Annotated in this window: 54 protein-coding genes, 1 tRNA gene, 3 pseudogenes and 1 other annotated feature (1 of these 59 only partly in view); of the genes and pseudogenes, 35 read left to right on the forward strand and 23 right to left on the reverse strand. The window is 64.8% G+C overall.

Features of this window, described 5'->3' with window-relative positions; genetic code table 11:
- The 3 genes from AC1DZY_RS11420 to glnT all read left to right on the forward strand — a co-directional run.
- A protein-coding gene (locus tag AC1DZY_RS11420) for a protein glxC (RefSeq protein WP_476820234.1) crosses the window boundary here: on the forward strand, positions 1-388 show its 3' portion. 332 nt of this gene lie to the left of the window's left edge; the window shows 388 of its 720 coding nt (coding positions 333-720); the start codon falls outside the window, past its left edge; its stop codon occupies positions 386-388.
- Between the two features lie 206 nt (positions 389-594).
- Complete coding sequence (locus tag AC1DZY_RS11425; RefSeq protein WP_476820235.1) at positions 595-1,932, forward strand: FMN-binding glutamate synthase family protein; 1,338 nt, start codon at positions 595-597, stop codon at positions 1,930-1,932.
- A gap of 46 nt (positions 1,933-1,978) precedes the next feature.
- On the forward strand, positions 1,979-3,274 hold the full coding sequence (glnT, locus tag AC1DZY_RS11430) for a type III glutamate--ammonia ligase (protein WP_476820236.1): 1,296 nt from the start codon (positions 1,979-1,981) through the stop codon (positions 3,272-3,274).
- Between the two features lie 474 nt (positions 3,275-3,748).
- Here the strand turns inward: glnT and AC1DZY_RS11435 are convergent, their stop codons facing one another.
- Together AC1DZY_RS11435 and AC1DZY_RS11440 are read right to left on the reverse strand one after the other, a co-directional pair.
- A complete protein-coding gene (locus AC1DZY_RS11435) occupies positions 3,749-5,083 on the reverse strand; it encodes a histidine kinase dimerization/phospho-acceptor domain-containing protein (protein ID WP_476820237.1) in 1,335 nt (444 codons plus the stop codon).
- Complete coding sequence (locus tag AC1DZY_RS11440) at positions 5,080-5,742, reverse strand: response regulator (protein WP_476820238.1); 663 nt, start codon at positions 5,740-5,742, stop codon at positions 5,080-5,082. The genes AC1DZY_RS11435 and AC1DZY_RS11440 overlap by 4 nt, the downstream gene beginning before the upstream one ends.
- A gap of 119 nt (positions 5,743-5,861) precedes the next feature.
- On the opposite strand from AC1DZY_RS11440, the gene AC1DZY_RS11445 reads away from it, so the two are divergent.
- The 6 genes and pseudogenes from AC1DZY_RS11445 (at position 5,862) to AC1DZY_RS11470 (ending at position 9,992) form a co-directional block, all read left to right on the forward strand.
- Positions 5,862-6,482: a DsbA family protein gene (locus AC1DZY_RS11445; RefSeq protein ID WP_476820239.1), complete on the forward strand. Its 621-nt coding sequence runs from the start codon at positions 5,862-5,864 to the stop codon at positions 6,480-6,482.
- Positions 6,483-6,499: 17 nt separating this feature from the next.
- Positions 6,500-7,162, forward strand: a pseudogene (locus tag AC1DZY_RS11450) (L,D-transpeptidase); the annotation flags it as partial.
- A 346-nt stretch (positions 7,163-7,508) separates the two neighbouring features.
- A complete protein-coding gene (blh, locus tag AC1DZY_RS11455) occupies positions 7,509-8,816 on the forward strand; it encodes a bifunctional sulfur transferase/dioxygenase Blh (protein ID WP_476820240.1) in 1,308 nt (435 codons plus the stop codon).
- Between the two features lie 20 nt (positions 8,817-8,836).
- Complete coding sequence (gene bigR, locus AC1DZY_RS11460; protein WP_476820241.1) at positions 8,837-9,145, forward strand: sulfite-sensing transcriptional repressor BigR; 309 nt, start codon at positions 8,837-8,839, stop codon at positions 9,143-9,145.
- Positions 9,142-9,552: a YeeE/YedE family protein gene (locus AC1DZY_RS11465; RefSeq protein ID WP_476820242.1), complete on the forward strand. Its 411-nt coding sequence runs from the start codon at positions 9,142-9,144 to the stop codon at positions 9,550-9,552. Before bigR ends, AC1DZY_RS11465 begins: the two co-directional genes overlap by 4 nt.
- A complete protein-coding gene (locus AC1DZY_RS11470; protein ID WP_476820243.1) occupies positions 9,549-9,992 on the forward strand; it encodes a DUF6691 family protein in 444 nt (147 codons plus the stop codon). The genes AC1DZY_RS11465 and AC1DZY_RS11470 overlap by 4 nt, the downstream gene beginning before the upstream one ends.
- Here the strand turns inward: AC1DZY_RS11470 and AC1DZY_RS11475 are convergent.
- A complete protein-coding gene (locus tag AC1DZY_RS11475) occupies positions 9,979-11,148 on the reverse strand; it encodes a YeeE/YedE family protein (protein ID WP_476820244.1) in 1,170 nt (389 codons plus the stop codon). The two genes, AC1DZY_RS11470 and AC1DZY_RS11475, sit on opposite strands and share 14 nt — an antisense overlap.
- A gap of 164 nt (positions 11,149-11,312) precedes the next feature.
- Between AC1DZY_RS11475 and AC1DZY_RS11480 the strand changes: the two genes are divergently transcribed.
- The 3 genes from AC1DZY_RS11480 (at position 11,313) to AC1DZY_RS11490 (ending at position 13,809) form a co-directional block, all read left to right on the forward strand.
- Positions 11,313-11,801 carry a DUF302 domain-containing protein gene (locus AC1DZY_RS11480; protein ID WP_476820245.1) on the forward strand — a complete coding sequence of 163 codons (489 nt, stop codon included), beginning with the start codon at positions 11,313-11,315 and terminating at the stop codon, positions 11,799-11,801.
- A 134-nt stretch (positions 11,802-11,935) separates the two neighbouring features.
- On the forward strand, positions 11,936-12,379 hold the full coding sequence (gene copM, locus AC1DZY_RS11485; RefSeq protein WP_476820246.1) for a CopM family metallochaperone: 444 nt from the start codon (positions 11,936-11,938) through the stop codon (positions 12,377-12,379).
- Positions 12,376-13,809, forward strand: a complete 1,434-nt coding sequence (locus AC1DZY_RS11490) for a YncE family protein (protein ID WP_476820247.1) — start codon at positions 12,376-12,378, stop codon at positions 13,807-13,809. Before copM (AC1DZY_RS11485) ends, AC1DZY_RS11490 begins: the two co-directional genes overlap by 4 nt.
- Positions 13,810-13,863: 54 nt before the next feature.
- On the opposite strand, the gene sorB is transcribed toward AC1DZY_RS11490, so the two are convergent.
- The 4 genes from sorB to AC1DZY_RS11510 form a co-directional block, all read right to left on the reverse strand.
- The gene (gene sorB / locus AC1DZY_RS11495; protein WP_476820248.1) at positions 13,864-14,172 is read right to left on the reverse strand and encodes a SorB family sulfite dehydrogenase c-type cytochrome subunit; all 309 of its coding nucleotides are present in this window, start codon (positions 14,170-14,172) and stop codon (positions 13,864-13,866) included.
- Between the two features lie 11 nt (positions 14,173-14,183).
- Positions 14,184-15,401, reverse strand: coding sequence for a SorA family sulfite dehydrogenase catalytic subunit (gene sorA / locus AC1DZY_RS11500; protein WP_476820249.1), 1,218 nt, complete (start codon positions 15,399-15,401; stop codon positions 14,184-14,186).
- 120 nt (positions 15,402-15,521) lie between these two features.
- On the reverse strand, positions 15,522-16,313 hold the full coding sequence (locus AC1DZY_RS11505; RefSeq protein WP_476820250.1) for an anti-sigma factor: 792 nt from the start codon (positions 16,311-16,313) through the stop codon (positions 15,522-15,524).
- Complete coding sequence (locus AC1DZY_RS11510) at positions 16,303-16,905, reverse strand: RNA polymerase sigma factor (RefSeq protein ID WP_476820251.1); 603 nt, start codon at positions 16,903-16,905, stop codon at positions 16,303-16,305. The genes AC1DZY_RS11505 and AC1DZY_RS11510 overlap by 11 nt, the downstream gene beginning before the upstream one ends.
- Positions 16,906-17,073: 168 nt before the next feature.
- Between AC1DZY_RS11510 and AC1DZY_RS11515 the strand changes: the two genes are divergently transcribed.
- Entirely contained in the window at positions 17,074-18,168 is a 1,095-nt protein-coding gene (locus AC1DZY_RS11515; protein WP_476820299.1) for a YeiH family protein, read from the forward strand.
- 15 nt (positions 18,169-18,183) lie between these two features.
- Here AC1DZY_RS11515 and AC1DZY_RS11520 read toward each other — a convergent pair whose 3' ends face one another.
- Together AC1DZY_RS11520 and AC1DZY_RS11525 are read right to left on the reverse strand one after the other, a co-directional pair.
- Positions 18,184-19,113, reverse strand: a complete 930-nt coding sequence (locus tag AC1DZY_RS11520) for a LysR substrate-binding domain-containing protein (RefSeq protein ID WP_476820252.1) — start codon at positions 19,111-19,113, stop codon at positions 18,184-18,186.
- 11 nt (positions 19,114-19,124) lie between these two features.
- Complete coding sequence (locus AC1DZY_RS11525; RefSeq protein ID WP_476820253.1) at positions 19,125-19,691, reverse strand: Chromate resistance protein ChrB; 567 nt, start codon at positions 19,689-19,691, stop codon at positions 19,125-19,127.
- 346 nt (positions 19,692-20,037) lie between these two features.
- Between AC1DZY_RS11525 and AC1DZY_RS11530 the strand changes: the two are divergent.
- From AC1DZY_RS11530 to AC1DZY_RS11555, 6 genes and pseudogenes are all read left to right on the forward strand, one after another.
- Positions 20,038-20,910 (forward strand): annotated as a pseudogene (locus tag AC1DZY_RS11530) (efflux RND transporter permease subunit); the annotation flags it as partial.
- A gap of 17 nt (positions 20,911-20,927) precedes the next feature.
- Positions 20,928-21,302, forward strand: a complete 375-nt coding sequence (locus tag AC1DZY_RS11535) for a hypothetical protein (RefSeq protein WP_476820254.1) — start codon at positions 20,928-20,930, stop codon at positions 21,300-21,302.
- A 22-nt stretch (positions 21,303-21,324) separates the two neighbouring features.
- Complete coding sequence (gene copM, locus AC1DZY_RS11540; protein WP_476820255.1) at positions 21,325-21,759, forward strand: CopM family metallochaperone; 435 nt, start codon at positions 21,325-21,327, stop codon at positions 21,757-21,759.
- A gap of 124 nt (positions 21,760-21,883) precedes the next feature.
- Positions 21,884-24,241, forward strand: a complete 2,358-nt coding sequence (locus AC1DZY_RS11545) for a heavy metal translocating P-type ATPase (RefSeq protein ID WP_476820256.1) — start codon at positions 21,884-21,886, stop codon at positions 24,239-24,241.
- 57 nt (positions 24,242-24,298) lie between these two features.
- A pseudogene (locus AC1DZY_RS11550) lies at positions 24,299-24,409 on the forward strand (cation transporter); the annotation flags it as partial.
- 176 nt (positions 24,410-24,585) lie between these two features.
- Entirely contained in the window at positions 24,586-25,344 is a 759-nt protein-coding gene (locus AC1DZY_RS11555) for a hypothetical protein (protein WP_476820257.1), read from the forward strand.
- A gap of 8 nt (positions 25,345-25,352) precedes the next feature.
- Here the strand turns inward: AC1DZY_RS11555 and AC1DZY_RS11560 are convergent, their stop codons facing one another.
- Positions 25,353-25,733, reverse strand: coding sequence for a hypothetical protein (locus tag AC1DZY_RS11560; protein WP_476820258.1), 381 nt, complete (start codon positions 25,731-25,733; stop codon positions 25,353-25,355).
- Positions 25,734-25,790: 57 nt separating this feature from the next.
- Positions 25,791-26,237 carry a hypothetical protein gene (locus tag AC1DZY_RS11565; RefSeq protein ID WP_476820259.1) on the reverse strand — a complete coding sequence of 149 codons (447 nt, stop codon included), beginning with the start codon at positions 26,235-26,237 and terminating at the stop codon, positions 25,791-25,793.
- A 207-nt stretch (positions 26,238-26,444) separates the two neighbouring features.
- Between AC1DZY_RS11565 and AC1DZY_RS11570 the strand changes: the two genes are divergently transcribed.
- From AC1DZY_RS11570 to AC1DZY_RS11595, 6 genes are all read left to right on the forward strand, one after another.
- Positions 26,445-28,973 (forward strand): MobA/MobL family protein, encoded by a 2,529-nt coding sequence (locus AC1DZY_RS11570; protein WP_476820260.1) that lies wholly within the window; start codon positions 26,445-26,447, stop codon positions 28,971-28,973.
- Between the two features lie 97 nt (positions 28,974-29,070).
- Positions 29,071-29,511 carry a hypothetical protein gene (locus AC1DZY_RS11575; protein WP_476820261.1) on the forward strand — a complete coding sequence of 147 codons (441 nt, stop codon included), beginning with the start codon at positions 29,071-29,073 and terminating at the stop codon, positions 29,509-29,511.
- A gap of 10 nt (positions 29,512-29,521) precedes the next feature.
- Positions 29,522-30,937, forward strand: coding sequence for an exonuclease domain-containing protein (locus AC1DZY_RS11580; RefSeq protein WP_476820262.1), 1,416 nt, complete (start codon positions 29,522-29,524; stop codon positions 30,935-30,937).
- Positions 30,938-31,055: 118 nt separating this feature from the next.
- Positions 31,056-32,120, forward strand: a complete 1,065-nt coding sequence (locus AC1DZY_RS11585; RefSeq protein ID WP_476820263.1) for a hypothetical protein — start codon at positions 31,056-31,058, stop codon at positions 32,118-32,120.
- A 131-nt stretch (positions 32,121-32,251) separates the two neighbouring features.
- Entirely contained in the window at positions 32,252-33,412 is a 1,161-nt protein-coding gene (locus AC1DZY_RS11590; protein ID WP_476820264.1) for an AAA family ATPase, read from the forward strand.
- A gap of 123 nt (positions 33,413-33,535) precedes the next feature.
- Positions 33,536-34,315, forward strand: coding sequence for a hypothetical protein (locus tag AC1DZY_RS11595; protein ID WP_476820265.1), 780 nt, complete (start codon positions 33,536-33,538; stop codon positions 34,313-34,315).
- A 37-nt stretch (positions 34,316-34,352) separates the two neighbouring features.
- On the opposite strand, the gene AC1DZY_RS11600 is transcribed toward AC1DZY_RS11595, so the two are convergent.
- The 6 genes from AC1DZY_RS11600 to AC1DZY_RS11625 all read right to left on the reverse strand — a co-directional run bounded on the left by AC1DZY_RS11600 (position 34,353) and on the right by AC1DZY_RS11625 (position 41,652).
- Positions 34,353-36,542 (reverse strand): KAP family P-loop NTPase fold protein, encoded by a 2,190-nt coding sequence (locus AC1DZY_RS11600; protein WP_476820266.1) that lies wholly within the window; start codon positions 36,540-36,542, stop codon positions 34,353-34,355.
- 150 nt (positions 36,543-36,692) lie between these two features.
- On the reverse strand, positions 36,693-38,459 hold the full coding sequence (locus AC1DZY_RS11605; protein ID WP_476820267.1) for an ABC-three component system protein: 1,767 nt from the start codon (positions 38,457-38,459) through the stop codon (positions 36,693-36,695).
- On the reverse strand, positions 38,456-38,701 hold the full coding sequence (locus AC1DZY_RS11610; protein WP_069053949.1) for an ABC-three component system middle component 6: 246 nt from the start codon (positions 38,699-38,701) through the stop codon (positions 38,456-38,458). The genes AC1DZY_RS11605 and AC1DZY_RS11610 overlap by 4 nt, the downstream gene beginning before the upstream one ends.
- On the reverse strand, positions 38,698-39,606 hold the full coding sequence (locus tag AC1DZY_RS11615; RefSeq protein ID WP_476820268.1) for an ABC-three component system protein: 909 nt from the start codon (positions 39,604-39,606) through the stop codon (positions 38,698-38,700). Before AC1DZY_RS11615 ends, AC1DZY_RS11610 begins: the two co-directional genes overlap by 4 nt.
- A gap of 150 nt (positions 39,607-39,756) precedes the next feature.
- Positions 39,757-41,484, reverse strand: a complete 1,728-nt coding sequence (locus AC1DZY_RS11620) for a DUF6538 domain-containing protein (RefSeq protein WP_476820269.1) — start codon at positions 41,482-41,484, stop codon at positions 39,757-39,759.
- Positions 41,485-41,565: 81 nt separating this feature from the next.
- Positions 41,566-41,652 (reverse strand) — tRNA-Leu (locus AC1DZY_RS11625).
- A gap of 173 nt (positions 41,653-41,825) precedes the next feature.
- Here AC1DZY_RS11625 and AC1DZY_RS11630 point away from each other — a divergent pair.
- Together AC1DZY_RS11630 and AC1DZY_RS11635 are read left to right on the forward strand one after the other, a co-directional pair.
- Complete coding sequence (locus tag AC1DZY_RS11630) at positions 41,826-42,830, forward strand: complex I NDUFA9 subunit family protein (protein WP_476820270.1); 1,005 nt, start codon at positions 41,826-41,828, stop codon at positions 42,828-42,830.
- Positions 42,831-42,852: 22 nt separating this feature from the next.
- Positions 42,853-43,527, forward strand: coding sequence for an HAD family hydrolase (locus AC1DZY_RS11635; protein WP_476820271.1), 675 nt, complete (start codon positions 42,853-42,855; stop codon positions 43,525-43,527).
- Positions 43,528-43,560: 33 nt separating this feature from the next.
- Here AC1DZY_RS11635 and AC1DZY_RS11640 read toward each other — a convergent pair whose 3' ends face one another.
- Positions 43,561-44,556, reverse strand: a complete 996-nt coding sequence (locus AC1DZY_RS11640) for a 2-hydroxyacid dehydrogenase (protein WP_476820272.1) — start codon at positions 44,554-44,556, stop codon at positions 43,561-43,563.
- Positions 44,557-44,787: 231 nt separating this feature from the next.
- Between AC1DZY_RS11640 and AC1DZY_RS11645 the strand changes: the two genes are divergently transcribed.
- Positions 44,788-45,309, forward strand: a complete 522-nt coding sequence (locus AC1DZY_RS11645) for an SH3 domain-containing protein (RefSeq protein WP_476820273.1) — start codon at positions 44,788-44,790, stop codon at positions 45,307-45,309.
- Positions 45,310-45,334: 25 nt separating this feature from the next.
- On the opposite strand, the gene irrA is transcribed toward AC1DZY_RS11645, so the two are convergent.
- Positions 45,335-45,799 (reverse strand): iron response transcriptional regulator IrrA, encoded by a 465-nt coding sequence (gene irrA, locus AC1DZY_RS11650; RefSeq protein WP_476820274.1) that lies wholly within the window; start codon positions 45,797-45,799, stop codon positions 45,335-45,337.
- 226 nt (positions 45,800-46,025) lie between these two features.
- On the opposite strand from irrA, the gene fabA reads away from it, so the two are divergent.
- The 5 genes from fabA to AC1DZY_RS11675 all read left to right on the forward strand — a co-directional run bounded on the left by fabA (position 46,026) and on the right by AC1DZY_RS11675 (position 49,367).
- The gene (gene fabA, locus AC1DZY_RS11655; RefSeq protein WP_476820275.1) at positions 46,026-46,538 is read left to right on the forward strand and encodes a 3-hydroxyacyl-[acyl-carrier-protein] dehydratase FabA; all 513 of its coding nucleotides are present in this window, start codon (positions 46,026-46,028) and stop codon (positions 46,536-46,538) included.
- A gap of 120 nt (positions 46,539-46,658) precedes the next feature.
- Positions 46,659-47,885 carry a beta-ketoacyl-ACP synthase I gene (fabB, locus tag AC1DZY_RS11660; protein WP_476820276.1) on the forward strand — a complete coding sequence of 409 codons (1,227 nt, stop codon included), beginning with the start codon at positions 46,659-46,661 and terminating at the stop codon, positions 47,883-47,885.
- A gap of 4 nt (positions 47,886-47,889) precedes the next feature.
- Positions 47,890-48,162: a DUF3303 domain-containing protein gene (locus AC1DZY_RS11665; RefSeq protein WP_476820277.1), complete on the forward strand. Its 273-nt coding sequence runs from the start codon at positions 47,890-47,892 to the stop codon at positions 48,160-48,162.
- A 72-nt stretch (positions 48,163-48,234) separates the two neighbouring features.
- Positions 48,235-49,068 carry an enoyl-ACP reductase FabI gene (fabI, locus tag AC1DZY_RS11670; protein WP_476820278.1) on the forward strand — a complete coding sequence of 278 codons (834 nt, stop codon included), beginning with the start codon at positions 48,235-48,237 and terminating at the stop codon, positions 49,066-49,068.
- A gap of 53 nt (positions 49,069-49,121) precedes the next feature.
- Positions 49,122-49,367 (forward strand): DUF2188 domain-containing protein, encoded by a 246-nt coding sequence (locus tag AC1DZY_RS11675; RefSeq protein WP_476820279.1) that lies wholly within the window; start codon positions 49,122-49,124, stop codon positions 49,365-49,367.
- A gap of 16 nt (positions 49,368-49,383) precedes the next feature.
- On the opposite strand, the gene AC1DZY_RS11680 is transcribed toward AC1DZY_RS11675, so the two are convergent.
- Positions 49,384-49,749: a hypothetical protein gene (locus tag AC1DZY_RS11680; RefSeq protein WP_476820280.1), complete on the reverse strand. Its 366-nt coding sequence runs from the start codon at positions 49,747-49,749 to the stop codon at positions 49,384-49,386.
- Positions 49,750-49,879: 130 nt separating this feature from the next.
- The gene (locus AC1DZY_RS11685; protein ID WP_476820281.1) at positions 49,880-51,112 is read right to left on the reverse strand and encodes an argininosuccinate synthase; all 1,233 of its coding nucleotides are present in this window, start codon (positions 51,110-51,112) and stop codon (positions 49,880-49,882) included.
- 268 nt (positions 51,113-51,380) lie between these two features.
- Here AC1DZY_RS11685 and AC1DZY_RS11690 point away from each other — a divergent pair, with 268 nt between their 5' ends.
- Positions 51,381-51,989 (forward strand): DsbA family protein, encoded by a 609-nt coding sequence (locus tag AC1DZY_RS11690; RefSeq protein ID WP_476820282.1) that lies wholly within the window; start codon positions 51,381-51,383, stop codon positions 51,987-51,989.
- On the opposite strand, the gene AC1DZY_RS11695 is transcribed toward AC1DZY_RS11690, so the two are convergent.
- Positions 51,990-53,066, reverse strand: coding sequence for a M48 family metallopeptidase (locus AC1DZY_RS11695; protein ID WP_476820283.1), 1,077 nt, complete (start codon positions 53,064-53,066; stop codon positions 51,990-51,992).
- A 28-nt stretch (positions 53,067-53,094) separates the two neighbouring features.
- Positions 53,095-53,655 carry a LemA family protein gene (locus AC1DZY_RS11700; RefSeq protein ID WP_476820284.1) on the reverse strand — a complete coding sequence of 187 codons (561 nt, stop codon included), beginning with the start codon at positions 53,653-53,655 and terminating at the stop codon, positions 53,095-53,097.
- A gap of 261 nt (positions 53,656-53,916) precedes the next feature.
- Between AC1DZY_RS11700 and AC1DZY_RS11705 the strand changes: the two genes are divergently transcribed.
- Positions 53,917-55,148, forward strand: a protein-coding gene (locus AC1DZY_RS11705; protein ID WP_476820285.1) for an IS3 family transposase whose coding sequence is annotated in 2 segments (ribosomal slippage) — positions 53,917-54,208 and positions 54,208-55,148 — 1,233 coding nt in all. Because the reading frame shifts where the segments join, the coding sequence is not laid out codon by codon here.
- Positions 54,201-54,317, forward strand: a sequence feature (AL1L pseudoknot). Its footprint overlaps the gene before it by 117 nt.
- Positions 55,149-55,176: the final 28 nt, after the last annotated feature.

The following is a 55,176-nucleotide window of genomic DNA, read 5'->3' on the forward strand; positions in this document are numbered from 1 at the left end:
CACGGCGTGCGGCGGCATGATCGTGATCGACGGCAACGCCTCGGCCCGCTGCGGCATCTCGATGAAGGGCGTCGACATCGTCGTGAAGGGCTCGATCGGCCACATGTCGGCCTTCATGGCGCAGGCCGGCCATCTCGTCGTGCTCGGCGATGCCGGCGAGGCGCTGGGCGACAGTCTCTACGAAGCCAGGCTCTTCGTGCGCGGCACGGTCGCAAGCCTCGGTGCCGATTGCATCGAGAAGGAAATGCGCGACGAGCACCGGGCGCTGCTGGCGGCGAAGCTCGAAGCGGCAGGCCTGGCCGGCACGGTCGATGTCGGCGAGTTCAAGCGCTACGGCTCGGCCCGCACGCTCTATCATTTCCACGTCGACAACGTGTCGAGCTACTGAGCCATGCCGTTGGTGCTCGGAACCACTGCCGTCATTCCGGGGTACGCCGAAGGCGTGAGCCCGGAACCCAGAACCGCTGCGGATGCTGGAAATACAGCCCGGTCGGAGCTCGTTCCTGAACGCCTCATCGGTTCTGGGTTCCGGGCCCGGGCCTCTGGCCCGTCCCGGAATGACGGCGTGTTTCGCGCGCGAGAAGGTCAAGAACAATGAGCGACCCGAGCAAGCCCCCGCGCACGGTTCCGCGTGGCTCCGCGACCTTCGATGACTACACGCTGTCGGAGATCCGGCGCGCCGCCGCGACCGGCATCTACGACATCCGCGGCGGCGGCGCGAAGCGCAGGCTCCCGCATTTCGACGACCTTCTCTTCCTGGGGGCCTCGATTTCGCGCTACCCGCTCGAAGGCTATCGCGAAAAATGCTCGACCGAGGTGCTGCTCGGCACGCGCTTCGCCAAAAAGCCGATCGCGCTGAAAATCCCGATCACCATTGCCGGCATGAGCTTCGGCTCGCTCTCGGCCAACGCCAAGGAGGCGCTGGGGCGCGGCGCATCGGCGATGGGCACCTCGACGACGACCGGCGACGGCGGCATGACTCAGGAAGAGCGCAGGAGCTCGCAGACCCTCGTCTACCAGTACCTGCCCTCGCGCTACGGCATGAACCCCGACGATTTGCGCGCGGCGGACGCGATCGAGATCGTCGTCGGCCAGGGTGCGAAACCCGGCGGCGGCGGCATGCTGCTCGGCCAGAAGATCACGGAGCGCGTCGCCGCGATGCGCACGCTTCCGGTCGGCATCGACCAGCGCTCGGCCTGCCGCCATCCCGACTGGACCGGCCCCGACGATCTCGAGATCAAGATCGAGGAGCTGCGCGAGATCACCGATTGGGAGAAGCCGATCTACGTCAAGGTCGGCGCCGCCCGGCCCTATTACGACACCGCCCTGGCGGTGAAATCCGGCGCCGATGTCGTCGTGGTCGACGGCATGCAGGGCGGGACGGCCGCGACGCAGGAGGTCTTCATCGAGAATGTCGGCATCCCGACGCTGGCCGCCGTCCGGCAGGCGGTCGATGCGCTCCAGGAACTCGGCATGCACCGAAAAGTGCAGCTCATCGTTTCCGGCGGCATCCGCAACGGCGCCGACGTCGCCAAGGCGCTGGCGCTGGGGGCTGACGCGGTCTCGATCGGCACGGCGGCGCTGGTCGCGCTCGGCGACAACGATCCGCATTGGCAGGCGGACTACGAAAAGCTCGGCACGACGGCTGGCGCTTATGACGACTGGCATGAGGGCCGCGACCCTGCCGGCATCACCACGCAGGATCCCGAACTGATGGCGCGGCTCGACCCCGTCGCCGCCGGCCGCCGGCTCGCCAATTATCTCGCAGTGCTGACGCTGGAATGCCAGACCATCGCGCGCGCCTGCGGCAAGAGCCATGTCCACAACCTGGAGCCCGAGGATCTGGTGGCGCTGACGATCGAGGCCGCCGCGATGGCACGAGTCCCGCTTGCCGGCACGAACTGGATTCCGGGTTCCGACGGGCGCTTCTGACGATGTGAACGAGCCCGGAACGGGCCTTCAAGGGGATTTGAAGACCATGACCACCGATCTCGCGAAGATCGCCGCCGAACGCGGCATCAAGTACTTCCTGATTTCCTATGTCGATCTCTTCGGCTCGTTGCGCGCCAAGCTTGTGCCCGCGAGCGCGATCGGCCCGATGCAGCGCGAGGGCGCAGGCTTCGCCGGCTTCGCGACCTGGCTCGACATGAGCCCGGCCGACCCCGATCTCTTCGCCGTGCCCGATCCCGAGAGCCTGATCCAGCTGCCGTGGAAGCCGGAGATCGGCTGGCTGGCGTCCGACCTCGTCATGGACGGCAAGCCGGTGGCGCAGGCGCCGCGCACGGTGCTCAAGAACCAGCTCGCCAATGCCGATGGCTACGAGATGAAGAGCGGCGTCGAATGCGAGTATTTCCTGATCTCGGCGGACGGAACGCAAATTTCGGACGCCGCCGACAATGCGGTAAAGCCCTGCTACGACCAGTCGGCCCTGATGCGTCGCTACGAGGTCATCCGAGAAATCTGCGACGCCATGCTGGCCCTCGGCTGGGGCGCTTACCAGAACGACCATGAGGACGCCAACGGCCAGTTCGAGATGAACTGGAATTACGACAATGCGCTCAAGACCGCCGACCGCCACGTCTTCTTCAAGTTCATGGTCCGCTCGATCGCCGAGAAGCACGGCCTGCGAGCGACTTTCATGCCAAAGCCCTTCATCGACCTGACCGGCTCGGGCTGTCACATGCATGTCTCGCTCTGGCAGGGCAAGGCCAACGCCTTCTCCGACGCCAAGGGCGAACTCGGCCTCTCCGCGCTTGGCTACAATTTCATCGGCGGCCTGATCCACAGCGCCGATGCGCTCTGCGCCATCACCAACCCGACGGTGAACTCGTACAAGCGCATCAACGCGCCGCGCACGATCTCGGGCGCGACCTGGGCGCCCAACACCGTGACCTATACCGGCAACAACCGCACCCACATGATCCGTATTCCCGATGCCGGGCGCTTCGAGTTCCGCCTCGCCGACGGCGCCGCCAACCCCTATCTGCTGCCGGCCGCGGTGCTCGCCGCCGGCATGGACGGCATCCGCAACAAGCGCGATCCGGGCAAGCGGCTGGACATCAACATGTATACCGACGGCCACAAGGTCCGTGGCGCGAAGAAGCTGCCGCTGAACCTGCTCGACGCAATGCGCGCGCTGGACAAATCGACCGTGCTCCGCAGCGCGCTGGGAGCGCCCTTGGTCGACGGCTTCCTCAAGCTCAAGACCGAGGAATGGAACGCCTATTCCCGCCACCTGACCCAGTGGGAGCGCGAGACGACGCTGGACATCTAGCAGCTCGCCGAAGGCTTGCACGGTCTTCGCCCAATTGATGGAAACGCATCGCAGGTGCGCGGCGGCTCATCGCATCGACAGCGACAATTCTGTCCATGCCGAAAACGAGAACTGCTGCGCTGCCCGCGACCCAGACATCGTGCCGCAGTTGAGGGCAGCACGCTCGGAACACGGATGCTGAGATGACGATATCCCGACCTGGTAGCGAAGGGATGGGTTCAGCGTGGGCATGCCGGCACCCGCTATGTGAAAGCAGCTGCGGAATAAGCCCTTACAAAACCGTAACTCTTTGTCCTGCTGAGGAAAAAGAGTGGTGCCCAGGAGAGGACTCGAACCTACCGGTCAGTCCTGTAGTCCTTGAAATACAAGGGAAATTCCGCCTCCAGTTCCAGCTCTGTGTGGGAGTACTGAGTGGGATAGGATGAGGACAATGATAGCGGACTTGAATCATCTGGCAAGTCTCTGAGCTCATGCTCAAGCGCTTCGCGCGAAGGTCACGGCCGCTCTTAAGCCCAGCCCGCTCGGAGGCGTGCCTAACGTGAGCTCCGCTAGCGCATTATGAAGTGCCACTTCAACGATCGCGAGCCCTAGGCCGCTTCCGGCGCTTCGTGCCGCACGTCCGCGATAGAAGCGCTGCCTGATGAGGGCCAGTTCGTCCGCGGGAACGCCGGGACCTTCGTCATCGACAGCCAGCGCGGCGTCTTCGGTCCTGAGCCACCTGATGCGACCACCCGGCGGGCTATGGAAGCATGCGTTTTCATGGAGGTTGCGCAGGGCCAGTTTCAGATTATCGCGGTCCCCCTCCACCGTCATCTCATCGATCGCTTCGTCGAATTCGACGGAGACTGATGCCGGCCGCTGTCCTTCGCGATCGATCTCGCGCAGCAACTGTCCAAGGTTCACTTGCTCCCGTCGGCTCGGCTCGGCGCCCGACTCCAACCTCGCAAGCGCGAGAATCTGGCTGACCAGGCGCGCCGTCCGGTCGACGCCCTGCATGATATGGTCCAGTGCGGCAGTCCGCATCTCGGTGGTGTCGGCAGCCTTGGCGATCTGGGCCTGGGTCCGGATGCCGGCGAGCGGGGTGCGCAACTCGTGTGCAGCGAAGGCAGTGAATTCGCGCTCGTGCCGGCGTGCTGCGTCAAGGCGCGTGAAGAGGCCGTTCAGCGCATCCGTCACGGGCCGGATCTCGTCGATGACCTTGGCCTGAAGCGGCGCGAGGTCGTCGGCGGCGCGCTGCTGCAGGTCGCCGGCGATGCCGCGCAGCGGCGAAAGGCCACGCCCGACGCTGATCCAGATCAGCCCGGCGAAAATCGGGAGCATCAGGAGCGCCGGAGCGACGAGGCCCAGGACAAGGTCGTTGACGAGGCGATCTCGCAGGCCGAGTCGGTCCCCGACAAGTACCCGGACATCCTTGGCCGCGTCTTCAATGGCATAGACGCGCCACTGCTCGCCGTTGATGACGCTGTCGCTGAAGCCGGCGGCATGGCCAGCAAGCCTCTCTGCGGGTGCCGCCGTCGAGGCTGCGACGAGTCGTCCGCCCAGCGACCAGATCTGGCAGGAGAGCTGGCGCTCGTATCCGCCAGAATCGCTCGCGGAAACCTGCGGCATCGCGGCGATCGCGGAGGCTGCCGATGCGTCGGCATTCCGGACGAGCGAGGAGACCATGCGCGCCGCCTCCTGCAGGCGCGTGTCGAGGACGCGTTCGAGCTCGGCCTTCGTGCCGAGATAGATCCAGGTGGTCGCAGCCAGCCAGATCAGGCCGGTTGTGGCGACGAGGATCACGAACAGGCGCGCGCGCAGCGAGGTCATGGTGCCATCCTCAATCGATAGCCCAGGCCGCGCACGGTTTCGATCAGCTCGCGTCCGATCTTCTGCCGGAGATTGTGGATGTGGACCTCGATGGCGTTACTCTCGACGTCCTCCTGCCAGCCATAGAGTCGCTCCTCCAGCTCGCTGCGCGAGCGGAGCACGCCGGGCCGCTCGGCGAGCGCGCGCAGGATCGCGAATTCCCGCCGCGTGACCTCGATGGCAAGGCTGTCACGCGAGACCGAATGGCTCGCCGGGTTCAGGACAAGGCCCGCCACTGCGATGGTCGCCGTCGCCCGGCCATCGCGCCGCCGGACCAAGGCCCGCAAGCGGGCGGCGAGTTCGTCGAGGTCGAAGGGCTTGCCGAGATAGTCGTCAGCGCCGCGGTCGAGCCCGGCGATCCGGTCGCGCGCCTCGTCGAGCGCCGTCAGGAGCAGGATCGGGCTCTCGTCGCCCGCCTGGCGCAGGCTGGCCAGCAGGTCGAGCCCCGAGCCGTCCGGCAGCATGATGTCGAGGACGATGGCGTCGAAGGCGCCTGCCGCGAGCGCATGCCGGCCATCGGCGCAGCTGCCGACGACCTCGGCGCTGACGCCGTGGCGCTTCAGCCCGACGGCGAGGCCGTCGGCCAGAATGGGGTCGTCCTCGACGATCAGAACACGCATCGCTTCTCCTTGAGGGGCAGCATCCCGGCGCGGCTTAAGGCTGGCTTAAGCTGGGAAGCGCCGATGGCTGCAGTCGCGGCCGTACAGGCCGCCTTCACCAGCCGACAAGGACCAGACCGATGCAGCAGGATCGCCGGACGATCATCAAAGGCCTGGCCTTGCTTCTCGCCGCCACGCCCGGATCGGCGCTTGCCCAGGGACGCGATCCCGATGCCGAGGCCATCCTCAACGATCCAGAGGCGCCGGTGTCCGGCAATCCGAAAGGCAACGTCACGATCGTCGCCTTTCTCGATTACAACTGCCCCTTCTGCAAGAAGTCCGCCCCTGATCTCGCCCGCCTCGTCCGGGAAGATGGCCAAATCAGGATCATTTACAAGGACTGGCCGGTCATCGCCGAGACCTCGATCTACGCGGCACAGCTCGCTCTCGCCGCTGGTTATCAGGGCGCCTATGCCAAGGCCCATGATGCGCTGATGGCGACCAAAGGGCGGCTCGGCCGCGAGCAGATCGCCGCGGCCATCAAGGGCGCCGGCGTCGACATGGCCCGGCTCGAAGCGGATGTAAACGGCAAGGCTACCCAGATTACCGCGCTGCTCCGGCGCAACATGGCGCAGGCGGAGTCGCTCGGGCTGCAGGGAACGCCGACGTATCTCATCGGCCCGTTCCGAACCTCTACCCAGGATTATGCTGGCTTCAAGCAGGTCGTCGCTGACGCGCGCAAGAAGCAGGCGGCCCTGTGACTGGCCTCAAAGCTCCCATGACCGACATCTCCAAGCCGACGCGGCGTCTAGCTGGCCTCATGATCGCTCTGGCTGCAGCCGGTTGTACGACCATCGCGCAACAGCCTATTCCGGCGAAGCCTCCAGCGCCCGGGTTCAGCGCCCTGGATCTAAGGCGATATGGCGCGGTCGGCGGTGAGCCGTTCCAGGTCCCCGCCGTCTCGCTTGAAGACCTGCGTCCGCGCAACCTGCGTCAACTCGTCGATTATCCGACTGCACATCAACCCGGCACGCTGATCGTCGATCCTGCGAACCGATACCTCTTTCTTATTCAGGAGCACAGCAAGGCGCTCCGCTATGGCGTCGGCGTCGGGCGCGAGGGTCTGGAGTTCACAGGTTCCGCAACGGTCGAGCGCAAGGCACAATGGCCGCGCTGGACGCCGACGCCCGATATGATCAAGCGAGAACCGGCGCGCTATGCGAAGTGGACCGGCGGGATGGCTGGCGGCGACACCAATCCGCTCGGCGCCCGCGCCCTATACCTCTTCAAGGATGGCCGCGACACGCTCTATCGCATTCATGGGACGAACGAGCCTGAGACGATTGGTGAAGCCGTCTCGTCCGGCTGCATCCGCATGATGAACCAGGACGTCATCGATCTCTACAACCGCATTCCGAAAGGATCGAAGGTCGTCGTTCTGCCCGCCTGAATGTCAGGACCAGCTTGATGGGCAGAGGCGCCCGATAATTCTTACCTCCTGTCGGAAGCGACCCGGCGGGATATGAGATCGATCGGGGTAGTTGCCGAAGCTGTTATCGGTCTCTGTCACCGCCTACGTCCCTTGCTACGACCGGTGCACCGTAGTCGGACCGCTTGACGGCTGCTGGCTGTGGCCCCCGGCGACTGCGTCTCAAACCAGGATGCAATCGACGTCTACAAAGCAATCCCGACGGACTTGCAGCCAACCACGCCAGGGGCTTGTAGTAGTCAATATATATTTTATATAACTGTATATTGAATTTCTCATCGAGCCTTGGAGGCCGGCGATGCAACCGATCAAAATTTGCGAAACGCTGTCTATCGGCGCCCAGCCGACTGAGGTGGATTTCGCTGTGTTGGCGTCGCAGGGCTTCAAAATGGTCATTAACGACCGCCCCGACGCCGAGGACGCCGTACAGCCGGGCTCTACAGCAGAAGGTAAGGCCGCCGAAGAAGCCGGGATGGCCTACGCCTTCATCCCGGTGACGGGCCCTGCGATCACGGACGCCGACGTCGCGGCGTTCCAGAGGGGTCTCAGGCTGGCACCAGGGCCGGTTTTCGCCCATTGCAAGACTGGACTGCGTGCCCTGACGCTTCATGCGCTTGGCGAAGTTCTTGACGGCCGCATAGAGGCCGACGACTTGCTCGATTTCGGCAGTCGTTTTGGCTTCGACCTTGCCGGCGCGAAGGCCTGGCTCGACCGACGCGCGGTCCTGAAGCCGCAGGTCAAGGGCTTCTATGATCCCCGGACCTTCAGCATCCAATACGTCGTGACAGACCCGGCCACGAAGCGCTGCGCCATCGTCGATCCCGTGCTCGACTTCGACGAGAAATCAGGCGCGACCGCCACGACCCAGGCCGACGCCATCCTCGCGTATGTCAGGGAACAGGGCCTGACCGTCGAATGGATCCTCGACACCCATCCTCATGCCGACCACTTCTCGGCCGCCCAGTACCTTAAGGCGCAGACCGGTGCGCAGACCGCGATCGGCGAACAGGTCGTCGCCGTCCAGAGGCTCTGGAAGGGCCTGTACAACTGGCCCGAGCTCGCGGCGGACGGCTCGCAGTGGGACCGGCTTTTCGCCCATGGCGAGCGGTTCAAGCTCGGCTCTCTCGACGTCTCCGTGCTGTTCTCGCCAGGCCATACGCTGGCCTCGATCACCTATGTCATCGGAGACGCCGTCTTTGTCCACGATACGCTGTTCATGCCCGATGGCGGCACGGCCAGGGCGGATTTCCCCGGCGGCAGCGCCAAGGCGCTATGGGCGTCGATTCAATCGATCCTGGCGCTGCCCGACGAGACGCGCCTGTTCACCGGCCACGACTATCAGCCTCATGGCCGCGCTCCGCGCTGGGAGAGCACGGTCGGCCAGCAGAAGCAGTCGAACGCTCACATCGTCGGACGTGACGAGGCCGCTTTCGTCGTCCTGCGTGAGGCCCGCGACAAAACCTTGTCGATGCCCAAGCTGATCTTGCACGCGCTGCAGGTGAACATTCGCGGCGGCCGCCTGCCAGAGCCTGAATCGAACGGCCGTCGCTACCTGAAGATTCCACTTGATGCACTGGTCGGTGCAGCCTGGGACGATGCGCTATGACACAGTCGTCGAGGCCGTCGATGACCCGAGCCGAGCTATCAGGCCGGGCGGCCGAGGTTGCAGGCCTGCTCAAGACGCTCGCCAACCGCAACCGACTGATGATCGTCTGCACGCTGGTCGAGGGCGAGTATTCCGTCGGCCAGATCGAAGAGGAACTCGGCATCCGGCAGCCGACGCTCTCGCAACAACTCACCATCCTGCGAGAGGCCGGGATCGTCGCGACGCGGCGCGAGGCCAAGCAGATCTTCTATCGCCTGACGGAGCAGAAGGCCGCCCATCTCGTCGAGGCGCTCCACGCCATCTTCTGCGCAGAGGAGCCCGCGCCATGACCCCCTACTGGGCCTCGCTTCTGGGAGGCATGCTGGTCGGCCTCTCGGCCACCATGCTCCTGCTTCTCAACGGCCGCGTCGCCGGCATCAGCGGCATTCTCGGCAGGCTCGCGCAAGGCGCGCAGATGCCCACCAATGCGGCCTTCGTCATCGGGCTGATCCTCGGTCCGCTGACCTACCGCTTGGCTTCGGGCACTTGGCCGGCCGTGAGCATCACGGCGTCACTGCCCGTCATCGCTCTGGCCGGGCTGCTGGTCGGCTTCGGCACGCGCATGGGTTCGGGCTGTACCAGCGGGCACGGCATCGTCGGCCTCGCTCGCCTGTCGCCGCGCTCGATCGCGGCCGTCATCACTTTCCTGAGCGCAGGGGTCGCAACCGTCACACTGATGAGGCTCGTCTCGCCATGAACCGAGCGATGCAAATCCTGACCGCGCTCGCCTGTGGCGCTATCTTCGGCCTCGGCCTATCGCTGTCGGGCATGCTCGACCCCGCCCGCGTGCGCGGCTTCCTGGATGTGGGCGGCGCCTGGGATCCAAGTCTCGCCTTCGTCCTGGGAGGCGCCGTGATGGTCGCCTTCGCGGGAATGGTGATGCGTCGGCGGCTGCGGCAGCCGGCCTTCGACGACAGCTTCCACCTACCAGCGACCACGCCGATCGACACGCGCCTGATCCTGGGCTCCGCCATCTTCGGGATTGGCTGGGGCCTCGCCGGCTTTTGCCCCGGTCCTGCATTAGCCGCGCTCTCGCTGGGGCTGACTCCTGTCATGCTGTTCGTCTTAGCGATGCTCGCGGGAATGACCACCTACGATCGCTTTGTTCAGCCGAAAAAGCCCGCTATGGCAGCCTGAACAGCGGTCGCAGGCGAAGCCCCAATGCGCTGCCGACGAAGGCACCAGCCACCCAGACCCAGCCCGACAGGCTTCCCGACGCCAGTGCCGAGAAATAGGCGCCGATGTTGCAGCCATCGGACAAGCGCGCGCCATAGCCCATCAGGAATCCGCCCAGGATCGCGCCGCACCACGCCCGCGCATCGCCGCCCGAGCGCAGGAGAAAGCGCCCGCTAAGCCCGGCAGCCAACGTGGCTCCTGCGACGATCCCGAAATCCATCACGGATGTGATGTCGGAGAACACGCTGTCGCCGAGTGCCGCCGCGTGGCTCTGCCAATAAGGCCATAACGCCGGGTCGAACCCGATCGATGCCGCGACCTTGGAGCCCCAAAGGGTAAAGCCGGCCGTCTCACCCCAGGGGCGGCCGGCAAGAATCAAGGTCAGAGTGTTGAGGGCGGCGAGCCCGACCGCCCCCCAGAGCAAGGGCCAGGGCATTCCGGCGATCTCGCGCAGCGAACGCGGGCCCATCTCGCGTGCGGGTGCCGGCACGACACGAATGACCGTGCCGAAAACGGCAAGATGCAGGAGCAAGGCCGGCAGCCACCCGATCCAGTCCTGCGTCGTGCCGGTCGAGAGGCTCGGGAGCCGCCACCAGAAGCCCAGATGCGCAGCACCGACCGCAGAGCCGACGATGAACCAGGCGAGTGTCATCAGCAGGCGGGCGTTGCCGCCGCCGAGCGCAAACAAAGTGCCCGAGGCGCAACCGCCACCGATCTGCATACCAATGCCGAACAGCACCGCGCCGATCACGAAGGATACGCCAACCGGGGTGACGAAGCCGCTGAGCGGCTGGCCGAAGACGCTGCCCATCGCCAGTAGCGGAAAAAAGACTAGGCTGGTGAGTGAGAGCGCGATCGCCTGCGCCCGGAAGCCGGAGAAATCGCGCTTCTCCAGTGCCGCCCGAAAGCTTCCGGCGAAGCCGAACGTCGATTGGAACAGCACGAAACCCAGAGCTGCGCCGACGAGCGACAGTATGGATTCGCGCCAGGACGCGCCATTGAGGGCGGCAAGTACGACGATGGCGCCAACTGCCACGACGGCCAGCACAGCAACGCGTCGCCCGCTCGCGCCATCGCAGACCGTGCTCTTTGGTCCAGCAGCTTCCGATAGCGTCATCGCGCTCTGACTCCCACACACTGTCATGAGCAGGGTTCCTGTCGCAACGAAATCACAAGCCGGCGAGTTAAGGCGCGATCACGCTGATGTCGCAGCATGGTGAGGTTCGTCCTCCCGCAGAGGCGCTAATGCTGTCGTTCCCAAACCGAATGAAGCGTGGTCGCATGGGCTGGAATACCTCATCTGCAATCGTCTTCGCCGCGTGTCTCGGCATCGGCCTCGCGCCTCTCATGCCGCCATCACAGGCTCAGGCTCAGGTCGATGTGGGCTACCGCATCGTTCTCACAAAACAGGCCTTCGCCCCGATGCAGGAGCGCTTGAGTGCGGCCATCGCCAAGGCCGGAATGAACGCGGTGACGCGCGCATCGGCCAGCGACGGCGCCAAGGCGCGCGGCGTGACGATCCGTGGCGATGTCGTGGTTGGCGTCTTCCGCAACGATTTCGCCACGCGCATGCTGGAAGCCAATATCGATGCCGGAATCGAGGCGCCGGTGCGCATCCATCTGGTCGAGGAGCCCGACGGCACGACGAGCCTGCGCTACCATCTGCCGAGCACGGTTTTCGGTCGCTACGATGGCGAAGCGATCAAAGCTCTCGGCCGCGAACTCGATCCGATCTTTGAGCAGATCGTCTCGGAGGCCGCTGGCGGATAGTGGACGGGCAAGTGCCATCGTCAGTCTGATCCGGCGTCAAGCACACGTGCTCGTGTTCGGGCTCGGACAGTCCCGTCGGAATGAAAGACGCCTCTCGCACGTTGAACTCCATATGAATTTGCAATGGAGGAACGATGCGAACGCTCCGACTGGCCGTGTTCGGCCTTATCGCGATGGGCTCGGCGGCCCATGCGACCGAAACGCCAAGACCATCGACGATCAACGCCGCCGGCATCGCCGCCACCGACATGATGGCCTTCAGTGCCGCGATGGAACGGTCGATGGCGCGCATGCATGACGGCATGGCAGCCGCCAAGCCGACCGGCGACCCCGACCGCGACTTCGCAGCGATGATGATCCCGCATCACCAGGGCGCGGTCGAGATGGCGCAGATCCAATTGCGTTTCGGCCGCGACGAGCGCCTGCGCCGTCTCGCGCAGGGCATCATCGTCGAGCAGCGCCAGGAGATCGCGGTGATGCAGGCGATCCTCGACGAGAAACCCGCTACGCCGACCAATGCCGCAGGCGCCTCGGCCCCCCAGCACGGTCATCACGACCACAAGGACATGAAACCATGATCACCCGCCTTGCAGCCCTGCTGTTGCTCTCGACTGCTCTCCCCGCCTTCGCCGGCCAGGCGCCCGGTCGCGCCGACGCGCCCGATATCGCGATCAGCAGGAGCGACCGCTTCTACACCTCCGACCAGTTCTCCAACACGGTCTCTGTGATCGACCCCTCGCAGAACAAGCTTTTGGGCGTGATCAAGCTCGGTGAGCCGACGCCGGCGAACCTCAGCCCGCTCTATCGTGGCCAGGTGCTGGTTCACGGCATGGGCTTCTCGCCTGACCGCAAGACGCTCGCGGTGGTCTCGATCGGCTCCAATTCCGTGAGCTTCATCGATACGCAGACCAATGCGGTGAAGCACACGGCCTATGTCGGCCGGTCGCCGCACGAAGCCTTCTTCCGCCCCGACGGCAAGGAGGTCTGGGTGGCCGTGCGCGGCGAGAATTACATTCAGGTGCTTGACGGCAAGAGCTACGCGCCGACCACGCGGATCAAGGTGCCCAACGGCCCGGGCATGACGATCTTCTCGCCCGATGGCCGCTACGGCTATGTCTGCTCGAGCTTCAGTCCCGAGACGGTTGTGATCGACACCAGGACCAAGAAGCTCGTCGGCAGCATGAAGCAGGACAGCCCATTCTGCCCCGATATCGCAGCCACGCCTGACGGTGCACAGGTCTGGCTGACGCTGAAGGACATCGGCAAGACGATGGTGTTCAACGCCAAGCCGCCGTTCCAGTCGCTCAAGGTGCTCGACACCGGCCCGATCACGAACCACGTCAACATCGTCCGCAACGGCAAGGAGCAGTTTGCCTATATCACGGTCGGCGGGCTGAACCTGATCAAGGTGTTCCGCACCGACGGCTTCGAGCAGGTCGCCAGCATTCCTGTCGGCGCCCTTCCGCACGGCCTCTGGCCGTCTGGGGACGGCACGCGTGTCTATGTCGGGCTGGAGAATGCCGATGCGGCTGCCGTGATCGACACGACCAGCAACAGCGTCATCGCGACGATCCCGCTCGGACAGGCGCCCCAGGGCGTCGCCTATGTTCCCAACGCGGTGACGAAGGGCGACGGCATGGCCAATCTCCAGCCGCTCGCGGCGGCGGCCAACTCCGCCCAGCTTTCGCTGGGTGGCGCGGACGGCAAGGCTGCGACACAGGTGACGCTGTTCAACCAGGGGCTGGTTCAGATGCTGCAGGCGGCCGTGACCGGGCTGGAGCCGAAGAAGCCCTATGTGCTGGCGCTGGCCAACGACGCCAAGGGCGCTGGCCCGCTGCAGGCCGTGGCGAGTTTCATGACGAACCCGGCGGGCGCCGCGATCGTCAATGCCATCGGCCCGATCCGGCAGGTCGTGCAGGAGGCAGCACCCGACATGCGCAAATACCTCGTCATCGTGCCCGGCACGGCCGATGCGCCGGGAAAGCCGCTCCAGATGCAGATGCCGTGAACGAAGAAAAGGGATGCGCCGGCTTTAAGCCAGCGCATCCCGAATGGCGGACGCTCAATAGGTCTTGGCGAGATACTCGGCGATCGCCTTGGCGTCGACCTCCTCGATGGGGGCGTGGTAAACCTTGATCATCTTCTGAACTTCAGCCTCCCAGAAGGCCTGGCCCTTCTTGGACGGCTGGAAGTTGATGTAATCGACCGAGTGGCACGACATGCAGTTGTTCTGCGCGGCGTCCATCCCGGGCCCGGGCCTGAGCACGGCCGTTTCGTCTGGCAGCTGATAGGTCTTGGGCTTGGCGAGCGCGAAGCCGGCGCCGGCCAGCACGAGGGCCGATGCGCATAGCGCCATGGTAAGCTTGTTCATATCCATCTCCCTCAACCCACTGTCACGCGCGTCGTCTCGACGACGTTGCGCATATAGCCCGCAGGGTTCCACGTCGCCTGCATCGGCTGGGTCTGGCCCTTGGCGTTGGTCGCCTTAACCATCAGCTTGTGTTCGCCCTTGCCGAGACTCACCGCTGCCTTCCACTCGCGGAAGGAGTATTTGCCGAGGCTGTCGCTCAGCTTGGCGACCCGCCAGGACTGGCCGCCATCGGCGGAGACCGCGACCTCGGTAATGCCATCACCTCCGTCGAAGGCGATGCCGCGCAGTGCGAGCTCGCCAGCCTTCACCGTCGCGCCGTCGAGCACGCTGGTGATGAAGGAGCGCACGTTGAAGCGGTTGATCGGGACGGTGGTCGCAGGCGCCTTGCCAGGCTCGGTGCAGGCGCAGTCGTTGTCGGGGATGCGATAGGCCGACTTCATCCAAAAGCCGTCGTAGACGCTGTCGAGCACCGTGATCTCGTTGAGGTGCTTGACCCAGTAGGTGCCGAAATAGCCGGGCACGACGAGGCGCAGCGGATAGCCGTTGAGCCAGGGCAGATCCTCGCCGTTCATGGCGTAGGCAAGCATGACCTCGCCGTCGCGGGCATGGTCGATGCCGAGCGCCTTCACGAAATCGGGCGTTTCGGGCACGACTGGACCATCAAGGCCGCCGAACGAGACCTGCAGGGCACCGGCCTGGACCCCGGCCTTGTCGAGCACCGCCTTCAGCGGCACGCCACGCCAGCGCGCATTGCCCATGGCGCCGTTGGACAGCTGGCCGCCGGCAACGCGCGGGTCGATCAGCCCGCGGCTGTTGCCGGAACACTGATGTACGGCGACGAGATCGACCTGCTCGAAGCCGGTCTTCAGGTCGTGCAACGAGAGCGAGAGCGGGGTCGCGACCTTACCCTTGATCTCAAGCTTGAACGTTTCAGGATCGATCTCGAGCGGGATGTCGGCGAGATGATAGCGCACGAAGAAAGCGTCGTTTGGAGTCAGGATGCCCTCGTTGAAGACGCTGAACGGCGTCTCCAGCTGTGGCGGCCGGGCCGTCAGCCCGATCAGCGGGCGCTTTCCCGGATAGGTGACGAGCGGGCGATCGCCATTGCCAAATGGCAAGGTCACTGTGTCGGCGGCGAAGGCTGCGAGGCGCGATCCAGCGATCAGACCTCCGCTCAGTCCCAATGCCGCTCCACCCGCAGATTTAAGCATCTGTCGTCTGTCGAACATGGCGTCTCTCCCAGAGGACATATTCCTCACGAGAAAGACAACGTGCGATCGAAGCGTTTTATTCCATCGCGCCCCCCTCGCAGGAGCGCGGCGGCTGGATGGAGCCGCGCACGCCTGATCTCACGCCAGGCAGGGCCCGCCGAACTGGCCCGCCTCGGCCAGAGCCAGGCGCTGCTCGTCGGTCGCGCCATGGCCCTGTGCGATCAGCCGCGCGACGAGGCTCGAGAGCCGGTCGAGCCGTTTAGGATCCATGCTGCGGCTGATCAGGGCGTAGCCGGCTCCGGCATCGTTCCAGGCCCGGATTCGAAGGCCGCTCTCGTCGCGAGAGGCAGGCGTCGGTCCGAACTTGTCGTCGGGGCGCGCGATCCACAGACCGAGCCGGCAGCCATGAGGTCCGCGATAGCCTGCGAGAACTCCGCTACTGGCAGCCGTCGGGTTGCTGGAAACATAGGATAGCTGCAGGCCGGCCGCCGATAGATCGGGCAGCGTCGTTCCCGACGCCGAGGTGATCACGATCTTGACCCGATCGCCACTGGCTGCATCGAGCTTTCCCGCCAGCCAGTCCTGATGCGCGGCGACGGCCGCCGCGATCTGTGTCGAAGCCGAAGGTCTGGGGAACGACCAAAGCGCAGCGCCCAGCCCAAGGGCGATGACGAGCGAGGCCGCCAACGCAGCCGGGCGCCAAGCGGTCGCCTGTCGCCGAGGCAGGCTGAATGGCGGCGCTGCGTCAAACGCTGCAAGACTGCTGGTCACGGCCCGCAACTGCGTCAACGAGGCGATGCGCAGGGCGAGCACGGGATCCCGCGCGACGGCGGTCGCGACGCTGGCGGCCGCCGCAGGATCGAGCTCGCTGTCGACATAGGCGTTGAGCATCTCCCAGTTCATCGACTTGGTCTGGGCATCATCCTGCATGGCGTCGACTGCCTGTGATCGGTGTGACGTTCTCGGCCGAGACGATCTCCAGAAGCGCCAGTCTGGCGCGACTCAGGCGGCTCATGACGGTGCCCTGCGGGACCCCGAGGATATCGGCGGCCTCGGCATAGCGAAAGCCGGCGATATCGACCAGTTCGATGATCTCGCGATGAGCCGGGTCGATCTTCTGCAGCGCCTGCTTGACGGTGATTTCTGCAATGAGCCGGTCGTCGCAGCCCCAAGGCGTGTCGCTCCACGCCTCGACAGGCCCGTCGACGGCTCGCACCGAAGACCGGCGGTGATCGTCGATCCAGCAGTTGCGCAGGACCTTGAACAGCCAAGCCCGCGCCTGCGACGCTTCGGTTGGAATAGACGGGCTGGCGAGAGCCTTGCTCGCGCAGGACTGCAGCAGATCGCCTGCGGCGTCCCGGCTGCCGCTCAGCCTGACAGCATAGCCGAACAGCCGCTGCCAGTTCTCCCGAAGTGCCAGTTCGATCGTCTTGCGCAGGATCGTGTCTTTCGCCGGCCGAAGGTCGCAGGGATTCCGGTCGACATCATGGCAGCCAGCGCGCGCTCCGTCATCAGCGACCAAGCGCAATCACGCCCGATGCCGCGCGTGTGCCCATTTTCAACCCGACGCGATCATTCGCTTTCATCGAACGAAACGAGAATGATTAGTCGTTGGATGGATCAATCATGGTGCTTCATTTTCCTGTGACCCAATCGTAGCCGATCACGCCAGGACCAACCGATGTCGTCGATGACCATCAACACCGCCTCCCGTGATCCGGCTTCCGGCGCCGGCGGCAAGCTGCGCGCCATCCTGCCGGGCCTGGCGCTCTGCCTCGCCGTGACCGGTGGAGCGTTCGCGCTGGAGCACATCGAGGAGCGCCTGTTCGATCGCGCCTGGCTGGAAGCGCTGGTACTGGCGATCCTGATCGGGACCGCCGTGCGGACGGCATGGTCGCCTGGAGCGGCATGGCGCAGGGGCATCACATTCTCGGCCAAGACGATGCTGGAGGTCGCGGTCGTCCTGCTGGGCGCCTCGCTCAGCGCCGCCACGATCATTGCCGCAGGGCCCGGCCTGCTGCTGGGCATCGCCGGCATCGTCACCTTCGCCATCGCCMTGAGCTACGGCATCGCCCGCGCCTTGAGCCTGCCGCGCCGGCTGGCGATCCTGATCGCCTGCGGTAACTCGATCTGCGGCAACTCGGCCATTGCAGCGGTCGCGCCGGTCATCGGCGCCGATGGCGACGACGTCGCCTCCTCGATCGCCTTCACGGCCGTGCTCGGCGTCCTCGTCGTGCTGGGCCTGCCGCTGCTGATCCCGGCGCTGGGCCTGAGCGCGACCCAGTACGGCATCCTGTCGGGCCTCACGGTCTATGCCGTGCCGCAGGTCATCGCCGCGACGGCTCCGGCCGGCGTCGTGGCCGTCCATATCGGCACGCTGGTCAAGCTCGTGCGCGTGCTGATGCTCGGGCCGGTCGTCCTCGTCCTGTCGATGCTGACCGGCCGTCTGCGCAAGGACAGCGACGAGCCCGCTCCTCACGTCACGGCCGGCGACCGCCCGATGCCGCACCGGGTGCCCATCCACCATCTGGTGCCGTGGTTCATCGTCGCGTTTCTCGTCATGGCCGCCTTCCGCTCGGCAGGCCTGATCCCGGCGATCGCGCTGCCGTGGATCGCGACTGTCGCCAATCTGCTGACCGTCGTCTCCATGGCGGCGCTTGGGCTCGGCGTCGACATCCGTACGGTCGCCAAGGCAGGTCCACGCGTTATCGCGGCCGTCACGCTCTCGCTGATCGTGCTGGCCGCCATCAGCTACGCGTTGATCAGGCTGCTTGGGGTCGCCTAACCGGAGCGGCGAACTTCATACGCTTCCCCGCGTCTCGCCGCCTGCCTCGATCAGCGCGTAAAACGCTCGTGCCGCTTGCGTGAGGTGGCGTTCCTTGTGACGCAGGGCCAGGAAATTGCGATGACTCAGCACGAACCCAGGCTGGCCATCCCGGACCATGACGTCAACCGCGATCAGCGCGCCAGAGCGCAGGCCCGCCTCCGCTACCAGGCGTGAGATCAGGGTCGCGCCGCCGCCCGCGGCGACGGCCGAGCACACGGCCTCGTTCGAGGGCAGCTCCAGTGCGATCGTCAGGCGGTCCAATCTGAGACCCGCTCCAGCGAGCGCTTGTTCAAACAATGCGCGCGTACCTGAACCGGGCTCTCGCAACACCCAGGGCGTCGCTGGCAACTCACTCGCATCGACGCAGCCAAGCTCCGCCCAGCCGTGCTCTCGACCCACAACAAGCACCATCCCGTCGGCGCCGACCGTCTCGATGGCAAGATGAGGATCATCGATCCGTCCCTCGACGAAGCCGAGATCGGCCACGCCGTCATGGATCGTGGCCGCGATCGTTTCGGTGTTGCCAATCGTCAGACTGAGCGCGATTCCGGGATGGCGCTCCTTATAGCGCTGCATCAGCGGCGGCAGCCAGTAGTTCGCCACCGTCTGGCTGGCTGCGAGCGCCAGCGTCCCGCGCTTCAGCCCGGCAAGATCGGCCAGGACGGTCTCGGCCGAAGCCGCGCGCGAAAGCACAGCACGCGCTTCCACCAGAAAGATCTGCCCCGCCTTGGTCAGCACGATGCGGCGCCCGACCCTGTCGAACAGCTTTACGGCATGACGCGTCTCGAGCGCGGTGATCGCAGCGCTCGTCGCCGACTGGGTAAGGTTCAGCTCGCGCGCGCCTTGCGTGACATGCTCGCGCTGGGCAACGGCGACAAAGATCCTGAGCTGTTCAAGGGTCATGGCGGCAGAACCTAACCCAGCTTGCCGCTGTCGGCCGGCTTATTCTCGTCCTGCGCCGCGAAGACGTTATGGGCGTAGGCGTCGAGGATCGCCTCCGACCTGGTCAACCGCTCGGCAGCCTCCTCGGCCCGCAGCGCCTTGTAGAAGTCGAGTTTCTGAATCTTGGCGATCCACGTCTTGAACTTGGTTAGCTCCTGCTCGTTCTCCTCCAGCTCGGCGAAGGTGAAGTGCTTGACGCGGGTCTCCTCCGCGATCTCCTCCTCGAAGGCGACGCACTTCTCGATGAATTCCTTGTACTCGTCGTCGCGGTCGGCGTTGAACCGGGCGATGATCTTTTCCTGCTGCTTCTGGTCGAGACCGACCGTCGCCAGCAGCAGCGCCTCGCCCTCCGCCTCGGCGATCTCGTTCTCGACAACCTTGAGACGACGGAGATGGTCGTCGGTCTTGGGCAGTACGCAGACGCCGCCCTGCAGATAGACGGCGCCCATCCCCTTGAGCTTGCGCCAAATCGAGACGCGCTTTCGCGCGGGCTCGGCCGGCACCTTGTACGTCAAAAGTAACCATTCTAGCGCTGCCATGGAACCTCTTGAATGTTACCATCGTTACAAATAAGCTAAGCGATTGAAGCTACTCTGCGATGCCCAGTGTGACAGCAAGAGAGGGCCGTGACCAGCATGCCGATATCACGGAAGCGATCGTTGCGCTTGGCGAAGCCTGGTCAGGTGGCTTGGTCTCAGCATGATTGGGACGGTGACAGTAGCCGCACTTGTCGGTCGTCTTCCCGAGGCGACGCCTGCAGGAATCATGCTGGTCGGGCTCTCGATCTCCTTGGCCGCAATCCTCCTGGTCGCGCTTCACCTCGCCATCCCACCCTCTACCTGAACCGAAGGAATCGGCCATGACCAGTTGGGCTGCAGCAGCAACCGCCGCTACGACGTGGTGCTGCGCCTGTCCGACCAGGATCGCTCCACGACCGGACTGGAGGACCTCCTGATCGCGACGCCGTCCGGGCACGTGCCCCTGCGCATGATCGCCTCGGTCTCGGAGACGGACGGCCCCAACCAGATCCAGCGCGAGAACGGCCAACGCCGCATCGCGGTCTACGGCAACGGCGACGGGCAGCGCGACATGACGGCGATCATCGCCGACATCCGCGGGGTCGTGGCTCAGACGCCGCTGCCTCAGGGCTATGTCACCCGCATGGAGGGCACCTTCCAGGCGCAGGAGGAGGCGACGCTGCGGATCGGGCTACTGAGCCTCGTATCGCTCGCGCTGATCTTTGTGGTGCTGTTCACCCGCTACCAGTCGGTGGTGCTGGCACTGATCATCATGGGCAACATCCCACTTGCCCTGATCGGCAGCGTGGTCGCACTGCACCTCGCCGGGCAGCCGCTCTCGGTCGCCTCGATGGTCGGCTTCATCACGCTCGCCGGCATCTCGGCGCGCAACGGCATCCTCAAGGTCTCGCACTACATCAACCTGGCGCTCCACGAAGGAGAGAGCTTCGGGCGCGACCTCGTCATCCGCGGCAGCCTGGAACGCCTGACGCCGGTGCTGATGACCGCGCTCTCGGCAGGGTTGGCACTTGTCCCGCTGCTCTACGGCGCCGACCAGCCCGGCCGAGAAATCCTGCATCCGGTCGCCGTCACGATCTTCGGCGGCCTGATATCGGCGACGATCATCGACACGGTGCTGACGCCGCTCCTGTTCCTGGCCTTCGGCCGCAAGCCATTGGAACGCATCGCGGCTGGCCGCGCCTCGGAAGGCGGGGAACTGACACCTGCCGAGACCTACTGAGAGAAAGGAGAACCAACATGCTCAAATCGATCGCCGTCCTGGCCATCGTCGGCTTCGCGTCGACCGCCGAGGCCCATGAGGTCTCGAAGGGTCCTAACGGCGGGCCCGTGGCCGACGTCGCAGGCCACCATGTCGAGATGGTGGCGAAGGGGACCGAGTTCGTCCTCTACCTCACCGACGCCGCCGACAAGCCGCTCGCCTCCGCGGGAACGAAGTCGGCCCGCGCCATCGTCCAGGATGCCGGCAAGACCGCTACCGTCGCGCTGTCGCCTGTCGAACCCAACAAGCTCGTCGGCAGCCTCGCCCAATCCCTCGGCAAGGGCGCACGCGTCGTTGTCTCCGCCACGCTCGCCGATGGCCACGCGCTGCAGGCGCGCTTCACCCACGACTGACCCCGAAGAAGGAACCGAACCGATGAAACGCTCGATCCCCACCACGCTGATCTTCCTTGCCCTCGCCGGCTCCGCCTTCGCGCAATCGTCCCATCAGGGGCATGGCGCGGCCCCCGCGGCTGGCGCGGCCCCCATGGGAAAGATGGACATGGATTCCATGCAGGCCATGATGAAGACGATGATGCCGGCAGCCGGCGACGCGGCCTCGACCAAGGACTTCAAGGCCGCCGACATGAAGATGATGCACGACATGGCGGTGCCCTACACCGGCAATCCGGACGTCGACTTCCGCACCAAGATGATCCCGCACCATCAGGGCGCGATCGACATGGCCAAGGTCGCCCTGGCCCATGCCAAGGACCAGACGACGAAGGCGATGGCCGCTCAGATCATCAAGGATCAGGAGCGCGAGATCGCCGAGATGCGTGAGTGGCTGACCAAGAACGCCCCGAAGTAATCTTAGGCTCCGTCGCGGACGGAGATCCATCGAAGCGTGGCGAGACGCCACCCAGACGCCAACGAGCCGGGCCAACAGGCCCGGTTCCCCAGGCCGCTCGTCATCGAGCAGAAAGCCGGCCCCCATGACCCATCACGATCACCACCATGGCGAACCTGGTCATGACCATCGCCCCACGTCGGCAGCCCCCGTCGAGAAGGACCCGGTCTGCGGGATGACGGTCGATCCGGCCACTGCCAAGCATGCCGCGGCCCATGACGGCCAGACGTATCACTTTTGCTCCGCGGGCTGCGAGACCAAGTTCAAGGCGGCGCCTGAGCGATACCTGTCGGAGGGCGAGCAACCTGCCACCGCGCCTGCGCCGGCCGGAGCGATCTACACCTGCCCCATGCACCCCCAGATCAGGCAGCCAACGCCGGGAAACTGTCCGATCTGCGGCATGGCGCTGGAGCCGGAGATCGCGACGGGCGAGGCTGGGCCTAGCGCCGAACTGCGCGACATGACGCGCCGCTTCTGGGTCGGCCTCGGGCTGGCCCTTCCCGTGTTCCTCCTGGAGATGGGAGGGCATCTCCTCGACCTGCACATGTGGCTCGGTCCGCAAACCTCGAACTGGATACAGCTCGCCCTGGCGACGCCCGTGGTGCTCTGGGCCGGCTGGCCCTTCTTCGAACGAGGCTGGCAGTCGATCGTGAACCGCAGCCTGAACATGTTCACTCTGATCGCGATGGGCATCGGCGTGGCCTGGATCTACAGCGTCGTCGCGACCATCGCCCCTGGCATCTTTCCGGCGACGTTCCGATCCGTCGAAGGGTCGGTGGCGGTCTATTTCGAGGCGGCGGCGGTCATCACCTTGCTGGTCCTGCTGGGGCAGGTTATCGAATTGAGGGCACGCGAACAGACGGGCGGCGCGATCAGGGCCTTGCTCGACCTGGTGCCGAAGACGGCGCGGCGCGTGCGCGATGACGGCAGCGATGAGGACATCGGCCTCGATGCGGTGGGGGTGGGCGATCGGCTGCGGGTCCGTCCCGGCGAGACCGTGCCCGTTGACGGTGAACTCGTCGAGGGCCGCAGCTCGATCGACGAGGCGATGGTGACGGGCGAGTCGATGCCGGTCACCAAGGAGGTCGGTTCGCTCCTGATCGGCGGTACCCTGAACCGCAGCGGCGGCTTCGTTATGCGCGCCAGCAAGATCGGCAACGACACCATGCTCTCGCGCATCGTCGCCATGGTCGCCCAGGCCCAGCGCTCGCGCGCGCCGATCCAGCGCCTCGCCGACCAGGTCTCCGGCTGGTTCGTGCCGCTGGTGATCGGCGTGGCGGTGATCGCCTTCGGGGCCTGGATGCTTTGGGGGCCCGAGCCGCGCTTCGCGCATGGTCTCGTCGCCGCCGTCGCAGTGCTGATCATAGCCTGCCCCTGCGCGCTTGGGCTCGCCACGCCGATGTCGATCATGGTGGGTGTCGGCCGCGGCGCGAGCCTGGGCGTGCTCATCAAGAACGCCGAGGCCCTGGAGCGTTTCGAGAAGATCGACACGCTGGTCGTCGACAAGACCGGGACGCTGACCGAGGGCAGGCCGAAACTGACGAGCCTGAAGGTCGCCGAAGGCTTCGCCGAGGACGAGGTGCTCCGTCTAGCCGCCACACTGGAACGCTCCAGCGAACATCCGCTCGCCGAGGCGATCGTCGAGGCCGCCAAGGAACGGGGACTCACGCTCGCCGAGGCCAAGGAATTCGACAGTCCCGTGGGCAAGGGCGTCACCGGGATCGTCGAAGGCCATTCGCTGGTCATCGGCAGCCATCGCATCATGGGCGAAGCCGGCATCGACATCGCGACGCTTGCCGCGGAAGCGGAGGTGCTTCGCGGCGATGGCGCCACCGTCATCGTGGTCGCGATCGACGGTAAGGCCGCCGGCCTCTTGGCGATTGCCGATCCCGTCAAGCAAACCACGCCCGCGGCGATCAAGGCTCTCCAGGCTGCCGGCATCCGGGTGGTCATGCTCACGGGAGACAACCGGACGACCGCCGAAGCCGTGGCTCGCCGGCTTGGCATCGCCGAGGTCGAGGCCGAGGTGCTGCCGGAAGAGAAGAGCGGCGTCGTCGCCAAGTTGCGGTCTCAGGGTCGGATCGTCGCGATGGCAGGCGACGGCGTCAACGACGCTCCCGCTCTCGCCGCCGCCGACATCGGCGTCGCGATGGGAACAGGCACCGACGTCGCAATTGAGAGCGCCGGCGTCACCCTGCTCAAGGGCGATCTGCAAGGCATCGTGACGGCGCTCCAGCTCAGCCGTGCCACGATGGGCAACATCCGTCAGAACCTGTTCTTCGCCTTCATCTACAACGCCGCGGGGGTTCCGATTGCCGCGGGGCTGCTCTACCCGTTCTTCGGCATCCTGCTGTCCCCGATCATCGCGGCCGCGGCGATGGCCCTCTCGTCGGTCAGCGTGATCGGCAATGCGCTCAGGCTGCGGAGCGTGTCGTTGCGCTGACCAAAAGCGCCCGCCCGGCAAGGCGATCGGCTATCGGCTATCGCGTTCTATCTGTGAAGGTCAGCTTGGCCTGACGTGATCGTCGGCTTGGGGATCGCCGCAGTGAACGCGGATGCTGCGCGAGAAGTCTGGCACGCCGCGCGCGAGGAGCATGCGGCGGAAGCCTGATTCAATCAGCATCCGTGCACTTAGCGGCGGTTCGTCTCGCCGCCCTAGCAACCCGACGCACCATCGCAGAAGCATGCGCGCGATCATGTCAGAGCAGGACTGAATGAAGCCAAATTGACGTTGAACGAAAAAATCGCGATGAAATGAAAAGTCGCACACGAAATGAACCCACCAAAATGTCTGATGACGAACTCGATCACCCCAAATGGGTCACCATCGCAGGTGAAGCCCTGCAGCGGGTGAATTATGCACCACATGGCGAAAAGAAGTACGCATTACAAAGCGTAGTCGACGAGTATGGTCCGACAGCGAACCACATTCGCCGAATGATGCGCGCACTCGCTTTCACCATGGAACTCTCGCCATCGCATCCCGAGCTCGCGCAGGCACTTCGGGGTGTCACATTTAAAACCGCCGAGTTGGTGGATCGTTGGTATCGGCGCGACCCGGCCGCCGCGATCGACGCGGCGGAGCGCTATGTGTCGCGTAGGCTCAGCTTCCGCGCCTTGCTGGCTGAGTACTCAGGTGAAGCGTCGCGGCCACGAAATGGCACCGAGGATGCAGGCCTCGATCTGGATTCATTTCGTGCAGTCGCTCTGCGTCACGCCCGCAAACTGATCGGTGTCGAAGTCGACGAGGCTGAGCGCCCAAAACCACTTAAGCATCTCACCGGCATCGATCATCTGCTCCAGGAGCGAACCGGTGTAAAGCGCTGGGCGGTGATGATCATTCTTCCAGATCAAGCGCCGGCATTATACCGCTCGCGCCGAGAGCTAGACCTAGGTCGTGCGCTGGCCCTGCGGCAGGTCAAGATCGAGCCGATCTTCGTCCTGCCGCAGGAAGCACTTCCACACGATTTCAAAGAGCTCTTGACCCTCTTTCATGCAGAGTTCGCGCATGTCGCTGTGGTCAAGGTGCAGCCGACTTACGTGTGACTGGTGGTTCAGTCGTCCACCCCGTCTCCGGCCGTATTCGCGGTCGCGATAAGGGAGCGGTCGATGACGGCGGTCTCCTGCGTGGTGACGGTGATCTGGTCCTTCTGACGCAGTTCCTCATCGCGACGCACAGCCTGCGTGACGACTTCGAGCGCCTTGTCAGGCTGCTTCGCGGCCTCGCTCTTGAATGCGTCGATCGCGGGAGAGTTCGCGATCGCAGCGATGGTGGCGGCTAGCCGCAGGGCCGTCCACGCCTTCACGCGCGGCGTTCCATTATGAAAACTCGCGAGCACGAACTGGAACGCATGTTCGTGGATCAGGGCTCGCTCTGCGGCGGCCTTCTTGGTCGCCTTCTCGGCACCCTTTTCGTCATCTTCATTGTCATCCATCGGCCTGCTCCATTGGTTCGAAGGGGCGGGCGAGCGATGAAGCCCACCCGCCAGTTTTTAGTTGTTGCCGTGCTGCGGCGTGTTCCCGGTGGGTGGCGCTGCCTGGCCGTTCGCAGCTGCCCCGTTTCCGTCGCCAATCCTTGGCGCAGGCGTCGACGTCGACGACTGCGTTGCCTTCTTCGTTGCGAGCTTCGCCGCAGCCGCCTTGGCGATCGCCTTGCGCTTCGCAGTGTTCTCAGCCCGCTGCTCGACGATCATCTCGCTGATCGAGTTGTTGCCTTCGGCCGGATACGAGGTGTGTGCGTACGCCCGCACCAACGGAGCGATCTCACGCCTGCTCATCCCGGCACGCTCGCAGACGTTGGAAATGACCGCGATGCAGGCGGGCACCGCGTTCATCTTCTCCGCCAGCTTGCGCAGCTCATCGAAGGCTGCCGACCGCTTCGCCGTGTCGATGCCGTTCTCGCGAACGATCGCGTTGGCCAACTTCATCACATTGCTCATGTTGCATCCCCTCCTTTCCGGGACATTGACGGATATAGTCGTCAGCGATAATGGGAGTCAATAGGCGTGTGCATATACTGCTAGCATTAAGATCGATGGAGGGGGTCCAGGGGGAGCGCAGCTTCCCCGGCCCGCTTATTCATCCTCCGCCGCAGAGCGGCATGAGGATGAGCGGTCCTGGCGGGGCCTTAGAAACGGAGACGGCAGATGGCGGTGCCAAAGGGCAGCATGTTCGAGCGCACGGTCCACTTCGCTGCGAAGTGGGTCCGCGCCTCCATCGTCGAGGGTGTCCACGCCATCGGCGCCGTCTCAGCCTATGTCTGTGGAAAGTCGTCGTTCCTGGGGCGTCCGATCGACAGCCCCCATGCTGCGAACGAAATCGCTTTCGCAGGGCTGAGCCTGCCTGACGGCGTCGATCTCGACCGAGAGGAAGCCTGGGTCGAGCTCGACGCGTTCGAACGCAAATCCGACGGCAGCTATCGCCGCAATGGCGGCCATCTACCTCGTCTCGGCACGCACATCGATGCGACCCTGCCGTTCGGCATGGACGATGCGCAGGCGCGGCGCATCGTCGAGGGGTTCGCGCGATGGTTGACGCAGACGCATGGCGTGATCGTCGAGTACGGCTGCCATAACGCAGCCACCTTGCGCGACCACGCACATTTCCTAGTGAGCACGCGTTCGATGGCAGCCGGGAGCTACGGCGGAAAGGTACGCGCGCTCAACGGCATCGCCATGCAGCATAAAGATCGCGAGACCGGGACCGCCATCACGCAACGGCGCGACGACGGATCGGTCAAGGCGATATCTTCTGCCATGGACGAAATGCGAGCCGAATGGGCACGTCGCCTCGGAGCTGAAATCGGCGTGACGCCAGATCACCGCAGCTTCGCCCGGCAAGGGTTGGACATCCAACCCGTGCCTTATGTCAATCGCCGATCGATCGAGTTCGAAAAGCGTCAATCTCGTCGGACTGGAGCAGAACCTGCGTGGCGCACCGATCGCAAGCGACGGCTGGCCGCACGCACTCAGCAGCGTGCAATGAATTCCGCTCCCCGATCGCCTGAATCTCCTGTCGTCTTAAAGCCGTCGGCAGTGAGACTTGGACGTCAAGAAAGGCTCTCACCGCCGTCGACGGTGATGCAGTTGGCCAAACTGAAGGTCACTGCGCTGCGACATCAAATCCTGGCACTCGGACGCGATGCCATAGAGCGAATTCGCGACGCGGCTTCGCTCATGCAATCGGCGGGCGACGGACGCGCTCGGAAGACTGAACCTCGATCAGCGTCAATCCGGCACAACGAGGCGCTTACTGCCGGGTTCCAGCGTTCTGACGTGTCGTGGAATATCTTCGACAATGACCGCCTACCTGACGACGATGCCGGCAATACCGCCGATAGGCAGCGGCATGAAACACGCATGCTGTCGGACAAGCACCTTCTCTCGCTTGCATTAGTCGAGAGGCTGGCTTCACGAAACGCGCTCTTGGCCTTGCGACGCCTGCCTGAACTGGCCGATCGCTTCACCGCAGACGCGAAGGCACTTGTCGAAAAACATGACGAGCAGTGGGCGACGTTATGGACATCGAAGCGCCGCGCGTGGCGCGATAGGACTCAAGTCGTACTTCCAGCCGCGCATGCTCGTCGACGTCGAGTGCTGGAGGTGCCGACGGCGAGGATCCTGGCGGATCGCCGTCTCGCGTTGCTGCATTCTGGGCTCTCGCGTTCCGATGATGGTCTGCGCACTGAATTGTTCCAGCAGGCGATCGCCGCCGACGACAAGCGCATCGTTCAGGGTCGAACCAATATCGATAAGAGCACGCTCACGGCACTGCGCAGTGTCGATCCGCGCGTCAGTAAATTCGATCCAATCGTAGCCGAGGCTACTGAGCGATTGGGCTCTCGTTGGCAGGACGGGGTGACACGCCTTCTCTCAATCCAACGAGAGGCACGGATGGCGCTCTTAACTCGATATCAAAAGCGCGAAATCCGGTTGCGTCGTGACCATCGCCACAAGCTCGGGCTGATCGAGCGCTTGATCAGAATCGACGCGTTGCACGCACTACGCGAGCTGATGGCGATGACCATTCAGATCGCACGGGAAACAAAGCTCTTGCTGGACGCGCAGGGTCGAGACTGGATCGAGCTTCTGCGCAAGCACGAGGCCGACTGGCCGGCTCTGCCGGACATCAAGCTCAAGCCCAGGATACTACATCCTGTCATCACCCGGAGTGGCGACGCTGCGCTGGCTACCATCGAAAGCCCCGCCTTCAGCCGTCCGTTGGCAGAGAAACCCGCGTCGCCCGCGCGCCAGTCCGAGGACATCGCGCCGAGGGTGGATCGCGCCACCCCGCCGTCGTCGCACGTCCGGATCGTCGACGAACTGGCCGTACTGTCGATTCTTCACGGAAGGCGCTCCGACGCCTTGAAGCAGCTGCTAGCCGGGTATGTGGGCGACGACGTCGCGGAGTTCGATCGGCGCGCCAACGAGCGCTATGATCTTTTCCTACAAACCGCACAAAACCTCGGGCCGGGAAAAGAAAACCCGCTGCGGCCGCGGAAGCTGCGAGATATCGCTGCTGATCCTCTGATTCAGCGCTCACCTGAACTCAAGCAGCTGGTCGATGGAATCATCGAGCGGTTCACAAAACGCCGAACAACGTCCCAATCACCAAAAGCTCAACGTCCGAGTGCCGTTGAGACCGTCCTCAAAAGCAAAGGCAAGGACATCGTCTGAAAGCGAAGCCATGGAACCCTCGTTAGGGACCCCCGTGAAAAAGCGCTTGGTCGGAAAGCCGGGCGCGCGGGCCTGATGCTCCCACCTTGGCAAGCCTATGACCAAAAATAACCAACACGTCGCCGACGACATCGGCGACCGCGAACTCGCGCACTATCGCGCGCTCTACCGCGCCCAGACCGATACCGCCGACCACTTCCTGCGTTGGGAAGTGCACACGGCCCATGCCGCCCGGCTGGAGGCCGAACCCGGCAGAATCTTCGATGCCCATGGCGCCCTGACTGGCAGCCAACTCGGGGAGGGTGCCAGGGTAGCCGCGCGGCGCTACGCCCTCCTGATCGCGGAGGTGCCGGCGCATGACGCCGCCTTCGTGGCCTTGAAGGCCGAGATCGCGGAAGCGATCGAAAGGGACGCAGACGAGGTGCGGCGATCCTACGTCCTGCGCATGATGCAGGCGTCGCTGATCCGCGACGCCGAACGCCTCGGCATCGACATCGCCATGGTCGCGCGCGCCGCGCCGTCCTCCCTCAGGCACTGAGGCGGCGCCGATGACGATCGTAATCTACGACCTCGAGACTACCGGCCTGTCGCGCCACTACGACGTGCCGCTGCAAGCCGCCTTCCTGGTCTGCTCGGACGACCTCGTCGTTCAAGACGAAATCGTGCTGCGCGGACGCCCGCCTCAGCACGTCGTCCCCGCACCGGACGCGCTCCTGACGACCAGGGTGACGCCAGCGATGCTCGACGGCGCGCCGCTGTCCTACCTTGAACTAATGCAGGCCATCGCCGGCGTCGTGGCCAAAAACAAACCGGCATGCTGGGTCGGGTTCAATAACATCAGGTTCGACGAAACGATCCTGCGACAGGGCTTCTACCAAACGCTCCACCCCGTGTTCGCGACCCAGGCACCAGGCTGCGCGCGAGCCGACGTCATGGTGATGGCGCAAGCCATCGCGGCTCAGGAGCCATGGGCGTTGACCGTGCCGCTCAACGAGGCCGGCAAGCCGACGTTTCGACTAGGTCCGCTCTGCCGCGCCAACGGCATCGTCATGCCCGACGACGAGGCCCATGACGCGCTCGCCGACGCGCGCGCCACGCTCGCGCTAATGCAGCATCTGCGAGAGGCGGCGCCGACCACATTCGGGATGATGATGGCAAACGCGGAACGCCGACATGTCCTCGACACCCTTCGTCACGCCGACCTGCTGGCCCTGACTCAGCACTTCGGGGCCGCGAGGACGCTCCCCATGGCGCCGATCGTCGTCAGCCCTGTCAACGGCAACGCCTATGCACTGGCCGACCTCGCAGTCGATCCGGATGACTACCTCGACAAGAGCGAGGTCGAGCTCGCAGATCTCCTCGCGATCCGTGGGCCACGCCCAATCTTCACGATCGCCGCGAACGCTCAGCCCATGCTCTTTCCGTTCGAGCATGGCGGGGCTGTCATCGTCGATCCGCTGCTAGTCGAAGGATACCGGGCCCGGGCCCGTCGCATTCGCGACGATCACGGGTTCGTCGCACGGCTCGCCGCCGTGCTCGGCCGGCAATTCAGCGATCGCCCCATCGGCCCGGAGCCCGAGGAGCAGATCTTCGACCGCTTCGTCACGAAGCCTGATCAGGCGCACTCCCGCCGGTGGCATGAGATCGGCTGGGAGCAGCGCGATCGCTTCGCCCAAGCCGTGATCGACGATCCACGGCTCCAGGCGTTTTCGAGGCGCATCGTCTTCGAGGCGGCTCCGGCGACGATGGCGCCGGCTGACCGTGCGGGCATGAAAGCGTGGCTCGTCGATCGCCTCCTCACCGACATCGACCGGCCTTGGACGACGATACCGGCCGCGCGGCGCCGCCTCGCGGAGCTGGCCGCGGCTTGCGATCCCGCCGACGCGGAGCGCTTGCGGCACATCGGTGAGATCGTGGCTTGGCTCGACGCCAAGTCGGCTTCGCTCAACGCGATGCCCAGCTGATCAAGGAAAACGGGATCGTTGAAGCGACGCGCATCGCCCTCAGGGGCAGTGCTTCCCGTGGCTGCGTCGGCTTCGATAGGTAGCGTAAGGGCCCCGAGCCAAATCGCGGGCGAACACGGTGAAAGGCGCCGAAACGGCGAAGGAGGGAGAGGAAATCGTGCTGCCGCTCGGCAGAAACCCCTCGGAAAGAGTAAAGACCATGACCAAAAAGACCATCGCCACGACCGCACCGCGCAAGCCTGCCGGCCTCGACACCCTCGTCCTCTCGTCGACGATCCGGCCGATCACCGAAGATCTCGCAATCGCGGATCGGCTTCCTAAAGCGTCGATCGACGTCGAGCGCTTCGCCGGTCTGCACCACGTGCAGCCGGCCTCGACCGCCCTGATCGCGCGTGCCGGCTTCCACCAAGAAGAGCTCGGCCGCTTCGTCAAGCTGGCGTCCAAGGATGCACCACGGACCGAAGAGCGGATCGACACCTTCAATGCACTCAACCTGCTCCGGCAGGGTGCCTACCTCGCGGTGGCGCTGCTCGATCCGAGCTCCGACGATGACCGCTGGGCCAAGAACCTCATCGGCGACAGCCTCATCACGGCGGCAAGGCGGCAGGGCGATACCACCCGCGCTGCCGTTCTTCGGACCGCCTTCGGCATCAAGGCGAAGCAGAAGACCAATGCGGCGCCGATCAGCGAGATGCCGGCCTGGCTCCAGGAGACCTCCCGCCGAATGGGTCTGATCCGGCCCCCTGCAACGGGTACCTCCGCCGACGACCTCGCCGATGCCGGCTGCTACCGGCTGGAAGAGGCTCCCTCGCTCGAGACATTCTTCTCAAGCGCGCCCGACCTCGCATCCCTCGCGGAGAAGGCCATGGACCTCATGACACTGGCGGATGCCCGGACCCGGAAGGACGGAGCCGACGATCTTCGCGACCGGGCCGCCAAGTCGGCGATGACGCTCGCCTACGCTGAGATCGCTCGCGTGGGCCAATGGCCGGCGCGTACCGAGCGCGATCTTCATGCGAAGGCGATCTGCCGGAAAATCCTTCGCGATCGAGCCGCCGATCCCGCCGAACTGCGCGCCACAGCCGCCCTGGCATTCGACCTCGGTAATGCGACGGCCGCGCAGAGCGACCGGTTCAAGATCGAACCGGAACATGTGACCGAGCGGTTCCCCGGCCAGGACTAACATCGAAACGCTCCGCGTTAGGGCGGCATGAAGGGGGCGAACCACGGGGTTCGCCCCCTTTCGCGTTCGATGGGCGCGGTTGGCAGGCCGCGATGGCCGCCCCCGAAACATCGAAATAGCGAGACTGGCACATGCCTGATACCGACACCGCAAATAAAAATCCCAGGCTGACAAGGAAGCGCAGGACCGATCGCTTCGCGTCCGAGACTGCTGATGTCGACAAGGCGGCCGAGGCACCCATCACCCCGCCGGATGGCACGATCGCCGTCTACGATCGCGACGAGGTCGAGCGCCAGATCACGCTCGCCTGGGGCTTCGAGCCTCACCTTGAGGAGTACTATGGTCCGCGCCCCACCCTCGGCCCCGACGAGGGGCCGCGGGTCGATAGGCTCTTGGCCATCCTTAATGACCTGCGGGGTCCCCAGCGTGCCTTGTTGTTCGGAACGCCACGCCTTCGTGCGGCGCTGGCGCATGTCCACGCCAAGTGCCCGGCGTTCGGCGAGGTCATCGCGCTCTATGAGCGCGCCGTCGCCTTGTCGGCGATGACGGGCGCACCCGTCTCGGTTCCCCCGGTGCTGCTGCTTGGCGAGCCAGGCATCGGCAAGACCCATGCATCGAAAGCAATCTCAACGGCCCTCGGCGTCGACATCCACGCATTCTCCTGCGCGACGTCGTCCGATGCCCAGGCGCTGTTGGTCGGCCATCCGCCAACCTGGCGCGGGGCGCGTGCCGGAATCCTGACAGAAGCCATGATCGGGTCTGTCAGCGCACAGCCAGCCGTACTTTTCGACGAAGTCGACAAGTTCATGACGCACGCGACCGAACAGCCGTACGCCGTCCTCCTATCGGCGCTCGAAGCTGAAAACGCCTGTGCCCTAAAGGATGAATATCTTCAGGTCCCGTTCGACGTCTCGCGCGCTCTGTTTATCCTGACGGCGAACGACGCCAGTCAGATTCCGGGTTTCATCATGGACCGGGTGCTGGCCTTCCATATCGCACCGCCTACCGGCGATGCCCTCGTCGCGATCGCGCGCAACATCGTCGTCGACGTCGTCGACTCCCTGCGCGGCGGCGTCGCGGTCCCCGAGGACGTCGTGCTGCGTCGCCTCGCCACGACCAATCCGCGCGGAATCAAGAAGCTCGTCAGGCTGGCTTTTGGCTTCGCCGCCGCCGCGGGGCGGGGCCGGATGGAGCTCGCCGATATCGACGCCGCCGAGGCCGTTGCCGCCGGCGCGTCTAAGCCCGCTCGGATCGGATTCCTCACGGCCGGAAAAGGGCCTGGGTCGATGTAGGCGCGAGGGAGAGACCAGGGCCCAAGCACGGCCGCGCCGCTGCCGAAGAAAACCGGAGATCGAGGGAATACGAAGAAACCCCTCTGAAACCCTGCCCAAACACCAGATCAGAAACCAATACCGATGACCAAGAAGCTCCCGACCCTGTCGCCGACCGCCTCTAAGACGCCTCGCAGCACCGTCGCGCCGCGACGGCTGAAGGATGTCCATTCTCCCGCCGCGGTTCGCCTGTGGGTACCGACCCCGTGGCCTGAGATCGGCGGGCCCAAGCTCGATCTGGCGCCTGACCCGCGCTTCGCCCAGCCCGACTTCACCAGCCGGTTCGTCGCCGGCGAGCGTACGACCGTCTACATCGCCGGGTGCCGCGGCCTCCTGAGCTCCGTCGCGCAGCTGCTTCACATCGGTGCGTGGAAGATCTCGACCACGCAGGACGAGTCGCCTGGCCTCCAGCGTCGTCTCGACGCCCTCGCCACCGACCGATACGGATCGACCTACAAGATCGGCACCGACACCATGGAGGACCCGTACTTCAGCCGGTGGGGTCTCTCGATGGTGGGGACCGTGACGCCGTCGCCTGGTAGCCCTATCCGGATTCTCCCACGCGGCATCGAGGTCATTCTGCCGGCCGACCTCGACTTCGAAACCTTCGAGCGGCTGCTGCGCCAGGCCCTCTCGAACGCGGAACTCGGGCGTTGGGTGACGTCGTGGGCAGGGCGTGCGCACTGCGCCAGGTTCGGGCTCTCTCCCTCGCGCTTCGAGCGCTACAGCGCCTACGATATGGGAGGTGTCGACCGCATGTCCCGCGCCCGCGAGATCTTCCTGTTCAAGCCGGCCAAGCAGTCCCAGCGGCTGGTCCGGATCATCGAGACCCTGATCATCGGCCACGTGCTCGCTGGGCCGTAAGAGGGCGTCAAACAACGCGCTGCCAGATCGCGGACCCTTAAAATCCGTCGGCATCCTTGAACTGCTGTACCAAGGGGATGGCTCGAGCACGCAAAGCTGGGTCGCTGGCTTCACGACCCAATTTCTCCGTCCTTGACCGCGCGGCGGCGTAATCCATGAAGTAGCGCAGCGTCGGTTCCTTCAACGCAATATACTCGCCTCGTGACGAGGAGCTTACGCGGCCACCCATGAGTTCCAGGACACCAAGCAAGCCCGCGTCAGTCTTCGCCTCAGAGGCAACCATCCCTTTCGGCCCGTCTGGATCGCCAGCTTGATACCAGGCGAACAGCGCGCTGAGGGGCCGACGCAACGCCTTCCACTCGGCAATGCTAAGATTCCGATATCGCTCGATCATGATCGCCGAAACGCAATCTAGCTCTTCCACCTGGAGAAGCTTTTCACCGTTCGGTCGCTCATCCACCCGACCATGCGCGAACGTCTCGCTCCGCAGGATCGTCGTCAACCAATCGAGCGCGCGCCCCCGGAACAGGCGCCGCAACGTCTCGCCGCGGCCGTCGTCCAACTTCGGCAGGAGCCACCTCAGGGCACGTCGCCCCTCAACCCAGGACTGCGGATCGCCGAGACCCTCCTCCCGCACAGTCGCCATTTCATCCAACCGGTCCCCCATCGCGCACAGAAGTGTCTCGGCTCGCTCCCGGCGGAACGCTTCCGCGTCGCTGTCAACAATACGGCTCAGCATCGCCTCCGCCTTGGTCGCGCCGGTCGAAAGGCGTTCGCCGTTCCACCTGGCCAACAGGGCGGATGTGTCGGCCACCGAGGCGTCCAGCGCCGCAAACAGTGCCTCGAAGTCAGACCGCTGCGGTGAATTGCGAGGCTGTTGCATAGCGAAGTAAAGGCGGTAGTGATCCGGGCTCGCCAGTCTGCTGAACCGGGCTGCTCTCGCCACCTCCTCCTTCGGGATGTCGGCGTGAACGCCGGGCTCGTCTTCCTTGCCGTAGTTCATCCCTTCGTCGATGCCCGGAAGAAATTCGGACAGCCTGTAGCGGGCATGCTCGAACTCGGCGCCTTCGGCTTGTAGGGCCTCGTCAAGCCTTCTTCGCGAAGCCCGCTTCTCCTCCTCGCCTATCATCGCAACACCAGATGTCTGGGCTGCGGCCTCGGGAAGATAGTGCTCGATCCAATCGTAGAGCTTCGCGTTGCCGACCTTGACGAGATGCAGCCAGACAAGGTCGCCGAGGTCGACCTGATCCTGCAAGGCACCCCAGAAGAAACGGATTCCGTCCAGACACCGGACGACATGACGGGGCGAAGAAAGGTAGCGACCTCCCTCGATATCGATCACGGTGCTCAACTGCGACCGCCAAGCTCCAGCCTCGTCTGAGCCGTGAGGAAGTCCATCTATTCCCTCGCCGAACCATCGACGTAGGTCGAATGCCTCCGGCCTCGGTACGGAGACCGCGATCTGGACGATCTTCTCAATGTAGGCGCGGCCATTCTCCACCTGCGCCGCCGCTTGGATCGAGTGGGCAACAATTCCGGGATCGTAGCAGAGCACATAGATTACGTTCGGGAAGTCGGCGACTGATCGGACCAACCTCAATATCTCGACAACTTCGCCCGGTTCCAGACGATCGACGTCATCGATCGTGATTACAATGCGGCGCGGTAGCAGGCCGAGGCGCTTGCGCAACTCAGCCTTCTCGGCTGCGAGCGAACGCTGGCCGTCCCAGCCCTTGGCCGCCTTCACAACCGCGTCGATGGCATCCCCTGCCAGCCCCGCACCGGGGACAACGGCGCCAGCGACCTTCGCCAGCACGCCTAGGCCGCCCAGCTGTGCAGCAAAATCTACGACTTTCTTCCCTGCTTCGCCCAGCTCACGCCGTCTTCGGCCGACCGCATCACCTCCACTTTCCTCGATGGCGTCGACAGCCATCGCGAGTTCAGTGAAGAGCGCGAGCAACAGGCCATCTCGGTCTCCGATGAGCCAAGGCTTGAACTCGATGATCTCAGGCGCCGACGCGCTCCCGGCGGTACGCAGTGCGTCCACCATCATGTTCACCAAACTCGACTTTCCGGAGCCCCAACGGCCTTCGATGCCGACAACCAAGCCGTCTATGACGGACTGTCGGAGAAGTGCCGACGCGATCGCGGCCGCAGTCGCGGCGAAGCCCAAACGGTCACCGGCCGCGTCCTCCAGTGCTTTGTCGCCGCTCAGATCCACGCTCATGCCATGCATACCTTCCCGAACCCCAAGCAGACGCCGAGCCGCGGGCACTCGCTTGCTGGTTGTGCTCCCCAGGCGGCTCTAACTCCGTCCGAGTAGGGGGCCAAGCCCTTCTCGGCTCCGGGCCTTGATCGCGACTTGTCACATCTGGGACTAGTTGAACCGCAGTCCGAACAAGCCGCCCGTCTCGGTGGCATCGGTCAGCTTGGTTGAGCACACAAAGGCGTCGACGTCGAAGTCTGGGCGAAAGCCATCGCGAGGAAGGGCGTCGGAATTCATGGTCACGATGTACTGGAATCCGACCGCCGCAGCGTGATCAGCCCCGAGCTGAAGCGCCTTGGCGACCTGCCGCTCATCGACGCCATCGAAGAGGTGGCTGTCGTGGATCAGGAACCCAGGGCCGAGGCCACGGCGCGTAGCCAGATCGGCAAGCATCAAATCGAAGCAGAAAATCTGCATGTTGGTGATGCCCTTGCTGCGCTGGGCATCGATGCGCACATCGACGGTCGGTCCATTCGACGTGGCGCTGATCGTCAGGCTCCCGGCCTTCGCATACAGCGCGTTCGAAAGTTCTTCGAAAACCAGAATCGCTTCGGTGACGACGCCCTCGCGTTCATGCAGGTCAGTCTGCAGAGCCTTCAACAGGCGCGCTCGATCGATATCGAGTTCGGCCTTGGTGCTTTCGATCCGCTCCGCCGTGACGAGCCGCTGCCGCAAGCCCTCGGCGTCGGCCTCGGCTCGCCCCGTCTCCTCTTGCAACTGGGCATAGTGGTCGAGCGCGCCACCGGACTGCAGGATGCCCATGAGTTGGCGGCGGCGTTCGTCTAGCCGAGCGCGTTCGAGGCCGCGCCGAGCAATACGATCCTCGGCCGACTGAAGCTCGGAGGAAAGATGGGATCGGCGGTTCTGGACCACGGCGTCATGGAATTCGGCGACTTCTTCGAACCGGCGACCCACGGAGCCAGGCAACACCACCCCGGCCTCCTTATAGAGGCGGTCCAGGTTCGCGATCGCCGGCGCATGCTCGTTGGCAAGCGCGTTCTGGAGCTGGAGGAGCAGTTCTCGATCGATCGTGTTCTCATCGTTCAGGCCGGATATCTGTCGCGTGATGATGGACGCCTCGCGTTCCATCTCCGCATATTCCGGAACGACGTTGAAGACGGCGATCTGTTCGCGAAGGCGCTTCGCCCTGGCCTCGGCGATCGTCAGGCGGGTGCGGATATCGGCGGCCGTTCCGAAATAGCGCCCAAGCCCGCCTTCCTTGGCGGCCTTGCGGAGTTCGGTCATCGCCTTCTCCTGCGTCCGCACCTCTTGGAATTCCTGGGCGATGCGGGAATCAAGGCCTAGCAGGTATGAGACGGCGACCTGCTGGTCCCAGGGCTGCTGCTTGCTCGACTGCTGAGTCGGCGCCAGCAGACCCCCGCTGTTCTGCCGCCGGGCGAAATAGGAAAACAGCGACCGGAATGACGGAGCAAAGCGATGGCGCTCTTCTTCTTCCGCATCGATGGGCAGCCCGAAAAAGACCGCGCCGAGGAGCGCGCGCCACCTCTCGTTGGCGAATATCAAGTCGCCGGACTTCACATCCAGCGACGGCTGAATAGCCCAGGGCGCGGTGTCCCCCTGGAGCATGATGCGCGAGGGCTTCTTGCCGGATCGACCGACGTTGACGACGTTGCCGCCGATGTCGACGCGAGCCTCGAAGGTCCAGGGCATCAGCTCTGGCGATCGAAAAATGCTGTCGGGGTCGGCGTTGGCGCCGAACACGAAGTGGATCAGCTCGAGCAGGCTTGTCTTGCCGGCGCCGTTGCGTGACTGGCGATCCGTCGCACCTGCGCTCTTGTCTGCCAGGACGATGTTGAGGCCTGGGCCGAAGGTGAGGGACTTGAAGCTGGGGAGGTCGCTGCTGACACTGTGGATCATGTCGCGGCCTTCCGTATCAGTCCACGCTCCAGATCGATCGCGCCGACGAGGAATAGCAGATCCAGAGCCAAGATGAACCAGTCGTAGTTGATCGACGCCGGCTCGCCGGCGTCGCCGCGACGACGGCGCAGCTCGTCCCAGAGCCGTGACACCGTCATCGGCTCTCGCAGGCAACCCAAAAGCTCGCCGCCAACAGTCAGGAGCGCTCTCTCGGGCCGGAGATGCTTGGTGGGGAGGATCATGCCGACGCGCCTGAGACGGCGTCCTCGAAAATGTCGCATCGCTCGAAGAAATAGGACATCACGGCCAGAACCGCAGCCTGACGTGATGGGGTGCCGCTCATGCCGCCGGCGAAAAGCTGTAGTTCGCCAAAAATATCGTCTGGGCCAAGTCCAACTGCCTTGAGCTTCGCGTAGTGCTGCCTGAAAGCCTCTGCGATCGCCTCGCCGAAGTCCGGGTCGGGCCATGCCACGAAAAAATCCTCGACCAGCTTCTCGCGCCGTCGACCCTGACGCAGGAGGCCAGCGGCGTCGGTCGACAAGGCGTTGGCTTCGAGCTTCTCTGGCGACGGCGCCGTCAAGGGTGGTTCTGCTTCGGGCTCGCGCCGCTGGATGGCAGCCAAGATGGGGCTCAGCGCAGCGAAGTCGAGCTTTTCCATCGTGCGCTGAGAGGGAACATCGCCGAACAGATCCTGAAGCTGGTGCAGCGCCAGTCCCATGGCAATCTGGCGCAACTCCGGATCGCCCATCACGTCGATGGCAAGTCTGGGGTTCGCTGCGCGAAGGTCCACCAGCTTCTGGGTAGCATGTGCCGGCAGCCCCCGCCCGTCGTTGTGCACGAAGCACCAGCGATGCATGCGGGAACCCCAGTGCGCGAGAGCACCGTGAAAGTCCTCATCGATCTTCGCGAGAAGCTGGGCCAGGTTCATGGCGTCAGGCGCGTAGCACTGGAAGACCGTTCCATCGCTTCCGCGGTAGCCGTCGCACTTCAAGTCGCCCTTGGAGCCATAAGGCCGCACGGGCTCGAAGTCGCCTGGAAACGCGTGGCCCATGATCCGTGCAAAAACGCCCTCGAATGCCTTCCCCTTTTCGCGAAGGAAGGCAATTTCGAACCTCATGCCGTAGAAGCTGATCTGCGTCTCGTCCAAATCAAATCTCGCCCAGAATCGGCAACAGAATGCGGTTATGACACGCCTTCAGCGCTCCGGCATGGACGGGGTCACGCGTGGTCCTGCCGCACCCCGAACGCTATACCACCCGCCTCGACACCATGAGGCAGGAGCGGCTGGATATCCCCATTAAACCGCGTATCGGGGATACCGTCCCATCACGACCGCCAGCTCGGAGGGGGTAGGGGCCTCATACTTACGGCCGACCGTACGCGGCGCGTGACCGGTGACCGCGTCGCGGTATCGCTCCTCAATCCCCACGCTGAGCGCAATCGACTTCCACGTATGGCGCCAGCCGTGATTCGGATCGACGCCTTCGCCGAGCTTGGCTTGCTCCCTGACCCAGACCGCGATCTCGGAGGCGCGGACTTCCGATGGCGCTCGCGTCGAGGTGGACTTGCGGCCCGACACCGAGGCAGGGTCGATGAAGAGCGCGCCCTTGCCGACCCCCTTCACGTAGTCGAGGAAGCCCATCTCGACGAGGTGGGCGTGGATCGGAACGGTGCGTGCCTCGTCCGTCTTGGTCTTCAGAAAATCCATCATCCAGGCGCCGCCTTCGGTCCTCACGTTTTGGACATCGAGGCCGATCACTTCCTGGATGCGAGCGCCCGAATAGGCGGCGAGCCATGGCGACCAGCGGCGCCCTGCCGACGACTTGGGGTAACGGCCCCCGATCTTCACCCCGTTCGCGGCTGTGAGGATCGCCTTGATCTCGTCGTCGCGGAATCGGCGCTCGCGAGTCTTGGGAGCCTTTTTCACCCTCAGCTTCATGCCGGTGGTCGGGTTCGCCTTGAGCAGCTTGCCGCCTTCGCGTGTCGTCGCGAACTCCAGGATCGACCTGAGAGCGATCAGGTCGTTGTTCTTGACCGTCCTCTTGCTGACCTTGCCGCTTTCGAGCCGATGGTCGATCCACTCCCAGATCCGGTCTTGGGTCAGGCTACGCACGTCGGCATGGCCGGTGAATTCCGACAAAGAGATCAGGGCCGGCCGATAGCGGCGGGCGGTGGATTCCTTGACGTCCTCTCCCATCTCGTCCTTCCAGCGGTCGAACAACGCCGCTGGGCTGAAAACATCGCCGCCGCGTGCAGGCATCGACTGCGTCACGGGCGCGGACGCAACGACCGGTGATACGAACTCAGGGAAGCGCAAAAGATTCTCGTCCGGACCGTAGTCGCTGGCCGTGGCCATGCGGCGGGCCCTCTCGCCCAGCTTCACGTCGGCCTTGCGAACTTCGATCATGACCATCTGACGGCTCGCCTCGTCGATCGACAGGCCGCGTTCCGTCAGGACCATATCCGTCACCATCCCATACCAGCCCTGAAGCAGGCTGAAACGGGTGTCCTCGGGAAATTCGAGACCCGGCATCAGCGACTGGATGACGCCGATCGCGTTGATCCCATGCTGGTTGATCATCCTGACGATGAAATTCAGGATCACCGCGTCGCAATCGTCTGGTCCAGCCGCGCGGATGGCATCGACCTCATCGTCGCGATACGCGTTGTCGCGAGACAGATCGGGATCGTCCAGCATCTGGGCGCCGAAGCGGTAGACGTCACCTGCGAGCGCCACGGCCTGCTTGTGGTTCAGGCGAACCGGGCCATTCCGCAGCGTATCCCAGTGGCGCCGCAGCGCGGCGTCGGCTTGAGAGTGACGGAAGGCCGTCTCGGCCGGATCGCGGGTACGCAGGCTCAGTTCGACGAATTCGCTGCCGACCGTAACGTGCGTCGTCTCGCCGCCGATCGGCAGCGCGACTCGCGTGCCCTTCGCCTTCTGTCGAAGGTCGGCGGGGACGCGTTCCTTGAAGATGTAGATACCGCTGGCGCGGTGCTTGATCGGACGGGCCATTCTCAGGACCATATGTGGGTCTCATGTGTGAGAGTGAATCTCACGGAAACCCTTGTTTTCACTTAACTACCTGCGATCAAACAGGAAGAAAAGTGGTGCCCAGGAGAGGACTCGAACCTCCACGCCCTTGCGAGCGCCAGCACCTGAAGCTGGTGCGTCTACCAATTCCGCCACCTGGGCAACGGCGGTTCGTTTACGGGGGGCTGGAGAGACTGTCAACGGCGATATCGCCGTGATGACGATATGGCGTCGGACCGGTGTTGCAGACGGCTCTCGTCTGGCGCGCGTTTCGCCTTCACAGCGCCCGTGCGATGACTTAGGACGGGCACAGCAGTTTGGAACGGAGCCAACACATGGCGGACCAGCCCCCGGCCTCGCAACTCGTAACGGTCTTCGGCGGCTCCGGTTTCGTCGGCCGCCATGTCGTGCGGGCTCTGGTCAAGCGCGGTTATCGCGTCCGTGTCGCGGTGCGAAGGCCCGATCTCGCCGGTTTCCTGCAGCCGCTCGGCACGGTCGGCCAGATTCACGGCGTCCAGGCCAATCTGCGCTATCCCGATTCGGTCGCGGCCGCGATCCGCGGGACGGACGCCGTGGTCAATCTCGTCGGCATCCTGCAGGAATCCGGCCGCCAGAATTTCGCCAGCGTCCAGGCCAATGGCGCCCGCACCATCGCGCAGGCCTGCGCCGCGCAGGGCGTCTCCCGCCTGATCCAGATCTCGGCGCTCGGCGCGGCTGCCGATTCGGCCTCGCTCTACGCCCGCAGCAAGGCCGAGGGAGAGGCCGCCACGCTCTCGGCCGTGCCCGGTGCGATCGTGCTGCGGCCCTCGATCGTGTTCGGGCCCGAGGACGGCTTCTTCAACCGCTTCGCCTCGCTTGCCCGCATGCTGCCGGTGCTGCCGCTGGTCGGCGGCGGCGAGACCAAATTCCAGCCGGTCTTCGTCGGCGATGTCGCCGAGGTCGTGGCGCGGGCCGTCGATGGCGGGCTCACTGGCGGGCGCGTCTACGAACTGGGCGGCCCGGAGGTGAAGAGCTTCCGGGACCTCGTCGCCTATATCTGCGAGGTCATCGGCCGTAAGCGAATCCTCGCCTCGCTGCCGTTCCCGCTCGCCCGCCTGCAGGCGCGCATCCTCGAATTCGTCGATATGCTGACGCTTGGTCTGCTGCCCAACGAACTCAAGCTGACGCAGGACCAGGTCACGCTGCTCGAAAGCGACAATGTCGTTTCCGAAGCCGCGAAGGCAGAGGGTCGCGATTTTGCCGGTCTTGGCATTGCGCCGGTCTCGATCGAGGCGGTCGTGCCGTCCTATCTCTGGCGCTTCCGCAAGACCGGCCAGTTCGACACCGCCCGCGCCGGCTGACCGCGTCGCGGGAACAGAGGCGATGACACCCGGACTCGTGATCTATGATTGCGACGGCACGCTGATCGACACAGAGACGCTCTATGGCGAGGTCAGCCTTGCGGCCTGTCACGCTCTCGGGCTGAGCGACTGGACGATCGACCACTATGTCGAGCAGATCGTCGGCATTCCCTGGTCGGACGGCGTCAGGATCATCGAGGCCGCGCATGGCCGCGCGCTGCCGGCCGATTTCGAGGCGCGGATCGAGGACGCGGTCGCGCTGCGGCTCGAAAACGAAGTCAGGGCGCTGCCCGGCGTGCGCGAGGCGGTCGTCGCGATCGGCCGCAGCCGCTGCGTCGCGTCCTCGACGAGCCTTGCCCCGCTGCGGCGCAATCTCGGCATTGCCGGTCTGATCGACCTGTTCGACCCGCATATCTTTTCGGCCTCGCAGGTCGCCCGCGGCAAGCCCCACCCTGATGTCTTCCTGTTCGCGGCTCGGCAGATGGGCGTCGCGCCGGAGCGCTGCCTGGTAATCGAGGATTCGGTTCCCGGCGTGCTGGCGGCGCGGGCGGCGGGGATGGCCGTGGTCGGCTTCACCGGCGTCTCGCACGACAAGCCGCGCAGCGCCCGGCGCCTTGTCGAGGCTGGCGCCTTGCAGGTCATCGACGATTTCGCCGACTGGCCCGGCGTGGTCGCGGGCCTGCGCCTCGCCGCGTGAGCGTTCCAGCCCGCAAGCCTCGAACGATATCGCTCAGAGCATGCTGGGCAGCACGCGGTCGGGCGGCTTGTGGCCATCCATGAAGGTCTTGATGTTGACGATGACCTTCTCGCCCATGTCGGCGCGGCCCTCATACGTGGCCGAGCCCATATGCGGCAGCACCACGACGCGATGGTTGCGTGCGAGCTTGAGCAGGCGCGGATTGACCGCGGGCTCGCTCTCATAGACGTCGAGCCCCGCACCGGCGAGTTCGCCGGCCTCCAGCATCCGCGCCAGCGCCGTCTCGTCGACGATCTCGCCGCGCGCCGTGTTGATCAGGATCGCGTCTGGCTTCATCAGCTTGAGCCGGCGCGCCGAGAGCAGGTGGTAGGTCGCCGGCGTATGCGGACAATTGACAGAGACGATGTCGGTCCGCGCCAGCATCTGGTCGAGCGAATCCCAATAGGTCGCGTCGAGCCGTTCCTCGGTGCGGGCGTCGACACGGCGGCGGTTGTGATAATGGATCGAGAGCCCGAATGCGGCGGCGCGCTTTGCCACCGCCTGGCCGATCCGGCCCATGCCGACGATGCCGAGCCGCTTGCCGGTGATGCGGCGGCCGAGCATCCAGGTCGGCGACCAGCCGGCCCATTCGTCGTCGGGGATGACGCGCGCGCCCTCGGCGATGCGGCGAGCCACGGCGAGAATCAGCGCGATCGTCATGTCGGCGGTATCGTCGGTCAGCACGCCCGGTGTGTTCGTCACGGTGATGCCGCGCTGCACGGCGCTGGCGACGTCGATATTGTCGACGCCATTGCCGAAATTCGCGATCAGCCGGAGCTGATCTCCCGCCTGCGCGATCAGGCGGGCGTCGATCTTGTCGGTGACCGTGGGCACCAGCACATCGGCCGTTTTCATCGCCTCGGCCAGCGCCGCCTGGCTCATCGGGGCGTCGTCGATGTTCAAATGTGCGTCGAAGAGCTCGCGCATGCGCGTTTCGACGACGGCTGGGAGCTTGCGCGTGACGACGACCAGCGGCTTTTTCTTCGACATGACGGCTCCTCCTGCGCTGGCTCGCACCGTCGCCGCCTTTTGGCCTCAACCCGCCGTTAACCGCAGCGTATCAGGAATGAGGGGCGGCGTATTCGCGCGAGCTTTCTCGTTGTCTAAGTGCCGGCGCGGCGGATGACAACATGACCCTTCGGCCGGTTTGATCGGCCGGGTCGTCCGGGCGGATGCCGGACGTGTCTTGAGACGGAGTGCTAGGGGATGACGGGTTTGTCGATGCGTGGTGTTGTCCTGGCCGTCGCCATGCTGGCCGGGGAGGCCGCGATCTCGTCTCTTGCCGCGCAGGACATGCAGGCGGGCTCCGTTACCGGCCTGCCGGTGCCGCGCTATGTCAGCCTCAAATCCGATCGCGTGAACCTGCGCGAGGGGCCATCCAAGGACAACCGCACGCGCTGGGTCTACCAGCGCGCCGGGCTGCCGGTGGAGATCGTGGCCGAGTTCGAGACCTGGCGCCGGGTTCGCGATGCCGACGGCGCCGAGGGCTGGGTGCTGCACAGCTTGCTCTCGGGGCGGCGCACCGCGCTGGTCGCGCCCTGGTCGAAGAACAAGGACGAGACCTTCATGATGCGCGCGGCGGCTGACGAGACCTCCGCCGTGGTGGCACAACTCCAGTCCAACGTGATCGCCAGCGTGTCGCGCTGCGTCAACAGCTGGTGCCGGGTCGCGGTCGGCAAGGTCGAGGGGTTTGTCCGCCAGGAGCGGCTCTGGGGCGTCTATCCCAACGAAAAGGTCGAGTAAGCCCGATGCCGGGCGGCGCTCCCGCTCAGCCTGCGATCTTGCGCAGCCGCACGACCACGTCGACGCGGGCGATCTCGTAGCCCGCCGGGGGCTCCGGCAGTTCGGCAACGTCAATCGCCGAGGCCGGGATGTCGATCACCGTATTCTCGCCATCGACGACGAAATGGTGGTGCTCGCTGTTGTCGGTGTCGAAATAGGTCTTGGCCCCGTCGATCGCGAGCTCGCGCAGCAGCCCGGCCTGCGTGAACTGGTGCAGCGTGTTGTAGACCGTCGCGAGCGAAACCGGCACGCGCGCCTTCATCGCCTCCTCGAACAGCATCTCGGCGCTGACATGGCGATCGCCCTTGGCGAAGAGCAGCCAGCCGAGCGAAACGCGTTGCCGCGTCGGCCGTAGTCCCACGCGGCGCAGGCGCTGGCGCACGTCATGGAAAGGGCAGCCTTGCCGCGCGGTCGATCCGTAGCCCTGGTCCTGGGAAATCAGATCGCTCATGCCTGTGGACTATCCTTCGGGGTGATAACGCGCGACGAAGCGCTGCAAAGTCGAACCATACCAGATGTAAGGCTTCGGACGCAGGCTCGCAAGCATGACCGCTGGTGGACAAGCTGCGCCCGCTTTGCGCCTTACGCCCTTCCGTTCCGGCGCGGCCCCGTGTTAGGCACGGGCGATAAGCGCAAATGACGGTCGCTCCTGCGGCCGCGACGGAGCGGGATACAGAATGGAACGGCAATCGTCATTCAGCTACGAGGAAATCCTCAGCTGCGGTCGTGGAGAGCTGTTCGGGTCGGGCAACGCGCAGTTGCCGCTGCCGCCCATGCTGATGTTCGACCGCATCGTCGAGATCAGCGAGACCGGCGGTCCCAACGGCAAGGGGCTGGTGCGGGCCGAATTCGACATCAAGCCCGACCTCTGGTTCTTCGACTGCCATTTCAAGGGCGATCCGGTGATGCCGGGCTGCCTTGGCCTCGACGCGCTCTGGCAGCTCACCGGCTTCTTCCTCGGCTGGCTCGGCCTGCCCGGGCGCGGCCGGGCGCTCGGCGTCGGCGAGGTCAAGTTTGCCGATCAGGTGCTGCCTACGGTCAAGCAGGTCGTCTACGGCGTCGAGTTCAAGCGCGTCTTCAAATCCAAGCTCGTGCTTGGCATTGCCGATGGCTGGCTGGAGGCCGATGGCAAGCGCATCTACACGGTCAGCGACATGCGTGTCGGTCTGTTCAAGCCCGAAGGCGCCTGAGCAAAACCACGGGCGAGCCTTGCGCTCGCCATCCGCGCGGTCCATTTGCGCGTCATCGAAAGAGCACGAGCGCGGGACCTTCCGGCCCCGCGCCGGCAAGCAACCGCCGGAGAAGCGAGCATGAGACGCGTTGTGGTCACAGGGATGGGCATCGTCTCGTCCATCGGCAACAATACGCAGGAAGTGCTGTCCTCGCTGCATGAGGCGAAATCCGGCATCTCCTTCATTCCCGAGTTCGCCGAGCATGGTTTCCGCAGCCGCGTCGGCGGCGCGCCCTCTCTCGATCCCGCGACGGTGCTGGATCGTCGTGCGATGCGCTTCCATGGCGGCGGTTCGGCCTGGAACCAGGTCGCAATGGAGCAGGCGATCCTCGACGCCGGGCTGGAGCCCGGCGAGATCAGCCATGAGCGCACCGGCATCATCATGGGCTCGGGCGGGCCATCCACGCGCGCGCTGATCGATTCCTACGACAAGGCGCGTGAGAGCGGAGCCACCAAGAAGATCGGCCCCTTCGCCGTTCCCAAGGGCATGTCGTCGACCGCTTCGGCGACGCTGGCGACCTGGTTCAAGATCAAGGGCGTCAACTATTCGATCTCGTCGGCCTGCGCGACCTCCAACCACTGCATCGGCAACGCCTACGAGACGATCCAGTGGGGCAAGCAGGACATCATCTTCGCCGGCGGCTGCGAGGAACTCGACTGGACGCTGTCGATGCTGTTCGACGCCATGGGCGCGATGTCTTCGGATTTCAACGAGACCCCTGCAAGGGCCTCGAGGGCCTATGACATCAACCGTGACGGCTTCGTCATCGCCGGCGGCGCGGGCGTGGTGGTGCTGGAGGAACTCGAGCACGCCAGGGCGCGGGGCGCGCGCATCTATGGCGAGATCGTCGGCTATGGCGCGACTTCGGACGGCTACGACATGGTCGCGCCTTCCGGCGAGGGCGCGGTGCGCTGCATGAAGCTGGCGCTGCAGGGCGTCAACGCGAAGATCGACTACATTAATCCCCATGGCACCTCGACCCCGGTCGGCGACGCCAAGGAGATCGAGGCGATCCGCGAGGTCTTCGGTTCCGGCGAGAAGAGCCCGCCGATTTCGGCGACCAAGTCGCTGACCGGCCATTCGCTCGGCGCGACGGGCGTGCAGGAGGCGATCTACTCGCTGCTGATGCTGAACAACGACTTCATCTGCGAGAGCGCCCATATCGAGGAACTCGATCCCGCTTTCGCCGACATGCCGATCGTGCGCAAGCGCATCGACAATGCCGGTCTTGGCTGCGTGCTCTCCAACTCGTTCGGCTTCGGCGGGACGAACGCCACGATCGTGATGAAGCGGCTGGAAGCCTGACCCCATGCTCTTCATGGTGATCGAGCATTTCGACCAGGCGCGGGTGAAGGACATCTACCGCCGCTTCCACGAACATGGCCGGCTTGCTCCAGAGGGACTGCGTTACGTCGATAGCTGGATCCAGGCCGATTTCGGCCGTTGCTTCCAGATCATGGAATGCGACGACGTCACGCTGCTTCAGGAATGGGTGCTGGAATGGGGCGATCTCGCTCGCTTCGAGATCGTGCCGCTCGCTTCGTCGAAGGACACGGCGGCTGCAGTGAAGAAGCATCTTTGACGAATGGTGCTGTAAAGCCGCCGCAACGCCTCTAATGAGATCCAGACCATTCAAATCGGCCCAGAGTTGCTCATGCTCCCCCTGATGCATAACAAGCGCGGCCTCGTCATGGGCGTCGCCAACCAGAACTCGATCGCCTGGGGCATTGCGCGCACGCTGCACGCCCATGGCGCGCAGATGGCGTTCACCTATCAGGGTGACGCGCTCGGCAAGCGCGTCAGGCCGCTGGCGGAGAGCATCGGCTCGAAGCTCGTCATCCCTTGCGACGTCGAGGACATCGCCTCCGTCGATGCGACCTTTGCCGCGATCGACGAGGCCTGGGGCGGCGAGCCCGAGCGTAACACGCTGGATTTCCTGATCCACGCCATCGGCTTCTCCGACAAGAACGAGCTCAAGGGCCTCTATGCCGACACCAGCCGCGAGAATTTCTCGCGCACCATGGTAATCTCCTGCTTCTCCTTCACCGAAGCAGCCAGACGCGCCGCGCAGCGTATGCCCAAGGGCGGCAGCATGATCACGCTGACCTATGGCGGCTCGACGCGCGTCATGCCCAACTACAACGTCATGGGCGTCGCCAAGGCGGCGCTCGAAGCCAGCATGCGCTATCTCGCCGCCGATTTCGGGCCGAAGGGCATTCGCGTCAACGCGCTCTCGCCCGGGCCGGTGCGGACGCTGGCCGGCGCCGGCATCTCGGATGCGCGCGCGATGTATTCCTGGCAGCGGGCCAATTCGCCGCTGCGCAAGTCGGTTTCGCTGGACGAGATCGGCGGATCGGCGCTGTATTATCTTTCGGATCTCTCCGGTGGCGTCACCGGCGACATCCACCATGTCGACGCCGGCTACCATATCACCTCGATGCCGGCGCTGGACGGCTTGCGGGCTGCCGACAGCGGCAGCGGCGAATAGGGAACCGCGCGGCCACGCTACGGGTTTCCCTGGCTTCAACGAGGAGAGACGCGATGGTCACGGTCAGCTACGAAATCGTCGAGCATGATGGCGGTTGGGCCTACAGGGCCAATGGCGCGCTGTCGGAGACGTTTCCATCGCATGACGCGGCGCTGAAGGCGGCCCAGCGGGCCGCCGCGCGCCAGACCGTCGCCGGCACGACCGACGGCATCGTCTATCAGGACAAGGATGGCGGCTGGCACGAGGAACTTGCCGATGGCCATGACCGGCCGGCGACGAGGGTCGTCGACCGGCACTGACCGGTCCGCGCTCCGTCTACCGCGCCGTGAAGAATGTCAGCAGCACCTTGCCCTTCTCGCCGATCAGGCAGAGGAACCGGCGCGGCTTGTCCGACTTGTCGGTGCGCAGATAGGCCTCGCCCATGATGATGCGGGTGATCGGCGTATCCTCGACCTTGGTCTCGGCAGTCGCGATCGTCGCGCCGTCCTCGTCGATATAGATGTCCTTGATGTCGGGATCCCGCGCCGAGATCGTGTGAAGCGCGGTCGCCTTGCAGGAGGCGATCTCCGTCGAGGCCGGTTTCTCAGGCGGCGCGGCGGAGGTCGGCCCGGCCGTTTGCGCCAGCGCTGGCGTGGACAGGATCGTGGCGATCAGCAGGGCAGGGGCGTTCAGGCGGTTCATGCGCAGCACTCTGATGGGGGTGCAGGCTGAACGCGCGAGATGATGCGCGGTTCAACCCGGTCATCTCGTGTCTGCGCCGCGCCATTGCATGCCGCAGCGCGCACGGCATCCCCGGCGCTTCAGCTTGCCATCACAACCCCAGCTTCTTCTTGCGCTGGCCGAGCGTGCGCAGGCGCAGCGCGTTCAGCTTGATGAAGCCAGCTGCATCGCGGTGATCGTATGCGACCGCGCCTTCCTCGAAGGTGACGAGGTCCTGATCGTACAGCGAATAGGGGCTCGACCGTCCGACGACATACGTGCCGCCCTTGTAGAGCTTGAGCCGCACCTGTCCGGCAACGAACTCCTGACTCTTGTCGATCAGCGCCTGCAACATCTCGCGTTCGGGGCTGAACCAGAAGCCGTTATAGATCAGCTCGGCATATTGCGGCATGATCTGGTCCTTGAGATGCGCCGCGCCGCGGTCGAGCGTGATCGATTCGATGGCGCGATGCGCGACCGCGAGGATCGTGCCGCCGGGCGTCTCATACATGCCGCGCGACTTCATGCCGACGAAGCGGTTCTCGACGAGATCGAGCCGGCCGATGCCGTTGTCGCGGCCGAGATCGTTTAGCTTGGCCAGCAGCGACGCCGGCGAGAGCTTGACGCCGTCGATCGCCGTCGCGTCGCCCTTCTCGAAATCGACTGTGATATAGGTCGCCTTGTCGGGCGCATCCTCCGGCGAGATCGTTCGGGAATAGACATAGTCGGGCACTTCCTCGGCCGGGTCCTCCAGCACGCGGCCCTCCGACGAAGCGTGCAGCAGGTTGGCGTCGACCGAGAAGGGCGCTTCGCCGCGCTTGTTCCTGGCGATCGGGATCTGGTGCTGCTCGGCAAAGGCGATGAGCTGTTCGCGCGAGCGCAGATCCCATTCGCGCCAGGGCGCGATCACCATCACATCGGGTTTGAGCGCATAGGCGGTGAGCTCGAAGCGGACCTGGTCGTTGCCCTTGCCGGTCGCGCCATGGGAGACCGCATCGGCCCCGGTCTTCTCGGCGATCTCGATCAGCTTCTGGGCGATCAGCGGGCGCGCGATCGAGGTTCCCAGCAGATAGACGCCCTCATAGGCGGCGTTGGCGCGGAACATCGGGAAGACGTAGTCGCGCACGAATTCCTCGCGCAGGTCTTCGATATAGATGTTCTCCGGCTTGATGCCGAGCAGCAGCGCCTTGTCGCGCGCCGGCCCGAGTTCCTCGCCCTGGCCGAGATCGGCGGTGAAGGTCACGACTTCGCAAGCGTAGGTGGTCTGCAGCCACTTCAGGATGATCGAGGTGTCGAGGCCGCCGGAATAGGCGAGCACGACCTTCTTCACGCGCGTATCGGACATCGACTGGCTTCCTGCTGCGGCGACATGGATCTCATGCCGTGGGACATTCCGGCTTTTGGGCCGTGTTTTGAACACCATGGCGCACTATCCCAGCCTAGTTGGCGAAGCAATCGGAACCTTCTGATCGATCTTGCGTCTTCTCGTGATGGATCGGTGCCGGCGAGACCGGCTTCGTCCCCATGAGTGTGTGTTCCGCGCTTGCGAATATGCATCCGGGGGTTGAAGCTCCGCGTATGCGATTGAAGTAGATGACCGACTCGGAGGCTGAATGCCGAATCGTCCCGTTCTGGATTTCTGGTACGAGTTCGCATCGACCTATTCCTGCCTGAGCGCATTGCGGATCGAAGCCCTGGCCGAGGAGGCGGGCGTCGAGCTTCGCTGGCGGCCGTTTTTGCTTGGACCGATCTTCGCCGCGCAAGGCTGGACGACGTCGCCGTTCAACCTCTACCCCAACAAGGGTCGCTATATGTGGCGCGACATGGAACGTCGCGCCGGGCGCAGCGGCCTGAAGATCATCAGGCCCGAGACCTTCCCGCAGAATTCGCTGATCGCGGCGCGGCTTGCGCTGGCCGGGCGCGAAGCCGGCTGGATGCCGGTCTTCTCGAAGGCGTTGTTTCGGGCAGAATTTGGCCAGGGCGGCAACATCGCCGAGGAAGCTGTACTCAACGCGGCGCTGAAGGAAGCCGGAGCCGACCCAGGCGTCGCCTTCCCCGCCTCGCGCAGCGAGGAGGTCAAGGGCCGCCTCAAGGCCGAAACGGAATACGCCAAATCGCTCGGCATCTTCGGTGCGCCGACCTTCGTCACCGGCGACGGCGAATTGTTCTGGGGCGACGATCGGCTCGAAGAGGCGCTGGACTGGTCGACCAACGGCCGCTGATCAGGTCGTCGGCGGCCTTGCCCAGGGGCCACGCAGCCCCGTATCGCCCTTGGCCGCCGATTCCTCGACCATGGTTGGCAGCTGCTGACGCTCGGCCATGGCAGGGGGGTGCGGCGGCATCGCCGGCATGCGCCCGCCCGCCGTTTCGACCAGCGCCTGCACGCGTTTGGTGATTGAAGGGTGCGTCGAGAACAGGTCGGCGAAATCGTCGGGGTCGTTCTCGAAGCACATGTCCATTACGCCCGACGGCACGCCCTCGATATCGGCCCGGCCCGCGATCTTGAGCAGCGCCGAGATCATGGCGTCGGGATTCTTGGTCAGTTCGACCGCGCCCGCATCGGCGAGGTATTCGCGCGAGCGCGACAGTGACAGCCGGATCAGCACCGCCAGCAGCCAGGACACGGCGATCACGGCGATGCCGATCAGCACCGCGACGAAATTGCCCTTCTTGGCATCGTCGGAGGAAATCCGCACCCGCCCGAAATTGCGGAAGACGATCTCGCCGACGAAGGAAATCACCCCGGCGATCACGATGGCGATGATCATCAGCCGGACGTCGCCATTGCGGATATGGGTCAGTTCATGGGCGAGCACGGCCTCGATCTCGGCGTCGTCCAGCGTCGCGATCAGGCCTGTGGTGACCGAGACCGTGTACTGCTTGTCGTTGACGCCGCTGGCGAAGGCGTTGAGCGCCTCGCTTTCGATGATCGCGAGCTTCGGCATCGTCAGGCCGCGCGAGATGCAGAGGTTCTCCAGCATCCGGTAGAGCTTGGGGCTCTCCTCGCGCGTCACGCTGGTCGCGCCGGTGACCGAGCTGACCAGGCCGACATTGACCCTGAAGCCGATCAGCACCCAGGCCCCGGCGGCGAGCGAAATGAACGGGAACCACGACCAGAACAGCCGCGCCGTCTCCGTATAGACGCTGCGCCCGCGCCCGACGCCGCCATAGCCATAGCCCATCAGCATCAGGCCATAGACCGTCAGATAGACGAGCAGGAACAGCCCGACGATCAGGAACCCCGAGCGGATCCGGTTGTTGCGCTGGTGCGTGTAAAGCCCGAAGGCCTGCCCCGGCATGGCGGCGGCTCCGTTGCCTTTTGCGGCGTCAGAACTTCACGACGGGCGCGTTCTCGATCTGCGCGCGGGCCGCTTCGCCGACATCGAAGAACTCGCGCTCCTTGAAGCCCATCTGCGGAGCAAACAGCACGGCCGGGAAGGCCTGGATCGCGGCGTTGAACTCGCTGACGGCGTTGTTGAAGAAGCGCCGGGCGGCGGCGAGCTTGTCCTCGACATTGCCGAGATCGACCTGCAGCTGCTGGAAATTGGCGCTGGCCTTGAGATCCGGATAGGCCTCGCCGAGCGCCAGCAGCCGGCCGACCGCGCCCGACAATTGCTGCTCGGCTGCCGCCGTCGCCTGCACGCCGGACGCGCCCTGCGCCGCATTGCGGGCCGCGATCACCGCGTCGAACGTCGATTTCTCATGGGCGGCATAGCCCTTCACGGTCTCGATCAGGTTCGGGATCAGATCGTGGCGCTGCTTGAGCTGCACGTCGATATCGGCGAAGGCCTGGCCAACGCGCTGCCGCATCGCGACCAGCCCGTTATAGGTCATGATCCCGTAGATGACGATGGCTGCGAGCAGCCCCAGAATGATCCAGCCAGTCATGGCGCGCGCTCCCGTGCCGAAGGTGGCCGCAGCCTCGCATGACGGGTGGCGTTGGGGAAGGGGCGGGCGCTTTCGTCCTGGGTTCTATGACGGCAAATTCGACCAGATGGTTTCTGCGCTGGGACGCTCGATGGGGGATTTGATGATGGGGCGGGGCCGCCGGACCGGATGAGGTCTTAACGGTCTATGCTGCGGTAGGCGCAGCTCAGTCTGAACCGCCCCGGGTTTGTCGGAGGCTCTAACTCCTGAGAAGGTGGAGCCATGACGAGCAAGACGACGAACAAGTTTTCGCCTGAGGTGCGGGCCCGCGCGGTTCGGATGCTGCTGGASCACGAGRGCGAGCATCCGTCCCGCTGGGCGGCGATCATGTCGATTTCSGGCAAGATCGGCTGCACGGCGCAGACGCTGAACGAGTGGGTAAAGAAGACCGAGGTCGACAGTGGACGGAAGACCGGTTTGACGACGGACATGGCGGCCAAGSTCAAGWCGCTGGAGCGMGAGAACCGGGAGCTTCGSCAGGCSAAYGAGATYCTGCGSAARGCRTCRGCGTATTTTGCMCAGGCGGAGCTCGACCGCCCGTTCARGMGATGATCGCGTTCATCGACGATCACCGYCAGGTCCATGGGGTCGAGCCGATCTGCAAAGTGCTGCCGATCGCCCCCTCGACCTATCATGCCCATGTCGCCAAGCGCGCCGATCCCGAGAAGCTGTCAGTGAGGGCGAAGCGGGATATCRCCCTGCAGCCCGAGATCGCCCGCGTCTTCGCCGAGAACTTCGAGGTTTACGGCGTGAGGAARGTCTGGCGGCAGATGGTGCGCGAACGCTTCGACGTGGCGCGCTGCACCGTGGCGCGCCTGATGCGCGGCATGGGCCTGCAAGGCGTCATCCGYGGCAAGCCCGTGCGCACCACGGTGGCCGACAAGACGGCGCCTTGCCCGCTCGATCATGTGAACCGGGTCTTCCATGCTCCTGCGCCCAACAGGCTTTGGCTTTCCGACTTCACCTATGTCAGCACCTGGTCGGGCTTCGTCTACGTCGCCTTCGTCATCGACGCCTAYGCCCGYCGYATCGTCGGCTGGCGCGTATCGCGAACCGCRCATGCCAGCTTCGTGCTCGACGCGCTGGAGCAGGCCCTGCATGAGCGAMGGCCCGTCCATCGCGGCGGCCTCGTGCACCATTCCGACAGAGGTTCTCAATACGTCAGCATTCGCTACACCGAGCGCCTCGCCGAGGCGGGTATCGAGCCCTCCGTCGGCAGCGTCGGCGACAGCTATGACAACGCGCTCGCCGAGACGATCAACGGCCTCTACAAGGCGGAACTCATCCACCGGCGCGGACCCTGGCGAAGCTTCGAGGCCGTCGAATTCACCACGCTGACCTGGGTCGACTGGTTCAACAATCGCCGGCTGCTGGAGCCCATCGGCAACATCCCGCCGGCCGAAGCCGAAGAACGCTACTACGCCATGCTGGACGAGCCAGCCATGGCAGCGTGACTCAACCGAAACGGCCTCCGGGAAACCC

Source organism: Allobosea sp. P2_A10 (genome assembly GCF_056405115.1).

Bases quoted from the DNA above. Each gene is read 5' to 3' on its own strand.
- sorA (WP_476820249.1), bottom strand. From the start codon at position 15,401: ATGTTCGACAGACGACAGATGCTTAAATCTGCGGGTGGAGCGGCATTG.
- bigR (WP_476820241.1), top strand. From the start codon at position 8,837: ATGACCCGAGCCGAGCTATCAGGCCGGGCGGCCGAGGTTGCAGGCCTG.
- AC1DZY_RS11520 (WP_476820252.1), bottom strand. From the start codon at position 19,113: ATGACCCTTGAACAGCTCAGGATCTTTGTCGCCGTTGCCCAGCGCGAG.
- AC1DZY_RS11690 (WP_476820282.1), top strand. From the start codon at position 51,381: ATGCCGAATCGTCCCGTTCTGGATTTCTGGTACGAGTTCGCATCGACC.
- AC1DZY_RS11635 (WP_476820271.1), top strand. From the start codon at position 42,853: ATGACACCCGGACTCGTGATCTATGATTGCGACGGCACGCTGATCGAC.
- AC1DZY_RS11600 (WP_476820266.1), bottom strand. From the start codon at position 36,542: ATGAGCGTGGATCTGAGCGGCGACAAAGCACTGGAGGACGCGGCCGGT.
- AC1DZY_RS11620 (WP_476820269.1), bottom strand. From the start codon at position 41,484: ATGGTCCTGAGAATGGCCCGTCCGATCAAGCACCGCGCCAGCGGTATC.
- AC1DZY_RS11565 (WP_476820259.1), bottom strand. From the start codon at position 26,237: ATGAGCAATGTGATGAAGTTGGCCAACGCGATCGTTCGCGAGAACGGC.
- copM (WP_476820246.1), top strand. From the start codon at position 11,936: ATGCGAACGCTCCGACTGGCCGTGTTCGGCCTTATCGCGATGGGCTCG.
- AC1DZY_RS11535 (WP_476820254.1), top strand. From the start codon at position 20,928: ATGCTCAAATCGATCGCCGTCCTGGCCATCGTCGGCTTCGCGTCGACC.
- AC1DZY_RS11570 (WP_476820260.1), top strand. From the start codon at position 26,445: ATGGCGGTGCCAAAGGGCAGCATGTTCGAGCGCACGGTCCACTTCGCT.
- AC1DZY_RS11505 (WP_476820250.1), bottom strand. From the start codon at position 16,313: ATGCAGGATGATGCCCAGACCAAGTCGATGAACTGGGAGATGCTCAAC.
- AC1DZY_RS11445 (WP_476820239.1), top strand. From the start codon at position 5,862: ATGCAGCAGGATCGCCGGACGATCATCAAAGGCCTGGCCTTGCTTCTC.
- sorB (WP_476820248.1), bottom strand. From the start codon at position 14,172: ATGAACAAGCTTACCATGGCGCTATGCGCATCGGCCCTCGTGCTGGCC.
- AC1DZY_RS11480 (WP_476820245.1), top strand. From the start codon at position 11,313: ATGGGCTGGAATACCTCATCTGCAATCGTCTTCGCCGCGTGTCTCGGC.
- AC1DZY_RS11695 (WP_476820283.1), bottom strand. From the start codon at position 53,066: ATGCCGGGGCAGGCCTTCGGGCTTTACACGCACCAGCGCAACAACCGG.
- fabB (WP_476820276.1), top strand. From the start codon at position 46,659: ATGAGACGCGTTGTGGTCACAGGGATGGGCATCGTCTCGTCCATCGGC.
- AC1DZY_RS11675 (WP_476820279.1), top strand. From the start codon at position 49,122: ATGGTCACGGTCAGCTACGAAATCGTCGAGCATGATGGCGGTTGGGCC.
- fabI (WP_476820278.1), top strand. From the start codon at position 48,235: ATGCTCCCCCTGATGCATAACAAGCGCGGCCTCGTCATGGGCGTCGCC.
- AC1DZY_RS11555 (WP_476820257.1), top strand. From the start codon at position 24,586: ATGTCTGATGACGAACTCGATCACCCCAAATGGGTCACCATCGCAGGT.
- AC1DZY_RS11605 (WP_476820267.1), bottom strand. From the start codon at position 38,459: ATGATCCACAGTGTCAGCAGCGACCTCCCCAGCTTCAAGTCCCTCACC.
- AC1DZY_RS11595 (WP_476820265.1), top strand. From the start codon at position 33,536: ATGACCAAGAAGCTCCCGACCCTGTCGCCGACCGCCTCTAAGACGCCT.
- AC1DZY_RS11630 (WP_476820270.1), top strand. From the start codon at position 41,826: ATGGCGGACCAGCCCCCGGCCTCGCAACTCGTAACGGTCTTCGGCGGC.
- AC1DZY_RS11545 (WP_476820256.1), top strand. From the start codon at position 21,884: ATGACCCATCACGATCACCACCATGGCGAACCTGGTCATGACCATCGC.
- AC1DZY_RS11665 (WP_476820277.1), top strand. From the start codon at position 47,890: ATGCTCTTCATGGTGATCGAGCATTTCGACCAGGCGCGGGTGAAGGAC.
- fabA (WP_476820275.1), top strand. From the start codon at position 46,026: ATGGAACGGCAATCGTCATTCAGCTACGAGGAAATCCTCAGCTGCGGT.
- AC1DZY_RS11700 (WP_476820284.1), bottom strand. From the start codon at position 53,655: ATGACTGGCTGGATCATTCTGGGGCTGCTCGCAGCCATCGTCATCTAC.
- AC1DZY_RS11525 (WP_476820253.1), bottom strand. From the start codon at position 19,691: ATGGCAGCGCTAGAATGGTTACTTTTGACGTACAAGGTGCCGGCCGAG.
- AC1DZY_RS11425 (WP_476820235.1), top strand. From the start codon at position 595: ATGAGCGACCCGAGCAAGCCCCCGCGCACGGTTCCGCGTGGCTCCGCG.
- AC1DZY_RS11580 (WP_476820262.1), top strand. From the start codon at position 29,522: ATGACGATCGTAATCTACGACCTCGAGACTACCGGCCTGTCGCGCCAC.
- AC1DZY_RS11470 (WP_476820243.1), top strand. From the start codon at position 9,549: ATGAACCGAGCGATGCAAATCCTGACCGCGCTCGCCTGTGGCGCTATC.
- AC1DZY_RS11475 (WP_476820244.1), bottom strand. From the start codon at position 11,148: ATGACGCTATCGGAAGCTGCTGGACCAAAGAGCACGGTCTGCGATGGC.
- AC1DZY_RS11560 (WP_476820258.1), bottom strand. From the start codon at position 25,733: ATGGATGACAATGAAGATGACGAAAAGGGTGCCGAGAAGGCGACCAAG.
- AC1DZY_RS11685 (WP_476820281.1), bottom strand. From the start codon at position 51,112: ATGTCCGATACGCGCGTGAAGAAGGTCGTGCTCGCCTATTCCGGCGGC.
- AC1DZY_RS11465 (WP_476820242.1), top strand. From the start codon at position 9,142: ATGACCCCCTACTGGGCCTCGCTTCTGGGAGGCATGCTGGTCGGCCTC.
- AC1DZY_RS11680 (WP_476820280.1), bottom strand. From the start codon at position 49,749: ATGAACCGCCTGAACGCCCCTGCCCTGCTGATCGCCACGATCCTGTCC.
- AC1DZY_RS11645 (WP_476820273.1), top strand. From the start codon at position 44,788: ATGCGTGGTGTTGTCCTGGCCGTCGCCATGCTGGCCGGGGAGGCCGCG.
- AC1DZY_RS11640 (WP_476820272.1), bottom strand. From the start codon at position 44,556: ATGTCGAAGAAAAAGCCGCTGGTCGTCGTCACGCGCAAGCTCCCAGCC.
- AC1DZY_RS11575 (WP_476820261.1), top strand. From the start codon at position 29,071: ATGACCAAAAATAACCAACACGTCGCCGACGACATCGGCGACCGCGAA.
- AC1DZY_RS11435 (WP_476820237.1), bottom strand. From the start codon at position 5,083: ATGACCTCGCTGCGCGCGCGCCTGTTCGTGATCCTCGTCGCCACAACC.
- glnT (WP_476820236.1), top strand. From the start codon at position 1,979: ATGACCACCGATCTCGCGAAGATCGCCGCCGAACGCGGCATCAAGTAC.
- AC1DZY_RS11440 (WP_476820238.1), bottom strand. From the start codon at position 5,742: ATGCGTGTTCTGATCGTCGAGGACGACCCCATTCTGGCCGACGGCCTC.
- irrA (WP_476820274.1), bottom strand. From the start codon at position 45,799: ATGAGCGATCTGATTTCCCAGGACCAGGGCTACGGATCGACCGCGCGG.
- AC1DZY_RS11490 (WP_476820247.1), top strand. From the start codon at position 12,376: ATGATCACCCGCCTTGCAGCCCTGCTGTTGCTCTCGACTGCTCTCCCC.
- blh (WP_476820240.1), top strand. From the start codon at position 7,509: ATGCAACCGATCAAAATTTGCGAAACGCTGTCTATCGGCGCCCAGCCG.
- AC1DZY_RS11610 (WP_069053949.1), bottom strand. From the start codon at position 38,701: ATGATCCTCCCCACCAAGCATCTCCGGCCCGAGAGAGCGCTCCTGACT.
- AC1DZY_RS11590 (WP_476820264.1), top strand. From the start codon at position 32,252: ATGCCTGATACCGACACCGCAAATAAAAATCCCAGGCTGACAAGGAAG.
- copM (WP_476820255.1), top strand. From the start codon at position 21,325: ATGAAACGCTCGATCCCCACCACGCTGATCTTCCTTGCCCTCGCCGGC.